Annotated in this window: 55 protein-coding genes and 1 pseudogene; 27 read left to right on the forward strand and 29 right to left on the reverse strand. The window is 71.5% G+C overall.

The annotated features are described in order from the left end of the window. Window positions 1-120 precede the first annotated feature (120 nt). Window positions 121-1,038, forward strand: a complete 918-nt coding sequence (locus ACZ4SW_RS31000) for a PfkB family carbohydrate kinase (protein WP_468252098.1) — start codon at window positions 121-123, stop codon at window positions 1,036-1,038. A 254-nt stretch (window positions 1,039-1,292) separates the two neighbouring features. Here the strand turns inward: ACZ4SW_RS31000 and ACZ4SW_RS31005 are convergent, their stop codons facing one another. Next, window positions 1,293-1,685, reverse strand: a complete 393-nt coding sequence (locus ACZ4SW_RS31005; protein ID WP_468252100.1) for an SCO5389 family protein — start codon at window positions 1,683-1,685, stop codon at window positions 1,293-1,295. Window positions 1,686-1,730: 45 nt separating this feature from the next. Then, on the reverse strand, window positions 1,731-2,690 hold the full coding sequence (locus tag ACZ4SW_RS31010) for an ATP-binding protein (protein ID WP_468252101.1): 960 nt from the start codon (window positions 2,688-2,690) through the stop codon (window positions 1,731-1,733). Window positions 2,691-3,051: 361 nt separating this feature from the next. Here ACZ4SW_RS31010 and ACZ4SW_RS31015 point away from each other — a divergent pair, with 361 nt between their 5' ends. After that, on the forward strand, window positions 3,052-3,444 hold the full coding sequence (locus tag ACZ4SW_RS31015) for a hypothetical protein (protein ID WP_468252102.1): 393 nt from the start codon (window positions 3,052-3,054) through the stop codon (window positions 3,442-3,444). Between the two features lie 118 nt (window positions 3,445-3,562). Here ACZ4SW_RS31015 and ACZ4SW_RS31020 read toward each other — a convergent pair whose 3' ends face one another. The 4 genes from ACZ4SW_RS31020 to ACZ4SW_RS31035 form a co-directional block, all read right to left on the reverse strand. Continuing rightward, a complete protein-coding gene (locus ACZ4SW_RS31020) occupies window positions 3,563-4,804 on the reverse strand; it encodes a PP2C family protein-serine/threonine phosphatase (RefSeq protein WP_468252104.1) in 1,242 nt (413 codons plus the stop codon). A gap of 363 nt (window positions 4,805-5,167) precedes the next feature. After that, entirely contained in the window at window positions 5,168-5,650 is a 483-nt protein-coding gene (locus tag ACZ4SW_RS31025; RefSeq protein WP_468252105.1) for a hypothetical protein, read from the reverse strand. Between the two features lie 69 nt (window positions 5,651-5,719). Continuing rightward, window positions 5,720-6,760: an MBL fold metallo-hydrolase gene (locus ACZ4SW_RS31030; RefSeq protein WP_468252107.1), complete on the reverse strand. Its 1,041-nt coding sequence runs from the start codon at window positions 6,758-6,760 to the stop codon at window positions 5,720-5,722. 83 nt (window positions 6,761-6,843) lie between these two features. Beyond that, on the reverse strand, window positions 6,844-7,767 hold the full coding sequence (locus ACZ4SW_RS31035) for a serine hydrolase (RefSeq protein ID WP_468252110.1): 924 nt from the start codon (window positions 7,765-7,767) through the stop codon (window positions 6,844-6,846). 101 nt (window positions 7,768-7,868) lie between these two features. Between ACZ4SW_RS31035 and ACZ4SW_RS31040 the strand changes: the two genes are divergently transcribed. Then, on the forward strand, window positions 7,869-8,843 hold the full coding sequence (locus ACZ4SW_RS31040) for a LysR family transcriptional regulator (RefSeq protein ID WP_468252112.1): 975 nt from the start codon (window positions 7,869-7,871) through the stop codon (window positions 8,841-8,843). 53 nt (window positions 8,844-8,896) lie between these two features. Here the strand turns inward: ACZ4SW_RS31040 and ACZ4SW_RS31045 are convergent, their stop codons facing one another. The 3 genes from ACZ4SW_RS31045 to ACZ4SW_RS31055 all read right to left on the reverse strand — a co-directional run bounded on the left by ACZ4SW_RS31045 (window position 8,897) and on the right by ACZ4SW_RS31055 (window position 13,433). Next, the gene (locus tag ACZ4SW_RS31045; protein ID WP_468252114.1) at window positions 8,897-10,132 is read right to left on the reverse strand and encodes an epoxide hydrolase family protein; all 1,236 of its coding nucleotides are present in this window, start codon (window positions 10,130-10,132) and stop codon (window positions 8,897-8,899) included. 807 nt (window positions 10,133-10,939) lie between these two features. Further along, on the reverse strand, window positions 10,940-12,139 hold the full coding sequence (locus ACZ4SW_RS31050; RefSeq protein WP_468252179.1) for a glycosyltransferase: 1,200 nt from the start codon (window positions 12,137-12,139) through the stop codon (window positions 10,940-10,942). A gap of 121 nt (window positions 12,140-12,260) precedes the next feature. Continuing rightward, window positions 12,261-13,433: a Rieske 2Fe-2S domain-containing protein gene (locus ACZ4SW_RS31055; RefSeq protein WP_468252116.1), complete on the reverse strand. Its 1,173-nt coding sequence runs from the start codon at window positions 13,431-13,433 to the stop codon at window positions 12,261-12,263. 195 nt (window positions 13,434-13,628) lie between these two features. Here ACZ4SW_RS31055 and ACZ4SW_RS31060 point away from each other — a divergent pair, with 195 nt between their 5' ends. After that, a complete protein-coding gene (locus ACZ4SW_RS31060; protein WP_468252118.1) occupies window positions 13,629-14,819 on the forward strand; it encodes a cytochrome P450 in 1,191 nt (396 codons plus the stop codon). Between the two features lie 27 nt (window positions 14,820-14,846). Here the strand turns inward: ACZ4SW_RS31060 and ACZ4SW_RS31065 are convergent, their stop codons facing one another. Together ACZ4SW_RS31065 and ACZ4SW_RS31070 are read right to left on the reverse strand one after the other, a co-directional pair. Then, window positions 14,847-15,350: a DoxX family membrane protein gene (locus ACZ4SW_RS31065; RefSeq protein ID WP_468252180.1), complete on the reverse strand. Its 504-nt coding sequence runs from the start codon at window positions 15,348-15,350 to the stop codon at window positions 14,847-14,849. Between the two features lie 29 nt (window positions 15,351-15,379). After that, window positions 15,380-15,844, reverse strand: a complete 465-nt coding sequence (locus tag ACZ4SW_RS31070; protein WP_468252120.1) for a plastocyanin/azurin family copper-binding protein — start codon at window positions 15,842-15,844, stop codon at window positions 15,380-15,382. 350 nt (window positions 15,845-16,194) lie between these two features. On the opposite strand from ACZ4SW_RS31070, the gene ACZ4SW_RS31075 reads away from it, so the two are divergent. Next, window positions 16,195-16,722 carry a GNAT family N-acetyltransferase gene (locus ACZ4SW_RS31075; protein ID WP_468252122.1) on the forward strand — a complete coding sequence of 176 codons (528 nt, stop codon included), beginning with the start codon at window positions 16,195-16,197 and terminating at the stop codon, window positions 16,720-16,722. On the opposite strand, the gene ACZ4SW_RS31080 is transcribed toward ACZ4SW_RS31075, so the two are convergent. Beyond that, window positions 16,688-16,816: a hypothetical protein gene (locus ACZ4SW_RS31080; RefSeq protein ID WP_468252187.1), complete on the reverse strand. Its 129-nt coding sequence runs from the start codon at window positions 16,814-16,816 to the stop codon at window positions 16,688-16,690. The genes ACZ4SW_RS31075 and ACZ4SW_RS31080 overlap by 35 nt on opposite strands. A 372-nt stretch (window positions 16,817-17,188) precedes the next feature. Here ACZ4SW_RS31080 and ACZ4SW_RS31085 point away from each other — a divergent pair, with 372 nt between their 5' ends. After that, the gene (locus ACZ4SW_RS31085) at window positions 17,189-18,532 is read left to right on the forward strand and encodes an MFS transporter (protein ID WP_468252124.1); all 1,344 of its coding nucleotides are present in this window, start codon (window positions 17,189-17,191) and stop codon (window positions 18,530-18,532) included. Window positions 18,533-18,623: 91 nt separating this feature from the next. On the opposite strand, the gene ACZ4SW_RS31090 is transcribed toward ACZ4SW_RS31085, so the two are convergent. The 3 genes from ACZ4SW_RS31090 to ACZ4SW_RS31100 form a co-directional block, all read right to left on the reverse strand. Next, a complete protein-coding gene (locus ACZ4SW_RS31090; protein WP_468252182.1) occupies window positions 18,624-18,992 on the reverse strand; it encodes a MerR family transcriptional regulator in 369 nt (122 codons plus the stop codon). A gap of 26 nt (window positions 18,993-19,018) precedes the next feature. Continuing rightward, window positions 19,019-19,777, reverse strand: coding sequence for an SDR family NAD(P)-dependent oxidoreductase (locus ACZ4SW_RS31095; RefSeq protein WP_468252126.1), 759 nt, complete (start codon window positions 19,775-19,777; stop codon window positions 19,019-19,021). A 171-nt stretch (window positions 19,778-19,948) separates the two neighbouring features. Continuing rightward, a complete protein-coding gene (locus ACZ4SW_RS31100; RefSeq protein ID WP_468252128.1) occupies window positions 19,949-20,872 on the reverse strand; it encodes a LysR family transcriptional regulator in 924 nt (307 codons plus the stop codon). A 117-nt stretch (window positions 20,873-20,989) separates the two neighbouring features. Here ACZ4SW_RS31100 and ACZ4SW_RS31105 point away from each other — a divergent pair, with 117 nt between their 5' ends. The 3 genes from ACZ4SW_RS31105 (at window position 20,990) to ACZ4SW_RS31115 (ending at window position 23,729) form a co-directional block, all read left to right on the forward strand. Further along, window positions 20,990-21,430: a YybH family protein gene (locus ACZ4SW_RS31105; protein WP_468252130.1), complete on the forward strand. Its 441-nt coding sequence runs from the start codon at window positions 20,990-20,992 to the stop codon at window positions 21,428-21,430. Between the two features lie 195 nt (window positions 21,431-21,625). Next, on the forward strand, window positions 21,626-22,099 hold the full coding sequence (locus ACZ4SW_RS31110; RefSeq protein ID WP_468252131.1) for a hypothetical protein: 474 nt from the start codon (window positions 21,626-21,628) through the stop codon (window positions 22,097-22,099). Continuing rightward, entirely contained in the window at window positions 22,092-23,729 is a 1,638-nt protein-coding gene (locus ACZ4SW_RS31115; protein ID WP_468252133.1) for a multicopper oxidase family protein, read from the forward strand. Before ACZ4SW_RS31110 ends, ACZ4SW_RS31115 begins: the two co-directional genes overlap by 8 nt. 130 nt (window positions 23,730-23,859) lie before the next feature. Here ACZ4SW_RS31115 and ACZ4SW_RS31120 read toward each other — a convergent pair whose 3' ends face one another. Both ACZ4SW_RS31120 and ACZ4SW_RS31125 read right to left on the reverse strand, forming a co-directional pair. After that, window positions 23,860-24,012, reverse strand: coding sequence for a hypothetical protein (locus ACZ4SW_RS31120; RefSeq protein ID WP_468252135.1), 153 nt, complete (start codon window positions 24,010-24,012; stop codon window positions 23,860-23,862). A gap of 107 nt (window positions 24,013-24,119) precedes the next feature. Beyond that, window positions 24,120-25,460 carry an MATE family efflux transporter gene (locus ACZ4SW_RS31125; protein WP_468252137.1) on the reverse strand — a complete coding sequence of 447 codons (1,341 nt, stop codon included), beginning with the start codon at window positions 25,458-25,460 and terminating at the stop codon, window positions 24,120-24,122. A gap of 98 nt (window positions 25,461-25,558) precedes the next feature. Between ACZ4SW_RS31125 and ACZ4SW_RS31130 the strand changes: the two genes are divergently transcribed. Next, window positions 25,559-26,092 carry a PadR family transcriptional regulator gene (locus tag ACZ4SW_RS31130; protein ID WP_468252139.1) on the forward strand — a complete coding sequence of 178 codons (534 nt, stop codon included), beginning with the start codon at window positions 25,559-25,561 and terminating at the stop codon, window positions 26,090-26,092. A 95-nt stretch (window positions 26,093-26,187) separates the two neighbouring features. Here the strand turns inward: ACZ4SW_RS31130 and ACZ4SW_RS31135 are convergent, their stop codons facing one another. Beyond that, the gene (locus ACZ4SW_RS31135) at window positions 26,188-26,598 is read right to left on the reverse strand and encodes a hypothetical protein (protein WP_468252141.1); all 411 of its coding nucleotides are present in this window, start codon (window positions 26,596-26,598) and stop codon (window positions 26,188-26,190) included. Between the two features lie 115 nt (window positions 26,599-26,713). Between ACZ4SW_RS31135 and ACZ4SW_RS31140 the strand changes: the two genes are divergently transcribed. Then, a complete protein-coding gene (locus ACZ4SW_RS31140; protein WP_468252189.1) occupies window positions 26,714-27,052 on the forward strand; it encodes a hypothetical protein in 339 nt (112 codons plus the stop codon). A gap of 75 nt (window positions 27,053-27,127) precedes the next feature. After that, the gene (locus ACZ4SW_RS31145; RefSeq protein WP_468252143.1) at window positions 27,128-28,108 is read left to right on the forward strand and encodes an alpha/beta fold hydrolase; all 981 of its coding nucleotides are present in this window, start codon (window positions 27,128-27,130) and stop codon (window positions 28,106-28,108) included. 293 nt (window positions 28,109-28,401) lie between these two features. On the opposite strand, the gene ACZ4SW_RS31150 is transcribed toward ACZ4SW_RS31145, so the two are convergent. Next, window positions 28,402-29,310 (reverse strand): Gfo/Idh/MocA family protein, encoded by a 909-nt coding sequence (locus ACZ4SW_RS31150; RefSeq protein ID WP_468252145.1) that lies wholly within the window; start codon window positions 29,308-29,310, stop codon window positions 28,402-28,404. 312 nt (window positions 29,311-29,622) lie between these two features. Between ACZ4SW_RS31150 and ACZ4SW_RS31155 the strand changes: the two genes are divergently transcribed. The 3 genes from ACZ4SW_RS31155 (at window position 29,623) to ACZ4SW_RS31165 (ending at window position 32,752) form a co-directional block, all read left to right on the forward strand. Then, entirely contained in the window at window positions 29,623-30,534 is a 912-nt protein-coding gene (locus tag ACZ4SW_RS31155) for an NAD-dependent protein deacetylase (protein WP_468252147.1), read from the forward strand. A 310-nt stretch (window positions 30,535-30,844) separates the two neighbouring features. Continuing rightward, window positions 30,845-31,048, forward strand: coding sequence for a cold-shock protein (locus tag ACZ4SW_RS31160; RefSeq protein ID WP_023544341.1), 204 nt, complete (start codon window positions 30,845-30,847; stop codon window positions 31,046-31,048). An 87-nt stretch (window positions 31,049-31,135) separates the two neighbouring features. After that, entirely contained in the window at window positions 31,136-32,752 is a 1,617-nt protein-coding gene (locus tag ACZ4SW_RS31165; protein ID WP_468252149.1) for a DEAD/DEAH box helicase, read from the forward strand. Window positions 32,753-32,776: 24 nt separating this feature from the next. On the opposite strand, the gene ACZ4SW_RS31170 is transcribed toward ACZ4SW_RS31165, so the two are convergent. Beyond that, window positions 32,777-33,589, reverse strand: coding sequence for a helix-turn-helix transcriptional regulator (locus ACZ4SW_RS31170; protein WP_468252151.1), 813 nt, complete (start codon window positions 33,587-33,589; stop codon window positions 32,777-32,779). Window positions 33,590-33,665: 76 nt separating this feature from the next. Between ACZ4SW_RS31170 and ACZ4SW_RS31175 the strand changes: the two genes are divergently transcribed. After that, window positions 33,666-34,382: an SDR family oxidoreductase gene (locus ACZ4SW_RS31175; RefSeq protein ID WP_468252152.1), complete on the forward strand. Its 717-nt coding sequence runs from the start codon at window positions 33,666-33,668 to the stop codon at window positions 34,380-34,382. A gap of 25 nt (window positions 34,383-34,407) precedes the next feature. Here ACZ4SW_RS31175 and map read toward each other — a convergent pair whose 3' ends face one another. Beyond that, window positions 34,408-35,175 (reverse strand): type I methionyl aminopeptidase, encoded by a 768-nt coding sequence (map, locus tag ACZ4SW_RS31180; protein WP_468252183.1) that lies wholly within the window; start codon window positions 35,173-35,175, stop codon window positions 34,408-34,410. 58 nt (window positions 35,176-35,233) lie between these two features. On the opposite strand from map, the gene ACZ4SW_RS31185 reads away from it, so the two are divergent. After that, window positions 35,234-35,509 (forward strand): helix-turn-helix domain-containing protein, encoded by a 276-nt coding sequence (locus tag ACZ4SW_RS31185; RefSeq protein ID WP_468252154.1) that lies wholly within the window; start codon window positions 35,234-35,236, stop codon window positions 35,507-35,509. A gap of 38 nt (window positions 35,510-35,547) precedes the next feature. On the opposite strand, the pseudogene ACZ4SW_RS31190 reads toward ACZ4SW_RS31185, so the two are convergent. Beyond that, window positions 35,548-35,736, reverse strand: a pseudogene (locus ACZ4SW_RS31190) (hypothetical protein); the annotation flags it as partial. A gap of 263 nt (window positions 35,737-35,999) precedes the next feature. Further along, window positions 36,000-37,046, reverse strand: coding sequence for an aldo/keto reductase (locus ACZ4SW_RS31195; protein WP_468252155.1), 1,047 nt, complete (start codon window positions 37,044-37,046; stop codon window positions 36,000-36,002). 120 nt (window positions 37,047-37,166) lie between these two features. Between ACZ4SW_RS31195 and ACZ4SW_RS31200 the strand changes: the two genes are divergently transcribed. Both ACZ4SW_RS31200 and ACZ4SW_RS31205 read left to right on the forward strand, forming a co-directional pair. Next, window positions 37,167-37,793 carry a TetR/AcrR family transcriptional regulator gene (locus ACZ4SW_RS31200; RefSeq protein WP_468252157.1) on the forward strand — a complete coding sequence of 209 codons (627 nt, stop codon included), beginning with the start codon at window positions 37,167-37,169 and terminating at the stop codon, window positions 37,791-37,793. 226 nt (window positions 37,794-38,019) lie between these two features. Beyond that, window positions 38,020-38,838 carry a sigma-70 family RNA polymerase sigma factor gene (locus tag ACZ4SW_RS31205; protein ID WP_468252185.1) on the forward strand — a complete coding sequence of 273 codons (819 nt, stop codon included), beginning with the start codon at window positions 38,020-38,022 and terminating at the stop codon, window positions 38,836-38,838. Between the two features lie 40 nt (window positions 38,839-38,878). On the opposite strand, the gene ACZ4SW_RS31210 is transcribed toward ACZ4SW_RS31205, so the two are convergent. Next, on the reverse strand, window positions 38,879-39,301 hold the full coding sequence (locus ACZ4SW_RS31210) for an ATP-binding protein (protein ID WP_468252158.1): 423 nt from the start codon (window positions 39,299-39,301) through the stop codon (window positions 38,879-38,881). A gap of 227 nt (window positions 39,302-39,528) precedes the next feature. On the opposite strand from ACZ4SW_RS31210, the gene ACZ4SW_RS31215 reads away from it, so the two are divergent. Further along, complete coding sequence (locus tag ACZ4SW_RS31215) at window positions 39,529-39,894, forward strand: STAS domain-containing protein (protein ID WP_468252159.1); 366 nt, start codon at window positions 39,529-39,531, stop codon at window positions 39,892-39,894. A gap of 194 nt (window positions 39,895-40,088) precedes the next feature. Further along, window positions 40,089-40,322, forward strand: a complete 234-nt coding sequence (locus tag ACZ4SW_RS31220) for a DUF5133 domain-containing protein (protein ID WP_468252161.1) — start codon at window positions 40,089-40,091, stop codon at window positions 40,320-40,322. 85 nt (window positions 40,323-40,407) lie between these two features. Here ACZ4SW_RS31220 and ACZ4SW_RS31225 read toward each other — a convergent pair whose 3' ends face one another. Next, on the reverse strand, window positions 40,408-40,713 hold the full coding sequence (locus ACZ4SW_RS31225; RefSeq protein WP_468252162.1) for a hypothetical protein: 306 nt from the start codon (window positions 40,711-40,713) through the stop codon (window positions 40,408-40,410). 410 nt (window positions 40,714-41,123) lie between these two features. On the opposite strand from ACZ4SW_RS31225, the gene ACZ4SW_RS31230 reads away from it, so the two are divergent. The 4 genes from ACZ4SW_RS31230 (at window position 41,124) to ACZ4SW_RS31245 (ending at window position 47,329) form a co-directional block, all read left to right on the forward strand. Then, on the forward strand, window positions 41,124-42,287 hold the full coding sequence (locus tag ACZ4SW_RS31230; protein WP_468252163.1) for a carboxylate-amine ligase: 1,164 nt from the start codon (window positions 41,124-41,126) through the stop codon (window positions 42,285-42,287). Between the two features lie 344 nt (window positions 42,288-42,631). Then, on the forward strand, window positions 42,632-44,416 hold the full coding sequence (locus ACZ4SW_RS31235; RefSeq protein ID WP_468252165.1) for an N-acetylglutaminylglutamine amidotransferase: 1,785 nt from the start codon (window positions 42,632-42,634) through the stop codon (window positions 44,414-44,416). Continuing rightward, complete coding sequence (locus tag ACZ4SW_RS31240; protein ID WP_468252166.1) at window positions 44,389-46,773, forward strand: alpha/beta fold hydrolase; 2,385 nt, start codon at window positions 44,389-44,391, stop codon at window positions 46,771-46,773. The genes ACZ4SW_RS31235 and ACZ4SW_RS31240 overlap by 28 nt, the downstream gene beginning before the upstream one ends. A 127-nt stretch (window positions 46,774-46,900) precedes the next feature. After that, a complete protein-coding gene (locus tag ACZ4SW_RS31245) occupies window positions 46,901-47,329 on the forward strand; it encodes an ATP-binding protein (RefSeq protein ID WP_468252167.1) in 429 nt (142 codons plus the stop codon). 129 nt (window positions 47,330-47,458) lie between these two features. On the opposite strand, the gene ACZ4SW_RS31250 is transcribed toward ACZ4SW_RS31245, so the two are convergent. Genes ACZ4SW_RS31250 through ACZ4SW_RS31265 form a run of 4 tightly spaced genes read right to left on the reverse strand, consistent with a single transcriptional unit; the run spans window position 47,459 to window position 51,127 of the window. Beyond that, window positions 47,459-48,898 carry a glycosyltransferase 87 family protein gene (locus ACZ4SW_RS31250; RefSeq protein ID WP_468252168.1) on the reverse strand — a complete coding sequence of 480 codons (1,440 nt, stop codon included), beginning with the start codon at window positions 48,896-48,898 and terminating at the stop codon, window positions 47,459-47,461. Beyond that, complete coding sequence (locus ACZ4SW_RS31255) at window positions 48,895-49,758, reverse strand: methyltransferase domain-containing protein (protein WP_468252170.1); 864 nt, start codon at window positions 49,756-49,758, stop codon at window positions 48,895-48,897. Before ACZ4SW_RS31255 ends, ACZ4SW_RS31250 begins: the two co-directional genes overlap by 4 nt. Next, window positions 49,755-50,411, reverse strand: coding sequence for a TIGR04282 family arsenosugar biosynthesis glycosyltransferase (locus tag ACZ4SW_RS31260; RefSeq protein WP_468252171.1), 657 nt, complete (start codon window positions 50,409-50,411; stop codon window positions 49,755-49,757). The genes ACZ4SW_RS31255 and ACZ4SW_RS31260 overlap by 4 nt, the downstream gene beginning before the upstream one ends. Beyond that, entirely contained in the window at window positions 50,408-51,127 is a 720-nt protein-coding gene (locus tag ACZ4SW_RS31265) for a glycosyltransferase family 2 protein (RefSeq protein ID WP_468252172.1), read from the reverse strand. Before ACZ4SW_RS31265 ends, ACZ4SW_RS31260 begins: the two co-directional genes overlap by 4 nt. 113 nt (window positions 51,128-51,240) lie before the next feature. Between ACZ4SW_RS31265 and ACZ4SW_RS31270 the strand changes: the two genes are divergently transcribed. Together ACZ4SW_RS31270 and ACZ4SW_RS31275 are read left to right on the forward strand one after the other, a co-directional pair. Then, on the forward strand, window positions 51,241-51,966 hold the full coding sequence (locus tag ACZ4SW_RS31270) for a response regulator transcription factor (protein ID WP_468252174.1): 726 nt from the start codon (window positions 51,241-51,243) through the stop codon (window positions 51,964-51,966). Continuing rightward, window positions 51,956-53,068, forward strand: coding sequence for a sensor histidine kinase (locus ACZ4SW_RS31275; protein WP_468252175.1), 1,113 nt, complete (start codon window positions 51,956-51,958; stop codon window positions 53,066-53,068). The genes ACZ4SW_RS31270 and ACZ4SW_RS31275 overlap by 11 nt, the downstream gene beginning before the upstream one ends. Window positions 53,069-53,243: the final 175 nt, after the last annotated feature.

Genomic DNA, 53,243 nt, shown 5'->3' on the forward strand with positions numbered 1-53,243 from the left:
ACCCACCCCCCCCCCCCCCCCCCCCCCCCCACCCCCCGGCATGTACTTTCCAAGGCCCCCCCCCCCCCCCCAAACGGCCCCCCCCCCCCCCCCCCCCCCCCCGCCCTCCCTGGAGACTTGATGAACATCCTCGGTTTCGGCGACAACGTCGTGGACCGTTTCGTGGACCGCGGCATCGACTACCCGGGGGGCAACTGCGTCAACGTCGCCGTCTACGCCCGCCGCCTCGGCCTCGACGCCGCCTACCTGGGCGTGTTCGGCGACGACGACCTCGGCGCCTTCCTCCGTGCGGCGGTCGCGGCCCAGGGTGTCGCGGTGGAGCGCAGCGTGGTGCGCCACGGGGAGTCCGGCGTCTCCACCCTCCATGTCCAGGGCGGCGACCGGGTGTTCCTCAGCTACAACGGCGGCGGCGTCACCGTACGCGAACCGCTCGTCCTGGACGACGCCCTGCTGGCGTACGCGGCGTCGTTCTCGCTGGTGCACTCCAGCGTCTACTCGCACACCGAGAGCGAGCTACCCAAGCTCGCCGCAGCCGGAGCGCTGGTCAGCTTCGACCTCTCCGACGACGACGAGTTCCGCACCCCCGCCTACCTCGACCGCGTCTGCCCCCATCTCGACCTGGCCCTGCTGTCCTGTTCGGACCTGGACGAGGCCGCCGCCCAGCGGTTGGCGCAGGCCGTGCTGGCACGGGGGGCGCGCATGGTCCTGGCCACCCGCGGCCTGGCAGGGGCCACCGTGTACGACGGCCGGATGCCGGTGACAGTACCGGCGCATGCGGCGGACGCGCGGTCCATGACCGACACCATGGGCTGCGGCGACGCCTTCCTCGCCGGTTTCGCGGTGTCCCTGCTCCGGGACGGCTGGTCCCGAAGCACCCCGCCGTCCCGCCGCTCGCTGGAGCACGCCCTGCGTGAGGGCGCGCAGTCGGCTCACGACCAGTGCTTCGTCGAGGCCGCCTTCGGCCACGGACGGCACACCCCGGCGGTCCGGGCGCCGCTCGACCGGACCGGCGCGAACGCCGCGGACTCCCAGCCTTGACCTGCCGTACCGGCCGATGAGCCACTGGTCGATGCCGCGACCTCCATGACCGGCCTCCTGCCGGGCGTCACCTCGCGTGGCTCCCGCGCCCACCCGAGCCTGGCGGAGACCTCCTCCATGCCCGGAGAAGCGCCGGCGGCCGTCGCTCACGAGGACCGGGTGTCCTGGGTGGGCGACGGCCGCCAAGGGGACGAAGGGGCCGACCTGATCGCCGAACGCCGGTTTCGGCAGCCGCGGTCGCGACCGGCAGTGGTTCAGCAGTCGCGGAACTCCGGCGACTGGTTGAGGATCTGCGCGCGCAGGGAGGTGAAGCGGGTGTGGGTCTCGCCGCCGCGCGCCTCGGGGCGGAAGGCCGCGACACGGTGGCAGTTCTGGAAGGCGAGGGCGATGCCGAAGTGCCGTTCCAGGCTGCCGCGGATGGCGTCACTGGACAGGGCGCGCAGGAGCTGGCCGCGCTCCTTCTCGGACGGCGGCGGGGTCTGGTTGTCGGCGAACTCCGCAGCAGTGGAGCGCAGTTCGTCCGTCAGGCGGGCGATGAGGTCGTAGGCGTACGGCAGGGACGTACGGACCGTTTCCACGAAGTCCTGCTCCCGCACCTGGCCGTTCTCGGCTTCGGCGAGCAGCTGCGGAGAGACGTCGAGTGACATGAAGGGCTGTCCTGTTCTCTGGTTCTGTTCTTGAGGCGGTGGGGGTCAGGCAAGGGCGCTCAGGGCCGCGGGACCGTACTGGAAGTCCGGGTCGACCTGGGCGGCGAGGTCCTGGCCGGTGGCCACGTTGGCCCAGGCGGCGGCGTTGCGCAGGTGGAACTCCACCGCGTGCTTCTGGAAGGCCGCCCAGTCCTTGGGGCGGGCGTCCACGGCCGCGCGCAGCAGGTCCAGGGTGCGAGTGTTGTGCGGCTCCAACTCGCCGTGACCGCGGCCCTGTTCCTGGGCACGGACGTAGGAGGACTGCGCAAAGTGCGCGAGCAGGTCCTCGCCGACGTGCTCCTTGAGGAAGAGCAGGTCGTCCTCGCCGGTGACCTTGTTGCCGACGACGGCGACCGGGATGTCGAACTCGGCCGCATGGTCGCGGTACTGGCGGTACACGGAGACGCTCTTGCGGGTCGGTTCGACGACCAGGAAGGTCATGTCGAAGCGGGTGAACAGGCCGGAGGCGAAGGCGTCGGCGCCGGCGGTCATGTCGACGACGACGTACTCGCCGGGGCCGTCCACGAGGTGGTTGAGGTACAGCTCGACCGCACCGAGCTTGGAGTGGTAGCAGGCCACTCCGAGGTCGCTCTCGTCGAAGGCGCCGGTGACCATGAGCGGGACGCCGCCGACCTCCCGGACGTGGTGGTTGTGGATCTCGTCGTCACCCAGCAGGCGCAGCAGGCGGGACCCGCGGCCGGGCGGGGTCGTCTTCACCATGGCTTCGATGGAAGGGATCCGCGGATTCGTGCCCCGCAAGTAGTCCTTGATCTCGCCGGCCCGCGCGCTGAGCGGCGGCGCGGCGAAGGCCTCGTCCTCGTCGAGACCGAGGGCGTACGCCAGATGCTGGTTGATGTCGCCGTCGATCGCGACGACCGGCGCCCCCGAACGCGCCAGGTGACGGGAGAAGAGGGCCGACAAGGTCGTCTTGCCGCTGCCGCCCTTGCCTACGAAGGCAACGCGCATGGCCGACCACCCTTGTTGAAAATGGATATCATGAGCACATGCTGGTGCTGCGGCGGGGCGGTGTCAAATCACTCGCGTCCCAACTCGGCGGCTTCCTGGAGAGTGATCGTCATCTCACCCGGCGCCCGCCGGTCCCGGCCGACCCCGCTCTGGCGTGCGACGACCTCAGCCTTGCTCGGCCGTTGGCGCGTGCCGGTTTCCTCGGCCGGCAGGGGGTGGTCCCTTTCCGCGCGAGACGCCTGGTCATGAGGGTGTCGGCGGCTCAGGTGCTCAGCGTTTCGGAGTGCCGGGTGACCCGTTCGTGGTCCCTTGCGTGGCGGCGGGCATGCATCATCCAGGCGGGCGAGGCACGATGCTCTTCATGGAGCCGTTGCCGACGCCCTGCCCCGCCGACCTGATCCCCGAGGTCACGAGCCTGGACGTGTGCAACGCGGCGACCAGGGCAGCCAGGGAGCAGGGAGTTGTCTGGATTGCCGTCGAGCGGCAGGGCGAGCGCTGGACGGTCAAGGCCGACACGCTCACGGCCCCGCAGCACCGCATCGACACCACGGCCTATGACGCCGTGCGCACCGCGGTCATCCGGCTGATCCGTTCGCACGAGATCCGGCCCGATTCCTCCGCCGGACCGGTCTACTTCGTCCTGTACGACGTGGAAGGCGAGGACAGGGCCCGCGAACTCGCCGCCGCACTTCACGCAGCCCTCTACGGAGACCTCGGCCCACTGGCCCGAGCCGTACCCGACACCCCGGCCTGACCACCGACCACCCCCGAACCGAAGCCCACCGCGCGCCGGGCGGCCTCCTCCCGTGAGCGCCGTCGCGGCCTCGCCCGCGGCGAGGATTCAAGGGGGCGCCCCGGCCAGGTCGGTCGGGTCATTTCAGGCGGACGACGACCATGGCGATGTCGTCGCCTGCGCCGCTGGTGAGGTGAAGGCGTGCGAGGAGGGCGTCGGCAAGGTGTTCCGCGCCGAACTCGGTGCAGGTGGCGAGCGTGGAGGTCAGACGGTTGAGCCCGACGTCGATGTCCTCACCGCGGCGTTCGATCAGGCCGTCGGTGTAGAGGATGAGGGTGTCGCCGGTGGCGAAGGTCATGCTGGCCTGGGGGCGGGGGACGTGTTCGGTGCGGGCGCCCAGCGGTGGGTCGGTGGCCTGGTCGAGCAGCTCACAAGAGCCGTCCGGGTGCAGCAGGACGGGCGGGGGGTGGCCGGCGCTGCTGTAGATGAGCAGACGGCTGTGACAGTCGACCAGCACCTGGACGGCGGTGGCGGCCAGTGCTCCCTCGACCGAGCGGGCATACAGCCCGAGGACCTCCAAGGCCTGGGCAGGGCCGTGGACGGTGCGCGTCGCAGCGCTCAGCGCGCTGCGGAGCATGCCCATGACGGTGGCTGCCGCCAGCCCGTGGCCGACGACGTCGCCGACCGCGACGGTGAAGCGGTCCTGGGACAGGTCGACCGTGTCGTACCAGTCGCCGCACACGTTCAGGGCTCCGACCGCGGGCAGGTAGCGCACGGCAACGTTCGGGTGCCTGACCAGGTCCGGGACGTGGAGCATGGCCTCTTGCAGGGCGACGGCGATGCGCCGTTCACGGGCGTGGGCCTGCCGCAGTTCCTCGTTCAGCCGCTGTAGCTGCCGCGCCCGGGCGTACAGCTCGGCTTCCATGGCTGCTTCCCGGCCGGGTCTGACCGACGGCAGGTGCGTGGTGCGGCGGGCGCGGACGACGTCGGTCATGTCCTCGGACCGGTGGATGATCCAGGCGACATTTCCGTCCACCCCCAGGACGGGCACGTTGATCGCGGACCACCAGCGCTCCTTGAACACCTCCGGGCTGCCGGCGATCGGGATGTCGTATTTCTGCAGCGCCATGTGATCGGTCTGCCCGGAGGCCAGAACCCGGTGCAGTGAGGCTTTCAGCGTCGCCACTCCGTCGGCTTCCGGATCGGCGGGGTTGTCGGGGAAGGCGTCGAAGAGGTACTGCCCGAGCAGTTCGGCCGAGCTGCGTCCGGTCACCTCGCAGAAGGCCGGGTTGGCGTCGGCGATCACCAGGTCCGCGCCGAGCACCAGGCACGGGCTCGGAAGGGCGGCGAACACCGCCATGTAGTCGATCTCCGATGTCACACGCGTTCCCTGCGAGTCGCTCCTTCTCCAATGTACGAAGTGCCCAGCTCCCGCGCCCGCCGAGCTCGCTCATGGGCATCAGGTGGCGGCCGCACCACGCTCACCCCGCGCGCCCTGATCGGAGCGCGTCTCGCTGTGCGGGTGTGTCATGACGGACAGTGAACGACGGATTCACGGCCGCGACGGATTCACCGCCGCGGTGACACCTTCGCCCCGCTCCACACTGCGGGCTGGTCCTAGGTACACGGCAGGACGGCGGTGTACGGGCCGCCGTCGGCGATGGGGGCCCTTGCTCGAGCGGAGCCGAGAGCTCGGGGGAGGCTCTGGTGTACGGCCGCCGGAAGTCGATGTTGTCGAACGCCTTCACGACCCGCGCACGGGCCAGATGCCGCTGCACCAGCTCGGAGCGGTACGTGTGACTGTGCGGTTTGCGTCATCGGCTGCCCGAATCCGCAGAGCTGTGACGGACCAGTCGATCACCGGGGCGAGACGTTCCGGTGCCGGCCAGTCGTTGATCAGCGCGAGCAGTTGGAAGTACTGGTCCCTGCGCGGATCGCTCGCGGCTTCCAGACGGTGCAGCAGCCACCGGTGCGCCTCGGCATCATCGCCGCGGCCGTGGACGAGCGCGCACTGAGCGGTGAGGGCCGCGACGACAGGATCGGCCTGGGGCGAATCCGGGCTGATGCCGCACGCCACGGCTGGTGCCACGAGATCGCGGGCGACGGCGATGATGTCCGGACGCGGTGGCGTGGGGGCGCTGTCGGGCAGGCCGGCCGCATGGTCTTCGGCCAAGCGCCGCACACCGGCGCGGAAATCCGGGTCCAGGGACAGTTCGGGCAGCTCCACCCATGTTCGACTCGCAGGCCGGCTGAGGGGCGTCATGGAGACTGCTCGCGTGGACGCCCCACAACGCTCCTATTCGCCTGCGGCGCGCATGTCGCCGTCGTACACCGTGCGATAGTCCGGGACGACGACTCGTGTTGCCGGGGACGCCTTTCCGACCTGGGCGAGGAACGTGTCCAGATCCATCGACGGGTCTCGTACGGGGGAACCGCTCAGTGGCCTTTCGAAGTCGTCCCAGTGGACGGGGACCGCCACGCGAGGGTGGTCCAGCGCACGCAGCAGTCGCTGAACATAGCGGTGGGTTGCTGTGCTGGAGGGCACGGCGATCATTGCCAGGTCGGGACGCAGGCCCCTGACCGCCCGCTCGCAGAAGTCGCTGGCCCCCATGAGGAACGCCGACGGGCCGCTGTCCCCGGCCGTCAACTGGAAGGCGAGCGTGTCGCCCTCCGGCAGGTCCGAGATGGTGCTCGGGGCCGTCGAGGGTGGGGCGTTCAGCGTGCCGGGGGCGAAGTAGGCGTACTTCTTGTTGCGGCTGTGCAGGCTCGGTACGACCTCGACGGTGATCCCGTCGAAGTCCAGCACCTCGCCGCCTTTCACCACGGAGATCTGCGCCGCGTCCACCCCCAGGGCGACCAGCAGGTGGCAGGTGGTCTCGGTGCCGACCACGCGGGCGCCGGTGGTCTTGGCGATATGCGGTACGTCGGCGAGGTGGTCCCAGTGGGAGTGACTGACCAGGACGAGTTCGGGGCGGCCGATGTACGCGTCCACGACCTCCGGACGGGTCTGCAGAGGTGTCCGAGGATCGAAGGCGCCGTCGTACAGACCCGTGGTGAAGCGGGTGAGGTACGGATCGAAAAGAACGGTCCGGTCGCCGACGTCGATGCGCCAGCCGGCGGTGCCGAGCCACCGGAAGGATGCCGAACCCGCGGCTTGGCCGCGGTTCCCGGCCGACGCGGTGGCGGCCGAGGCGGTGGCCGCCGTGGCGGTGGCGGCCGTGGCCGGGATCAGCGGGGAGGCGGCGCCGAGCGCGGCACCGCGCAGGAGCGTGCGTCGGTCGAGTCCGCGGTCCGAGGGCTCGACGGCGCTGCGCGTGTCATGTGTCTCCTGGGGCATGGCGTCAGGAGATCAGGGCGTGAACTCCCGTGTCCAAGACCGGAAACCGACGCTGGTGATACGCGAACGCATATGTGCCCTGGTCACCGGCCGCCCCCGCGGAGGAAGCCGACCGCGATTCCGGCGGCCTTGCCTATCGCGGCGTCCACGGTGGCGCGGGAGGCGGTCAGGTCGCGGGTATGGGCGAAGACGGCGATCGCGTAGCACTCGCCGTCGGGGTAGCGTGCGACGCCCGCCTCCATGTGAAGCCCCGGCAGTGTTCCGGTCTTGGCCGCGACCTCGACGTCGTCCGGGAGGCCCGTCACCAGCCGGTGGCGGAAGACCTGACGGCCCATCCAGTCACGTACGAGCGCGCAGGCTTCCGGCGGACCGGCGGCATCGCTCCAGATGAGCTCGAGCAGTCGTGTGACCTCGCGGGGTGTGCTCGCCGTCGTGCGCCGGGGGTCCAGTACGGCCAGCCGCCTCTTCCGCTCGTCCGGCAGGGCCGGGTAGCGGACGGCGAATTCCCGCTCGTCGCGCGCCCCGACCTCCGCGAACATCGATTCCAGCAGCTCTCGCGGTCCGCCCAGGATCCGGGTCCGGGTGAGGCCGAGTTCCTTGGCGAGCAGTCGTACGGTGTCCAGGCCGACGTGGGCAAGCAACAGGTCGGCCGCCGAGTTGTCGCTGACGGACATCGTGAAGTGGGCCAGGTCGCGCAGCGACAGCTCCACGTCGTCCAGGCAGCCGGCGGTTCCCCAGCCGCCGAGCCGGTCGGCCGCGGTCACCCGCACCCGCATGCGCGGGTCGAGCTGGCCGGCGACGACCTGCCGGGCGAACTCCAGCACCAGCAGCACCTTGAAGATCGAGGCGATCACGACGGGGGTATCGGCGCCCACGGCGACTTCGCGGGCGCCCGGCTCCGCACCGGCCTCCCCGGCAACCTCCGTGCTCATGTGAACGGGGACCGCATGCAGTTGCCCTTCGGCGCCCGCACCGGCGAAGACCCGTCGGATCCGTTCCTCGATCACCGCTGTTCCCCTTGCCACCGACGCGCCCCGACCACCGGATCGGTCCGGTCCCGGCCCACTGATCCATCCCCCTCACGGCGGCGTCACGTACGATCCTTGACGTGGATCTCTTGCGCCACCTACGTCTTTTCGTCACCGTAGCCGAGGAGCTGCACTTCAGCCGGGCAGCCGAACGGCTGGGCATGGCGCAACCGCCGCTGAGCCAGGCGATTCGCAGGCTGGAAACGGACCTTGGTACGGAGCTGTTCAACCGCTCGCAGCGCGGGGTCAGGTTGAGCACCGCCGGAGCGGCGCTGCTGGAGGAGGCCCACGAACTCCTCGCCCGGGAAGAGAGGCTGCGCATCCTCGCCCGCCGCGCCGCCGACGGTGACCTGGGCAGGCTGCGCGCGGGCGTACCGCCCGACACGACGGCCGCCGTGCTGTCCGCGTTGCTCTGCGCCTGCGCGGAGCAAGCTCCGGGGTTGTCCGTCGATCTTCAGGAGGTCCCGACCGAGGAGCAAGTACGGCTGCTCTCCTCCGGTGGGCTGGATGTGGGACTCGTGCACCATCCGGTCGACGCCACCGAATTGGAGCTCGGCCCCGACGTCTCACTGGATCTGGGTGTCGTCCTGCCGCGTACCTCGCCGCTGGCCCGGCTGCCGGAAGTGGCGCTGGGCGAGCTGTCCGGCCACGACCTGGTGCTCTTCCCGCGGTCACACGCGCCCGGCTGGTACGACCGGATCCTCGACGTCTGCCGCGCGGAAGGCTTCGTTCCCGGCCGCCTACGCCACGCGTCCAACCCCGAGTTCCTGCTTGCCCTCGTGACGGCCGGTCACGGCATCGCCTTCGACCAGGGATCGATGGCCCGCAAGGAACCACGTGTGGCCTGGCGGCCACTGGCCGACCGCCCCCTCACCCTGCGCATCAGCGGCGCCTGGCCCGCCGGCCGTGCAGCCCACCCGGCCGCCCGCCGCTTCGCGGAACTTGCGCGCGGCGTCCTGGCCCGCGACCGCATTGCGACCTCGCGGCGGCGTGAGGGCCCCCCTCGTTCACCGAACGATTCCGCTCCTCCCTGGTCGGTGGTCTACGGCGCCTGATAGATCGTCTTTCCTGTTCGCCGGCCCGTCGCCGAACGAGCCGACTGGGTCGTTCAGGGCCTGCGGCCGTGGAAGGTGCGGCGCAGGTCGCTCACCCAGGCGTCGGGGTTCTCCCAGGGGATGAAGTGGCCGCCGTGGTCGTGGGCGTTGACGTTGACGTGGTTGAACCAGTCGGCCTGCGGGCCGGTCTTGAACGCCCGGACGCGCTCGTCGGCGGTGTGGATGCCGGGCGGGTTCTCGTACGTGACGAAGGTGACGCCGACCGGGGCCTGGACTACGGGGGTGCGGTCGTGGGCGGGGGTCCAGGGGTGGCGGTTGGCGTTGGCGTAGTAACGCATCGACGTGGCGATGGAGTTGTTCACCCAGTAGATCGTGGCGTGGGTGAGCAGGTCGTCCTTGGTGAAGACGGACTCGACGTCGCCGCCGTTGTCGCTCCAGGCGTTCCAGCGTTCCAGCAGCCAGGCGAGCAGTCCGGCGGGTGAGTCGCTCAGCCCGTGGGCCAGGGTGGCTCCGTCGAGCATGTGCACGGCGAGGTGGGACGCCCAGCGGTGGTCCAGCTCGATGATGCGGGCGCGGACGTCGGCGGGCTGGTCGTCGGTGAGGGGCCGGTTCCGGGCGAAGTCCCAGGCGCGGGGGCCGGTGAAGAAGTCGAGCGGCAGCGCGGAGCCGATGTGGATGCCGTACAGCTCGTCGGCGTACTTGTGGCCGAGCTGGCTGGAGACGATCCCGCCGATGTCGCAGCCCCCGGCGGCGTACTTCTCGTATCCCAGGGTCTCGGTCATCAGGGTGTGCCAAAGGTCGGAGACCTTCCAGAAGTTGACGTCCGGAAAACCGGTGAGCGGGCCGGGGAACCCGAAGCCGGGGAGGGACGGCACGATGACGTCGAACGCGTCGGCGGGGTCACCGCCGAACGCGGCCGGGTCGGCGAGCGGATCGATCACCTTCGACCAGTGCCAGAACGTCCACGGCCAGCCGTGGGTGAGGATCAACGGGATCGGGCTGGGGCCGCGGCCGGGCTTGCGCATGAAGTGCACCGGGACACCGGCGACGCTCACCTGGTAGTGCTCGTGGACGTTGATGGCGGCCTCGGCCTTGCGCCAGTCGTAGCCGTCCCGCCAGTAGGCGACCAGCTCACGGAGATAGCTGTCCGGGACGCCGTAGGACCAGTCCCCGTTCCCCTCGTCCAGCGGCGGACGGGTCAGTGCGAGACGGGCGCGCAGGTCGTCGAGGACCTCGTCGGACGCATGGATCGGGGTGGGCTCCAGGGGGAAGGCGTGCGGGGTGGTCATGGCGTGATTCCTTACTGGACAGGGGAAGCGGTGACCTTGGCAACGGCGCGGAGATTCATCGGATCTGACGATAGAACGTTTCCGGGTCCGCGCCGGGCGGCGTCGCACAGGTGGTCGCCTGTGCAGCACGCGGCCGTCCGACGGTCCACCTGCGGCGATCACCTCTCATGGGTGGTCCGGGGTCGGTGTGGACCGTGCTGGCCTGGCCTGCGAGCGTCGGCACCGGCTGGTGGGTCTCTCTCCCCCGCGTGCTGTGTCCCTCCCGGACGCTGTCGATTCGGATGCAGAACAAGTGGGCGCCGTCGGTCATACGCCTGCTCAGCGAGGGAGCTCAGCCGTTCAGGGCGCTGGTCGTGCTCGTGTGCACGGCGGTCACAGGTACCGGGCCAGGAACTGGACGGCCGAGCTGGTGGCGGACACCACCGGCCACAGGAAGCCTCCCAGCAGCAGGGGTGCCGGGCCGGTCCGGCGCAGCCTGGAGGGTTTTCGTCACGCTGGCCCGCCGGGCAGTCACCGGTGAGCGGCCCGCCCGCGCGTAGGGCCCGACGGGAGGGCGGAACGCCGCGGGTTTGACGCGGGCCTCAGGCCGAGTACCGGTGCAGAACCCGGCCAGGAGCCCCGCATGCGACGCCACGCCGCCCCGACAGCCCCCACGTCCTCACCCGAAAGTGGGCAACACCTGCCGGCGGCCTGCCCGGGCATGACTTCCGCCTCCGGGTACCGTGCCGGTGCCCGGCACCAGGGTTCGGGAAGGCTGTGTCGGCTCGCTGACGGCGGTACGGCAGCGATGACGGGCCTGCTCCTGGCTCACCCGGCCGCATCGAGCAGCAGCTTCGCCGCCACCGTCGCCCCGTCGGTGCGGATCGTGCCGGCCACGGCGGCCGCTCGTGTGCGCGTCTCGGGGGTCAGGGCCCGCTTGAGTGCGGCCGAAAGGGACTCGAAGGTCGGAGTCCGACCGTCGTGTGCCGCGCCGATGCCCAGCTCGGCCACCCGGCCGGCCCAGTACGGCTGGTCCCCGATCTGCGGCACCACCACCTGAGGCACGCCCGCCACGGCGGCCGTCGTGGTCGTGCCCCCGCCGCCGTGATGGACCACGGCGGCCACCCGCCGGAACAGCGCCTGGTGGTTGACCTCGCCGACGACGAAGCAGTCGTCCCAGTCGTCGATCGGGGGCAGGTCGGCCCAGCCGCGCCCGACGAGCACCCGGCGGCCCTGCGCACGCACCGCGTCGATGGCGACCCGGGCGACGTCCGGCAAGCCGGGTAGGGCCATGCTGCCGAAGCCCACGTACACCGGCGGTTCGCCGGCTCCGAGGAACGCCACCAACTCGTCCGGCAGCGGGCGTTCGTCTGCCAGAATCCACGCGCCGGTCTGCACCACGTCGAGGCCCCTCAGCTCCTGACACGGTCCCAGCACCGGGTCGCACGCCAACCAGGGCCGGTCGGTGAAGACATGGTCTCGGACGTCGTCGACCGGCGGCAGGCCGATAGACGCCCGGTGCCTGTTGAGCACCTCGCCATACAGCGCGTTGGCTTTCTGGGCGTCCCGATCCCACAGCACCCGGTTGTCGGTCGCGTCCGGTGGAAGCGGCGGGCCGGGCCGCGGCGGCGGGTAATGCGGCGACGGCAGTACGATCGGCTGGAAACACGCGAAGACGTAGCGGATGCCCAGTTTCTCGGTCACCGACCGCACGCCGACCGGCATCAAGCCGGTCGCCACCAGCGCGTCACATCCCTCGGCCACCGCGGCGATCGTGTCGAAGTGCGCGGCGACCAACTCGCCCGCGACCCGGAACGGATCCGCTGCCTTCGCCCCGCTCGCCAGCGAGCGCACCGACGGCCCGAAGGGCACCAGCGGCACACCGGCGCCGTTCAGCAGCTCCGCGAACTCCTCGTCCGGCGGCGCGCAAACCCGTGCCTCTGCGCCCAGCGCCCGTAGCGCCACTGCGAGTCCCGCCACCGGTGCGACGTCTCCACGCGACCCATAGGTCATCAAAAGCGCACGCATGTTGTGAGTCCCTGATTTCAGTGGGTTCCGGCCCTGGTCGGCCCTCGTGAAGCGGTGGCGCGCCGCGTACGGCGGCATCCGTCGGCCGCCCTGCTCGCGGGCGCCCGTCTTGTTCACAGCCCTAAGACGTGGGATAGAACTGTCGGGCCCAGTGCCGGAACTGCCCGATCGCCTGCTCGTCGGAGGCGAGGCTCGGGTGGGGCCGGTACCGCTTGTGAGCCCAGATCCTGATGTCTTCGCATGCGTACTTGACGGCGGAGCCCAGCAGGATCCATGCCGCGGCCCGGGACGCAGCAGTCCGCAGCAGGGGACTTGTCCCACCGGGCAGCCTGGAGGTATCGGTGACGGCGGCCGTGGTCGCGAAACGCAGGACGGTCCGGGTGGGGCCGATGGGGGTGGGCAGCGTCCACAGGTATGTGGTCAGACCCAGGCGGTCCACGACGACCTCGGTGGTATGCAGGCCCAGTCCGGCCAGGGTGATCGTCTGGTGGGCCAGGATGCCGTCCAGCCTGGGCAGAAGACGTCCCTTTGCGGGATGGATGCGCACGCGGAGACGCATCAGCGGGCCATCCGCCTCGGGGGGTGCCACCGGCCGCATGCTCAACCCGTGCAGTTCGGAGGCATGACGGCAATCGAAGGAATTTTCGAAAATGTCCTGGACGTGCGCGACCACCTCACGCTTCCACAGCGCCGTCGGTCTCGCCCAGTCCGGCAAGACAGGCGGCTCCCACGAGGGCTCCACGCCGGCGGGCCCGTGCCAGACCAGCAGGAGCCCGTTGACCTCCCGTAGCGGCAGGTGACCGAGCCGGGCACGCGGCGGCGAGCCGCTGGGGGACGAGACACATTCCCCATCAGGGGCGAAGCCGAGCCGATGGAAGGGGCACACGAGCAGTCGGCCGACGACCTTGCCGCCGTGACCGAGGTGGGCGCCCAGATGCGGACAGTGGGCTTCCACTGCTCGCGCGACCCCGTCAGGGGTCCGGTAGAGGACACGGTCCTGGTCCATGAGGCGGCGTGTCACCACGCCACCCCGAGGCAGTTCATGAGAGAGAGCCAGACAGAACCAACCGATCGGGAAGGGCGGAGCAGCCCCGCGATCTCCCTGATCGTGGGCCGTGGCCCTCGATGAGCGTCCGGCACCAACAGGTGCAAAAGGTCCGATAGCGGTCACAAAGTGTACGTAATCAGACATGAAGGGTTGCTGCAAGGCGCCCCGTCTTCGCGCTGGGTAATCCGACAACCCCTCTGGGGCGTCGGCCCGTTGAACGGGTGGGCCGAATGTCCGATATTGCATTCAATGCCTATAATGGGATGGTGCGATGGCCGCAACGCCGACGTTCGGGCGCCGGGCTGCAGGGTCGCCGTTCGTGTGCCGCCCATACGCGCGACGCCGCTCCGAACCTCGAAACCCTGGAGTTGCACCGTGGCCTCTTCTGCGAATCACCGAACGACTCCCGGCTCAGCACCGCCGGCCGCCGCCTGCCCTTCCGTGGCACGGGCCTACCCCTTCAGCGAGCCGCATCGGCTCGACCTGGATCGGCAGTACACAAAGCTCCAGGAAACCGAGCCCGTGTGCAGGGTCCAAATGCCCTACGGGGAGCAGTCCTGGCTCGCGGTCGGTTACCAGGACGTACGGACAGTCCTGGCCGATCCGCGGTTCAGCCTGGCCGCCGGCCGAGGTCGCGACGAGCCGCGCATCCGGCCACGGCAGTTGAGCGACGAGCGCAGTCTCATGGGAATGGACCCGCCCGAACTGACCCGGTTGCGAAGGCTGGTCGCTCGCGCCTTCACTCCTCGCCGGGTGCAGCAGCTCCGACCGGGCATCCAGAAGATCGCCGATGACATCGTCGGTCACATGACCGAGTGCGGCCCGCCCGCTGATCTCGTCGAGGACTTCTCACTGCCCTTCTCCATCGCCGTCATCTGTGAACTCCTCGGCGTGCCCTACGAGGACCGCCACAACTTCAGGACCTGGGCCGAGGCTTTCGTTACCGCCTCATGCCTGTCCGAGAAGGAGACCTGGGAGCGCATCGCACGCCTCGTCGACTACATGGCCGCACTGATCGCCGAGCGGCGCGAAAGACCCGCCGACGATCTCCTGAGCGCCATGATTCAGGCTCGTGATCACCACGATCGCCTCACGGAGGGCGAACTCCTCCACCTTGCCGTGGTCCTGCTGGTCGCCGGCTACGAGACGCTTGCCAACCAGATCCCCGACTCGTTCTACGTTCTGCTCACCCATCCCGACCAACTCACGCTTCTGAGGGAACGTCCTGAGCGCGTGCCGTGCGCTGTCGACGAACTCCTCAGGTACATCCCCAGCGGAAACGCGGGCGCGCTCTTCCCCCGCTACGCGACCGAGGACGTCGTCCTGGGCGACTGCACCGTGAAGGCCGGTGACCCGGTCCTGTTCTCCCTGCACGCCGCCAACCGCGACCCCAGAGTCTTCCCCGATCCGCACACGCTGGACCTCACCCGCACACCCAACCCCCACCTCGGCTTCGGCCACGGCCCGCACACGTGTCTCGGCGCCCACTTGGCAAGGGCGGAGATGGAGATCGCGCTGGACACCCTGCTGAGCCGATTCCTCACGCTGAGGATGGAGCCGGACGCTGACGCTGTGGAATGGAAGAAAGGCATGGTGCTGCGGGGCCCTTCCCGCATGCCTGTCGCCTGGTGAACCGCCCGGCCACCGAGCCCGGCTCGTCTACTGGTCGTCGGCGGCGGTGCGTTGGCGGTGTCGGGCGCGCACGGCGTCCAGGGACAGCACCGGGGCCCCGGCGAGGACCAGGGGGATCCAGGCCATCAAGTAGGCGAGGTCGTTGCCGTAGTAATAGGGGCTGACGGCCCAGCTCACGGTCAGCCACAGGCTCAGCGAGATCAGCACGCCGCCGAGTGCGGCGAGGCGGGCCAGCAGACCGAGGAGGGTGCCGATGCCGACGGCGAGTTCGCCGAAGGCGATGGCGTAGCCGAAGCCGACGGGCATCTTCAGCGCCAGGTCGACCAGGGCCGGGATCGCTGACGTGTTGCGCACGCTGTGCATCAGGTCACCGACGGAGCCGGGGCCCGATGCACGCATGAAGCGGCTGTCAGTGAGCTTGTTCAGACCCGCGTAGATCAAAGTGACGCCCAGGAAGACGCGCAGGGGAAGCAGCGCGTAGCGGGTGACGGTGTCCGTCCACGCGCCGCCCTCGCCGGCCTCGGAACCCATCGTGCCGGCCAGGGATCGCAGTCGTTGCCTCACGTCACTATGACCTCGGCGACCATGAAGGGATGGAAGCAGCAGTGGTAACTGTACGTTCCCGGCGCATCGAACCGGACGCTGTAGGAGTCTCCCTGGTTCAACCTGCCCGAGTGCAGTGGACCGCGACCGTTGCTCTTCACCGAGTGCGGAGCCGAGTCGTAGTTGGTCCATGTGACCGTGGTGCCCCGGCTGACGGTGAGCGTCGACGGCGAGAAGGCCAGGTTGGCTATGCTCACCTTCTGCGCAGCGGACGGGGCCTTCAGGGTGCTGGCGGAGAAGGCGGACGCCGCCGCGGCCACTGTCGAGTGCGTCTGCCGACCGCCGGTCTGCCCGGCGGTGTCACTCCCGTATCCGGCTCCGAGCGTGGAAACGACCCCCACCGCTGCAGCGGCCACCAGCAATCCGGTGATGGGGCGTCTGCGTGACTTGCCTGGTGCGTTCTCGTGCGAACGATAAGCCATGATATCGACCCAATTTCTCAAGTGCGCGGATCCTCATGCGACCCGCCAGATGCGGGTCGCGCATCCAGACATTTCCCATCGTACTGGGTCAACCGCTCCGCCCGCACCCGCTGACCGGGACCGGCCCGAAAGCCCGTCGCACAGGGTGAGACCGAGTTGGTCTCCGCTCCCGGGCCCGTCGCCGCCCTGATGTGGACGTGCATCCACTCCCGCCAGCACCTGTTCTACGCCGGCGGCAAAGGCTGCCGACGACTTCTTTCCCCGGCCGCCGGTCAGGCCAGCCGATGACCCCGGGCAGCCTCCAGGTCCGCCGGCGCGGGATCTGCACGTCGAGTGGGCACGATCACCTCATGAATCAGTGTTCGGTGACCCTAGACAAGATCACTTCGGAGGATTGGCCGGCCGTTCACTCGTGGGCGTGTCTGGCGGAGGCTTGTCGCTATCAGACGTGGGGGCCGAACACGGAGGCCGAGACGCGGGACTTCGTGGAAGGCGCGGTCAAGGCCTGGTCGGACAACCCTCAGCGCCGGTTTTCCTATGTGGCCCGCCTGGGCCGGGATGTGGTGGGCATGGGGGAACTGCGTGTTCGCAGTGGCAGCCAGCGCCAGGCCGAGATCTCCTACATCGTGCATCCGCGCTTCTGGGGTCGGGGCATCGGGACGGAGATCGGGCGGCAGCTTCTCGCCTGTGGGTTCGGCCGGTTGGGGCTGCATCGGATCTATGGAACGTGTGACCCGCGGAATCTCGGTTCCGCCCGGGTGCTGGCCAAGCTCGGCATGACGTATGAGGGACACCTGCGTCACACGCAGCTGATCCGCGACGGCTGGCGAGACTCCTTGATCTTCAGCCTCCTCGAAGAGGAATGGCCGCGCACTTGAGCACGTCCAGGTCGTGTTCGATCACCACCACGGTGTTGCCGGCGTCGACGAGGCGGTCGAACAGGGCCGGCAGCTTGCCCAGATCACCTGGCACTCCGGGCAGACACCCGCCGAGTTGCAGCTGAACAGGCCGGGGTGGGTGCTGCCGCCGCCCGGGCCAGGCAGGCCGACCTCGCCTGGCCCGACGGACCCGCAGGGACCAGAGCCGTTTGCGAAAGAGACGAGCGAGGCTTCCTTTCGCGTCGGGCCGACGGCGGCTAGGGTTCAGGCGCAGCGAGTCGTCCCCCGAGGAGCTGAGACATGGTCGGTTTTCCGAGCGCGCGTTGACGTTGTGGGCCGTGAGCGGCCTGTCATCGCGTGCTGCCCTTGATGTCGCGGCACGGCGAGCCTTTCCCCGCCTGAACCGCCGGTGCATCTTTCAGGTGCCCGGTGGCGGGCCTCGTTGTCGGCGACACAAGGGATTCCCATGCCGCCCGCTTCCTCCGCCGCATCCGATTCCGGTCGGCCTGTTCCGTCAAACCTGTGGCGGGACGTCGACTTCCGCAGACTCTGGACGGGTCAGACAGCGTCCCAACTCGGTGAACACGCGAGTCTGGTGGTTCTGCCGCTCTTCGCCGTCCTGACACTCCACGCCGACGCCGGCCGGCTGGGCGTCCTGCGTGCGGTGGGGCAGGCGCCGATCCTGTTGCTCTCGCTCTTCGTCGGCGCGTGGGTGGACAGGTTGCGAACCCGCACCACGATGGTGCTCACGGACGCCGGTCGGGCCTTGGCGCTGGGCGCTGTCGCCCTGGCCGGCCTCTTCGGCCGACTCGGCCTGCCCGGCCTGCTCGCGCTCGCCTTCGCCGTCGGGGCCCTGTCCGTGTTCTTCGACGTGGCATACCAGGTGTCCCTCGTACGGCTGGTGGATCGAGACCAACTGGTGCGAGGCAACAGCGCGCTGGAGAGCAGCCGGTCCGCGGCCCAGATCGGCGGTCCCGCTCTCGGCGGTGCGTTGGTGTCCCTGCTGTCGGCGCCGATTGCCGCCGCCTCCAGCGCGCTGTTGTTCGCGCTGTCGTTCCTGTCGATCCGGCGGATCCGCCGTGCCGAATCGATCCCGGAGCGCCCGGAACACCCCCCTCGGGTCTGGCAGCGGATTCATGAGGGCCTGCGTTTCGTCGCCGGCGATACCACGCTTCGGACCGTGTGCCTGGCCTCGGCCGCCTTCCAGTTCTCCTTCGCGGGCATGATGACCGTCTATCTGTCCTTCCTGCCACGGGAACTGCACCTGTCGGGCACCGTCGTGGGGCTGGCGCTCGCGGCACCGGGGCCGGGTGCGTTTCTGGGCTCCCTGCTGGCCGCCCGCCTGCCAAGCCGGTTCGGTTACGGCGCGGTGCTCGTGTGTGCGGCGGCGCTCGGCGACGGCGTGTTCCTGTGTGTGCCCGCGCTGCACGGCTCCTCCGCGGTGACGGTTCCCGTGCTCCTTGCGGTCGGCTTGGTGTTCGGGTTCGGTGGCCAGTTGGTGAATGTCACGGTCATGGCCGTCCGCCAGGCCGTCACCCCGGACGCGATGCAGGGCCGCGCCGCCGCGACGATCACGTTCGTCGGCATGGGGCTGACCCCGCTCGGTTCTCTGGCCGGCGGATTTTTCGCGGAGGAGTGGGGACTGCGCACCGGACTGCTGGTGACGGCCGCAGGCATGATGCTGTCCCCGGTGGTGATGGCTCTCTCACCGCTCGCACGCCTGGGACGGGAGCTCCCCGCCCCGCATGACGCGCCGCCGACGGCCGCCCGTGCTGAGGCCCACGGGGACGGCCGTCCGCGACAGCGGTGAGGCCTTTGACGCAGCCGAGAGCGCGGCGGCGTGAGCTCGGCGAGCAGGACCTCGTGCAGCCGCTCCCCCACGCGGCCTTGTTCCGGTCCCGCTACACCGGGCGGACCTGATCGCCGGTCTTCTGCCGGAGTGCGGCTTCCAGCCGGTCCCGGGCTTCGGTCTGGGCGGCGATCCGTTCGTTGAGGATCGCCAGCCGTTCGCGCGCGACCCGCAGGCCCATGTTCGAGGGAGGTGCGGCGGCGACATCGCCGTCCAGGCACGGCAGGAACACGCGCACGTCGTCCAGGGTGAGCCCGGCGGCCAGCAGATAGCGGATGTTACGGACCCGTACCACCGCCCGCTCGTCGTAGACGCGGTAGCCGTTGGAGGCCCGTTCGGAGGAGATCAGCCCGGCCTGCTCGTAGTGCCGCAGCGCACGAGCGGTCGTACCGGTTGCCTCGGCCAGCTCACCGATCCGCACCCGTTCCACCTCCCGGCCCACTCCTATCACGCCACGACCGCTCCGCCGTCGACCGGGAGTATCACTCCGGTGACGAACGATGCGGCCGGTGCGGCAAGTTGGGTGATCGCCCAGGCCACTTCCTCGGGGCGGCCGATCCGGCCCAGCGGGGTGTGCGCCAACTGCCATTCCCGCACCGCGGCCATCCGCTCCGGCGTCAGGCCCTGGTGCTCACCGATGGGGGTGTCGATCGCGCCGGGGGCGACCGCCACCACCCGGATCCCGCGGGGCGCCAGCTCGACCGCCCAACTGCGGGTCAGCAGTTCGAGGGCCGTCTTGGTCGCCGCGTAGACCGAACTGCCGGGCCAGGCCCGCTGCCCCACCGACGTACTGACGTTGACGATCACTCCGCCCGACGACTCCAGCAGCGGTAGCGCCGCCTGCGCCAGCAGGACCGGAGCGACGAGGTTGGTGGCGAGCTGAGCCGTGATCATCTGCGGCGTCAGCGTGCCGAGGGCGCCGCTGCGCACGATGCCGGCGTTGTTGACCAGCACGTCCAGTCGGCCATGTGTCTCCAGTACGGCCTGGACGATCCGCTCGGGCTCGCCCTCGTCGGTGATGTCGGCGGCCAGCGCTGTGATCCGGTCGTGCCCGGCTGCGGTCTCCAGGAGCGGTTCGGTGCGCCGTCCGATCGCGATCACATGGGCACCCTGGTCGGCGAAGGCACGGGCGGTTGCCCGGCCGATGCCGGTGCCCGCTCCGGTGACGACGACGATCCTGCTGCTCTGCGGTGGGGTGGCGTTCATGCCGTGATCGTCCAACCTTGCCGCCGGTGGCAAGGTCAATGTCTCGTCGAAGAACAGCCGGCTCGTGCGCGTCGCTCTCCGCACACCGACAGCTCGGTCCAGGTGTGCGGCCTGCGTTTTGGGTGAGTGCGGGGCGTAACCGGTCGGGGTGCCGCGGAGGCTTGGAGCGTGTCACGTCCACCGGGCCGGCTGATCGTCGGCATTCGGCACGGGTTCCCCTCTGATCCAGTCCCAGTTGGTGATCGTGGTGCACATCAGCCGGGCCGCGATGGACAGGTGGTTGTCGGCGCCCCGGTAGAGGGTGACCGTCCGACGGCAGTCGGGGCTGTCGACGGGGATCCAGGCGACGGGGGCACGTGTGAAGCTGCGGCGGGCCAGGTCGGGAGCGAGGCCGATGCCCAGTCCCGCGCTGATCAGGTCGGCGATGGCGCTGGGTTCGTCGCTCTGGCAGACGATCTTCGGGGTGAGGCCTCGTGCGGCGAAGAGCCGGTCGAGCAGCCGGCGTAGCCAGTGTCCCTCGCGGGCGGTGACGAAGGGCTGGTCGGCGAGTTCGTCGATGGTCACGGACGTGCGGCCCGCCAGCGGATGGTCGAGTGGCGTGCCCACCCCCACCGGCTCGTCGAACAGGTGCACCGACTCCAGTCCCTCGGCCTGGAGCGGCTGCGAGGCGACGCACAGATCGACCTCTTGGGCGCGCAGGCGGCGGGCCATGTCTTCGGGCGGCGACCAGTGGAGCTCGATCTCGACGGCGGGATGCGCACGCTTGTAGGCCGCCAGCGGCCCGGTGAGGGTGAGGAAGGTTTCCGACGCCAGTCTCACGGTGCCCAGACCCTCGCTGGTGGCTTCGGCGACGGCGCGCCGTCCCGCGTCCAGCTCGCCCAGGGCACGTTCGACGTGATCGCGGAAGAGCTTGCCGCTGTCGTTCAGCCGGAGGCGGCCGCCCCGATCGAACAGCGGTACGCCCAGCTCGCCCTCCAATCGGGCGATGGTCCGGCTCAGTGACGGCTGGGCGACGTGCAACTCCTCGGCGGCCCGGCTGAGGTGCTCCAGCCGTGCCACCACCAGGAACTGCCTGAGCGAGTTCAGCTCCATCATGTCTCCGGCTACATAACGCCATAGCAATATTCGTCTTAGACAAGATAACTCCCCAGTCATAGCGTCGAGTTCATGAGAGGCCGGGATTTCCACCGCGAAGGGGCGGTCGACGCAGCGATGACTACACAACGCGAGGCGGACGAAGCCAGGATCCGCCGGCACATCCACAAGCTCGTCGAAGGAATCCAGGGCAAGGACCTCGACGGCCTGCGGCGGCTCTACGCAACGGACATCGTGTCCTTCGACGTCCAGCCGCCCCTCCAGCACGTGGGGGTCGAGGCCAAACTCGGGAACTGGGCGCCGGTGTTCACGTCCTTCGAGACCGTCACCTACGAGGTTCGCGACCTGACGCTCACCGTGGGCGACGACGTGGCGTTCGGGCACGCCTTCGCTCGTCTCGGGGGCACGCTCAAGGACGGGCCTGCCGTCAGCGGTATGTGGGTCAGGGTCACGTACTGCCTCCGGAAGATCGACTGCGCTTGGTTGATCGTGCACGACCAGGTCTCGGTGCCGCTCGACGTCTCGAGCGGCACCGGAGTGGTCGACCTCGAGCCCTGAAGGTGTCCATCAGCCTCGAGATCCAGGCCGTCCTCCAGAAGTGACCCGGACGGACAGCCCGCGGGGCCACGGGCCTCGTCCGGCACGGCCCGAGAGGTCCCCCGAGACGGCGGTTTCCGAGTTCTCCCCGACAGGCACAGGTTCGTCGAGGTTGACGGCGTACAGGTCTCAAACGGCGAGTGAGGAGGGTGACGCATGGTCACCGTCGACAGATTCCGTCGGGCCGTGTCGGCCCGATCCGATGCCGCGCATCGAAAGCGGGCCTCTGGATGGTTGTTACGGGCGGTCGTCAGCGCGCACACGGTCGCGATCTTCGGTCAACCGGTGTTCGCCGGCGTCTATCTGAGCGGTGACTACGACGCCCTGCGCTGGCACGCGGCCGGCGCCAACGTCGTCACCTCCATCGGCTACGTTCAGTTGATCGCGGCGATCGCGGTCTGGGTCCGGTTGCGCCAGGTCTGGCCGTTCGCCGCCACGCTCGCGTTGGTGGCGGCCGAGACGGTGCAGTACTTCGCCGGAATGGACGGAGCGCTGTGGCTGCACCTCCCCCTGGGCGTGCTGACCATCGTCGCGCTCGGCGTGCTGTTCATCGCCGTGTGGCGGCAGTCCGCCCTGCGACCGGCCCCGGGCACGGCGTCGGTCCCGCGCAAGGAGAACGTCAATGTCTGAGACCCGTGGACTCGGCAGGCGCCAGGTCCTCGGCATCGGCGGAGCGCTCGGGCTGACGGCGGTCACCGGGCTGACGACCGCGGCGCGCCAGGCGCGCCGCCCGGCGTCCACCGGCGGCGAGTTGCGCAGCGGTGTACCGCTGCCGCCCGCGTTCCGGGTGCCGTTGCCGCTGCCCTCCGTCCTGAAGCCCGTCAGAACCTCGGGCGGCGTCGACCGCTACGAGATCACCCAGCGCGAGGTGCCCGTGGAGATCCTGCCCGGCGTCAAGACGCCGATGTGGACCTACGGTGGAACGTTCCCGGGCCCGACGATCGAGGCGCGCCGCGGCCGCCCGGTCACCGTGACGCATCGCAACGAACTGCCCGTGCCGACTGTCGTGCATCTGCACGGCGGACGGACCCCGGCCGCCTCCGACGGCTACCCGACCGACCTCGTCCTGCCGAAGAACTGGGAAGACCCCTCCACCCCCATGGTGCACGGCGCCCATGACATGAGCGGCATGGACGGCACGCAGGGGATGCAGGGCATGAACGGGATGCGTGATCCGAAGGCCGTGGTGACCAGGCTGACGCGGGACTACACGTTCCCGATGGACCAGCGGCCGACGCTGCTCTGGTACCACGACCACCGGATGGACTTCACCGCCCCCGCGATCTGGCGCGGCCTCGCCGGGCTGCACATCGTCCGCGACGACGCCGAGGACTCTCTCGGCCTGCCGTCCGGGCCGCGCGAACTGCCGCTCATGATCGCCGACCGCGCGTTCGACGACCACGGCAACCTGCACTACCCCTCCCTCGACCCGAACCTGCGCACACGGCCGGGTGTCGAGCAGGCCTACCTCGCCGGAGTCCTCGGCGACGTGATCCTGGTCAACGGCGCCCCGTGGCCCGTGCACGAGGTCGACGCCGCCCGCTACCGACTGCGCATCCTGAACGCCTCCAACGCCCGCCACTACGACCTCGAAGCGGTCACCGACGACGGACGCCGCCTCGACCTCGTCCAGGTCGGCGCCGACCAGGGCCTGCTCGCCGCGCCGGTCACCCATCGCTCCCTGCCGATCGCCCCGGCCGAACGCCACGACGTGATCGTCGACTTCGCGGGCGTCCCGGTCGGCGGCCGCGTCAGGATCGTCAACCGGCTGGGCTCCGGCCGCGCCCGCGACGTCATGGCCTTCCAGGTGGCGCGCAGGACCACCGACCACAGCCGCATCCCCGGCACCCTCTCCCGCGACCTGCCGACCTGGCGCCGGTCGGACGCCGCGCGCATACGCGACTTCTCCTTCCGCGCCGGACGCATGCACGGCGGCCACGGGTGGCTGATCGGCGGGCTCCCGTTCGACCCCGCCCGTTCCGACGTCACCACCCGGCTCGGCGACGTCGAGGTGTGGCGGCTGATCGCGGACGTCCACCACCCGGTCCACCTTCACCTGGTCGGGTTCCGGGTGCTGTCGCGCAGCGGAAGGAAGCCGCTCCCCCACGACGCGGGCCTCAAGGACACCGTCTCGCTCCGCCCGGGCGAGTCGGTGGAGATCATCACCCGCTTCGACGGCTACCGCGGCCGCTACCTCTTCCACTGCCACAACGCCGAGCACGAGGACATGGGCATGATGGCCAACCTCGAGATCGTCTGACCCCTCGCCGACGCGAATCCGGCCGACCGCAGCAGTCCCCGCCTGTCCTGGCGCAGCGGCGACCTGGTGTGCTCCAGGTGGACGCGGATCGGCTCACCCGGCCGCGCCCGGTCAGGCCGGCCCGGACCACTCAGGACGGGCTCGGGTGCTCCGGCTCCCCGCCGTCGGGGTCGAACACCTTGGTGAACGTGGCTCCGCACCGGCAGCGCGAGTGCTCGACCAGTTCGCCTTCTTCCGACACGCTCAGCCCCTGACTGAGTCGCACATGCACATGATCACCCATGAGGGAGCTGCTTTCCTTGACGCCCGTCGCTCGCCTCATGGTGGGGGCCCGCCGCTCCCGTCGGCAATGCCGCAGCTCACACAGTTCACGAGTGAGACCACTCCGCTTCATCGCGTGGGCTGGCCTGACCACCGCGCCGTGGAGACCCCGGTCTCCTGCTGACGCCGGGCCCGCCGTCGCAGCGGCACCGCGACGGCCGCGCACTGCACGGCCATGGCGAGCGCCAGCGCCAGGCAGACGCCGGGCAGGCCGAGGCCGGACAGGGCGTAGGCCAGGGGCAGTTGGACGGCGGCGCCGAGCAGGGTGACCCGCAGCAGCGCGGGCGCTCCCCCGCTGCCCTCGAAGACCCCGCCGAGTGCGATGAAGCAGGCCATCAACAGCAGGTAGGGGCCGGCGCAGCGCAGGAACAGCACGCCCTGGTGGGCGACGTCGGGTCCGGCACCGAACGCGGCCATGATCCAGGGTGCGGCGGCGGCGAACAGGGCGGTGGCCGCGAGCCCCAGCGTCCCGGAGACCCGTACCGCCTGCCGGCCGATGTCCCGCTGTGCGTCCTCGCCCGCGCCCCGGGTGTGCGCGGTGTGGATCGCCGCGGCCTGCCGTACCGCGTAGAAGGCCATGGTGGCCACGTACATCACCTTGTAGGCGATGGCGTAGGCGGCCACCGCGGTCACGCCGAGCCGGGCGACGATCGCCACCAGCACGAGCGCCCCGCCCTGCCGCACGGTGAAGTCGGCGGACATGGGCAGCCCGGTGGTGAGGGTGCTGTGCAGGGCGGTGCGCAGCGGGTGGGCGGCGTCCGCCCGGGCGGCCGTGCGCAGCAGCGCGTTGCGGCGCAGCGCGCGCAGGCCCACCGCGAGGGCCGCACAACGGCACAGGACGGTGGACGCGGCGGCGCCCCGCACGCCGTAGAGGTGGATGAGGAAGGGGTCGCACAGCAGGATCAGCCCGTTGCCCAGGAGCGCGAGCCGTAAGGGTGTGCGCGTGTCGCCGGTGCCCTTGAGGATGCCGTCGAGGAGCTGCTGGGCGAAGAAGACGGCCGTGCCGGGCAGGGAGATCGCGAAGTAGGCGGTGGCCAGCCGCAGGGGCGCCGGGTCGGCGCTGCCGAGGACCAGCCGGGCCAGGGGGCCGCGCACCAGGAATCCGCCCACCGCGACGACCGGTGTGACCAGCCCGTACAGGGCCCAACCGCCCCGTACGGCGGCCCGTACCGCACCGGGGTCGCGCGCGCCCCGGGCGTGCGCGACCAGCACGGTCGTGCCGGAGGCGAAGATCAGCGCGACACCGAGCAGAACGTTCTCGGTGTTGGTGGCGACAGCCACGGCTGCGACGGCGGGGCCTCCGAGCCGGGAGACCCAGACGGTGTTGACGATGCCGGACACGACCGAGGCGAGGAGCGAGAAGTAGACGGGGTGGGCGAGCGATATGAGCTGCCTGCGGTGGGGGTTCACATCCGGCCTCCTTGACGTCCTCGTTCGCAATACCTCGAAACGAGATAACTCGGTTAGAGGTAGCATGGCGTTCGGGACGCCCGCAAGGAGGAGAGCGCGTGCTGGAGTTGTCGATCCTCGGCTTCCTCGCCGAGGCACCGCTGCACGGTTACGAGCTGAAGGAGCGCATCAAGGCGCTGAGCGGGCACGTCCGCCCGGTCAGCGACGGCGCGCTGTACCCGGCCATCAACCGGCTGATCGCCGCCGGGCTGCTCGACCAGCGCAGGGAAGAGGGTGGGAGCGCCGCCCCTCGCCGCGTGCTGTCCCTGACCGACAAGGGACGGGAACAACTACTGGCGCGGCTGCGCACGCCCAAGCAGGCCGAGATCACCGACCACGTCCGGTTCAACACGGTCCTGGCCTTCCTGCGGCACCTGGACGACCCCGCCGAGCAGGCCGCGGTGCTGCGCCGCCGCCTGGACTTCCTGCAGACCCCGTCGAGCTTCTTCTACCGGGAAGGTGAGCCGGTGCGCGCCGAGGAGGCCGGGGACCTCTTCCGGGAAGGCATGCTGCGCATCGCCCGGGCCACCGGGACGGCGGAGCGGGAATGGCTGCGCGAGGCCATCGACGTGCTCAGCCGAACTGCGCCCTGACGCACCGTGTCGGCACACTGCTACGGCCTCCTGCCGTGCACGAGGGCGGACCGTACGGCCTGCCGAGACGGAGCCCGCCGGTCGCCGGCGCCGGGTCAGCGGAAGTCGCTGGGGACGTAGGCGTTGGTCCAGTGTGAGTAGGCAGCGCGGTCGGCGGCGGTGAGGGCCGGGCCGGTGATGCGGTACTGCCGGTAGAAGCGGCGCCCGGCGTCGATCCGGACGCCGCTCACCTCCAATCGGGTGTTGCCCAGCACGCGGTGGCGGCCGGATGCGCAGGTCGGCTGGCAGGTGTTGATGTCCAAGGTGCCCGTTGCGGTCGCGGCCGGCCCACCCCAGTTGCTCCAGCGCAGACCACCGAGCGCGGTGTGCGAGGTCACCAGGAAGACACTCGGCCGGGCGGAAGGGTGCTGGGACAGGTCATCCAGCAGGATCGTCGTCGGCGTCGACTGCGAAGGCGCGGCCGACACGAGCACGACGGTGGCGGCGACAGCGACGGCAGAGCGCATGAGCCTCGTGTGACCTCGCATGCCTCGCCTCCCTTGAGGAACGGACAGCGGCCCTGCCGCTGCCTGGGCGCTCTTCCGGATCAGCTCAACCGCGGTGATTCCCAGGCTAAGCCGCGTGCCCGGCCGCCGCCTGTCGAACACGGAGGGCCGGCGCGTCGGTCTCACCGCGGACGAACGCGTTCCCTGTCCGCAGCCGCAGGTCGAATACCTCTTCCACGGCGCCGCCACGGCGGCCCGGGCGGTACTGCCCGCGATGCGTCAGGCCGGTGCCGGGATCCTGCTGTTCACCGCCGGCGGCGGCTCCGTGGACCCGGTGCCGATGCTCGGCAATGTCAAAGCAGAGCCGGCTCTGGTCCTGACGGTCCGGGCAGGCCCCTCTCGGCCACCTCCGGCGAGGGCCGGTTTTGCCGAATCAGCAAACGAACTCGCCCTCCGGGCCGTGCCTTCCGCATGATCGGCGTTGAGCCGACGGAACGGCGCAAGACGGCCGTCCTGACGCACGGCAGACCACCGGCTTCGGAGGAGACGCATGTCGCAGCACGTCGCGGAGATCAGCCACCGGCTGGTCTCCTCACCGGGAGGGCGGATTCACCTCGTGGAGCAGGGAACCGGGCCACTGGTGCTGCTCGTGCACGGCTTCCCGGAATCCTGGTACTCCTGGCGCCACCAACTGCCGGTTCTGGCGGCGGCGGGATACCGCGCGGTCGCCATCGACGTCCGCGGCTACGGCCGCTCCTCCAAGCCGCCCGCGCCCGATGCGTACCGGATGCTCGACCTGGTGGAGGACAACGTCGCGGTGGTGCACGCCCTGGACGAGGAGTCGGCCGTGGTCGTCGGCCACGACTGGGGCGCGACGATCGCCGCGAACTCCGCCCTGCTCAGGCCCGAGGTGTTCCGGGCGGTGGGGCTGCTGAGCGTTCCCTACACCCCGCGCGGCGGGCCCCGGCCCAGCGATGTCTTCGCCCGGATGGGCGGGGACGAGGAGTTCTACGTCTCGTACTTCCAGGAGCCGGGCCGCGCCGAGGCCGAGATCGAACCAGATGTACGCGGCTGGCTCGCGGGCTTCTACGCGGCCTTTTCCGCCGACACCATGCCCCGACCCGGCGCTCCCGACCCGCACTTCGTCAGCAGGACCGGCAAGCTGCGGGACCGGTTCCCCACCGGCCGGCTGCCTGCCTGGCTCAGCGAGGAGGACCTCGACTTCTACGCCGGGGAGTTCGAACGGACCGGCCTCACCGGAGCGCTCAACCGCTATCGGAACATGGACCGCGACTGGGAGGACCTCGCCGCCTTCGACGGCGCCCCCATCACCCAGCCATCGGTGTTCATCGGCGGCGACCTGGACGCCTCCACGACATGGCTGGCCGACGCGATCAAGGCCTACCCGGTCACGCTGCCGGGCCTGGTCTCCTCCCACCTCCTCGACGGCTGCGGCCACTGGATCCAGCAGGAACGCGCCGCCGAGGTGAACCGGCTCCTGACCGGCTGGCTCGCCACCCTGCCGGGCTGACGTCCGCACACCCCCCAGTGCCGACCGAAGACGTCAACTGCGGCGCCACCTGAAAAAGGCGCTGCCACCGCTCGAAGCGCCGGCGAGGCGCTGCTCGTTCTCATGCGGAGCGCCGCTGCGAGGGCTCGAATCCTGTGCGGGGAAACGGGGGCTCAGGAGGGTGGCGAGGGTGGCGACGCGCACCACCGTCGCCGGCGCGGCAGGCAGCGCCCGCACCGGGCGGGGCCATGGGGCGCCCCTCAGCCGGCTCCGCCGGCCCAGGGCACCGGCGTGGCACCAGGGCCGGCGCCTTTTCAGGCGCCGCTCAAGCGGCCTGCCGAGCCGTGTTGTTGCAGAAGGTGCTCGGCTTCAGCAAGTATCTCGGTCACCCGCAGGCCGAACGCGGCGTCGCAGGGGTGCGGCCGACCGGAGCGGGCGGCGGTGCACAGGGCGTCCACCGCCCGGCCGAGGGCCGGGACCACGCCGCCCGAACCGTTCGGGAGCAACGCCACCCCCGACTCTCCACGCAGTTCGACGGCCGCTCCCGCCGCCGCGGGCGGCGCGGTCAGACTCAGCGTCATCGTGCTGGACGCGCCGCCCAGGTGGTCGAGGACGACATGGACGGTGTCCGCGGGACCGGGCGCGGCGACGGCCACCCGCCGCACGTCGCCCAGCACCGGCAGCAGCACGGACAGCGCGTGCGGGCCGACGTCCCACAGGGCGCCCTTCTCCCGTCGCCACGGCGATGCCGCGAAGGGGCTGTCACCGGTGAACACCGCGCCCAGCCACTGGGCGTGCGCGGTGAACCAGCCGCCCAGTGCCGCCTGTTGTGCGATCCAGGCCTCCGGCTCGGTGTGGAAGCGGGTCGTGAAGAAGACCACCGAGGCCACGCCCGCCTCCCGCACGGCGTCGACCACGGCCCGTGCCTGCGTCACCGTCGCGGCCAGGGGCTTGTCGAGCAGCAGGTGGCGCCCCGCCCGCGCGGCTCGCAGTGCGAGTTCGGCCTGAACGTGGGGAGGCAGTGCCACGGCGACGGCGTCCACGTCGGCGAGCAGCGCGTCCACGTCGTCGTAGGCCCGTGTGCCGTGGCGGTCGGCCAGTTCCCCGGCGGCGCTCGCCCGGCGTCCCCACACGCCCACGAAGTCCAGTCGGTCGTGCCCGCTCAGGGCGGGCGCGTGGGCCGCCTGAGCCCAGGGGCCGGTACCGAGCAGCCCGATGCGCATGTCGTTGCCTCTCCACGCCGACGATCACGGTGCAACCGGCCCCAGGATCCGTCCGGTCGTGGCCGAGCCTGTCACACGTGCCGAGGACACGGCAGTTCACCCCCTGACAGGGGGTCGGTGCGGCCGGCTCGGCCTCTCCCCCGCCGGTTGGCGCCTTCCGCCAGGGGTGCCGCGCGCCGGTGCGGGTGCACCTGCGTCGTTCGAGGCACGCTGGATCGGCAGGCGTGGCGGGCCTTCCGCGCAGCGGCGCGGTGCGCCGTCTCGCTGATCGGTGGGAACGACCGACTGCGGCCTGTTCCGTACCCTGGCGGCATGCGTATGCGCCCCACTCTGAGCTGGACCCCCACCGGGGATGTGCCGCCGGGCACCACGGATCTCGAGCCGGTCGCCGAGGCACTGAGGGCCGGCGGTGTGCTGGTGCTCAGCGGGGCGGGCATCTCCACCGAGTCGGGCATCCCCGACTACCGGGGCGAGGGCGGGAGCCTGAACCGGCACACCCCGATGACCTACCAGGACTTCACCGCCGGCCCCGAGGCCCGGCGCAGGTACTGGGCACGCAGTCACCTCGGCTGGCGCACCTTCGGCCGCGCCCGCCCCAACGCCGGGCACCGGGCCGTGGCCGCGTTCGAGCGGCACGGCCTGCTCTCGGGTGTGATCACCCAGAACGTCGACGGCCTGCACCAGGCCGCCGGCAGTGGGGACGTCGTGGAACTCCACGGAAGCCTGGACCGGGTCGTCTGCCTCTCCTGCGGCGCCTACAGCCCGCGCCGTGAACTCGCCCGGCGGCTGGAGGAGGCCAATCCGGGCTTCGACCCGGTGGCCGCGGGAATCAACCCGGACGGTGACGCCGACCTCACCGACGAACAGGCCGCGGACTTCCGCGTGCTGCCCTGCACGATCTGCGGCGGCATCCTCAAGCCGGACGTGGTGTTCTTCGGTGAAGCCGTTCCGCCGCAGCGGGTCGAGCACTGCCGCAGGCTGGTCCGTGAAGCGGCCTCACTGCTGGTCCTGGGCTCCTCACTGACGGTGATGTCCGGGCTCCGGTTCGTCCGCCAGGCGGCCCAGGCCGAGAAGCCGGTGCTGATCGTCAACCGGGATCCGACGCGGGGCGACCGGCACGCCCTCACCCGGGTCGCACTCCCGCTGGGAGCGGCCCTCACCGCCGTGGCCGGCCAACTGCGCATCCCCGTCGACGACGAGGCGGTGGCCCCGGTGACGTCGTGACGGTGGTGGGGCGTCACCGCAGTCCATCCCGGCCGGGCGAACGTCACGATCACCGAGGGGCCCGGCACGCATCTCATTGATCCACGCGCCTCGTTGATCCACGCGCCGTCTCACTGATCCATCCCCCGCCTCATTCATCCACGCGGCTCGTTGATCCACCGCTGGCCGCCGAGCCGTGCTAGGGTCGTGGTGTTGCAGTTGTGGTACCCATGAACCCATGTGCGCCTGACGGGAATGTTTCTCCTTCAGGCGCATTATTTGTTTTCCGGCATCTCCGGATGGGGCCTCTGCCTAGAAGAAGGAAAAAGTCATGGCACAGGGAACCGTGAAGTGGTTCAACGCCGAAAAGGGTTTCGGCTTCATCCAGCAGGACGGCGGCGGCCCGGACGTCTTCGCGCACTACTCGAACATCGCGACCCAGGGCTTCCGTGAGCTCCAGGAGGGCCAGCGGGTCTCCTTCGACGTCACGCAGGGCCAGAAGGGCCCGCAGGCGGAGAACATCGTCCCCGCCTGATCGCCGGACGCGTATCCACTCACCGGGGTCCGCACCGTCGTGGTGCGGACCCCGGTTTGTGCTGTTTCCAGGAAGGCAGACAACCCCATGCCCCGCAGGCCCCAGAAGCCGAACCGGCGTATCTCGTCACCCCCGCCGTCCGCGTCGTCGCCGAAGGAATTCCGGCTGCCGGAAAGCACGACACCCGCACTTCCCGCCGTCGAGGACTTCGCCGGTCTGGACATGCCCGCGGGGCTGCTGAAGGCCCTCACCGCACAAGGCGTGACCACGCCCTTCCCCATTCAGGCCGCCACGCTGCCCAACTCCCTGACCGGCCGTGACGTGCTGGGACGGGGACGCACCGGCTCCGGCAAGACCCTCGCGTTCGGGCTGGCGCTCCTGGCCCGCACGGCCGGACTGCGCGCGCAGCCCAAGGCACCCCTTGCCCTCGTGCTGGTGCCCACCCGCGAACTCGCCCAGCAGGTGACGGACGCGCTGACCCCCTACGCGACGGCGGTGAACCTCCGGCTGGCCACCGTGGTCGGCGGGCTGTCCATCACCAAGCAGGCCGGTGAGCTCCGGCGCGGCACCGAGGTCCTCGTGGCGACTCCCGGCCGGCTCGGCGACCTCGTGGAACGCGGGGACTGCGTGCTCGACGAGGTACGCATCACAGTGCTCGACGAAGCCGACCAGATGACCGACATGGGCTTCCTGCCGCAGATCACCAAGCTGATCCAGCAGGTACGGCCGGACGGACAGCGCATGCTGTTCTCGGCCACCCTGGACCGCAATATCGACCGCCTGGTGCAACGGTTCCTGACCGACCCCGTGGTGCACTGCGTGGACCCGTCCGCGGGAGCGGTGACCACCATGGAGCACCACGTCCTCCACGTCCAGGACGAGACCGACAAGAAGGCCGTCACCACGCGCATCGCAGCCCGTGACGGCCGGGTCATCCTCTTCCTGGACACCAAGAGGTCCGCCGACCGGCTCGCCAAGCGGCTGCTGGCCGTCGGTGTCCGCGCGGCGGCACTGCACGGGGGCCGCTCCCAGCCGCAGCGCAACCGCACCCTGGAACAGTTCAGGAGCGGCCAGGTCACCGCGCTCGTGGCGACGAACGTCGCGGCCCGGGGCATACACATCGACGACCTCGACCTCGTCGTGAACGTCGATCCCCCCGCCGACCACAAGGACTACCTCCACCGGGGCGGCCGCACGGCCCGCGCCGGCGGCTCCGGCAGCGTGGTCACCCTGGTTCTGCCCGCCCAGAAACGGGACGTCACCCGGCTGATGTCGGAGGCGGGCATCCGCCCGCGGACGGCCCGCATCACATCGAGCGACGCGGAACTGGCCACCCTCACCGGCGCGCGGGAGCCTTCCGGCGTGCCCGTCGTCATCGAGGTCCCCCAGCCCACGGCGCCGACGGCGTCCCGTCCGGACCGGCAGAACGGCACCAGGCCCGGCCGGCCGTCCGGCCGCCGCCGGCGCAGAAACGGCGACGGGACTCAAGCGGCGACAGGTGCTGCCACCAGGTCGGGGAGCCGCGGCTCCGACCGCCGGGCCGCGGCCGACCCGAGGGCGTCCGGTGGCACTCCGGCAACCGGCGGACGCGGTTCCGGCCGCCGGGCGGAACCGGGCGCGGCCACGGGCGGCACCGCCGGAACGGGCGGCCGCAACGGGGGCCGCCAGTCCGCTTCGCGCAAGGACCGGCCGCATCCCCGGTGAGAAAAGCGGCAGCCCGGAGCACACCTAGCCCGTCGCGGCCAGCCTGCGCAGGGTTCGGGCCGAGGGGGATCCGGGATCGGCCGTGATCAGGACGACCTCCTGGTCGTCCTCGGGGACGAGGAGAACGTCGCAGTTCAGCCGAAGGCTGCCTGCCGTCGGGTGGTCGAGGACCTTGATGCGGTGGCCGGGTGCGTGGACCGGGTGCATCTCCCAGAGCCGGCGGAACTCCTCGCTGCCGGTGCGCAGTTCGGTCAGCAGGGCGGCGAGCCGCGCATCGTGCGGGTAACGGTCGGCGGCCCGGCGCAGCCGTGCCACCACGATGTGCCCGAACTCCTCGGAGCTGGAACTCTCGTACATCCGCCCTTCGCCGAGGAACCGGCGCCGGGCCAGGTTGGTCGTCCCCTGCCCGAGGTCGCCGCCCAGCAGGGCCTGGGCCAGCGGGTTCCAGGCGACGACGCCGTAGGCCGCGTCGGTGACGATCGCACCGGTTTCCGGCAGGCGCCGCAACATCCGGGCCACGTGCGGGCGTACGCGCCGTACGGCGCCGGTGGCGGGCGGCGGCGCACTCGTTCCGGCCAGACGGAACAGATGGCTGCGCTCGGCCGGCGTCAGGCGGAGGGCCTGGGCCAGCGAGTCCAGGATGCGGGGCGACGGACGGGGGCCGCGGGCCTGCTCGAGACGCACGTAGTAGTCGACGGACATGTGGGCCAGTTCGGCCACCTCTTCGCGGCGCAGGCCCGGGGTGCGGCGCGGGGCGCCCGCGGGCATGCCGAGGTCGTGCGGACGCAGGGCCGTGCGGCGGTCCCGCAGGAATCGGGCCAGTTCCAGGCGCGCCATGCCGCCTCACCTCTTCTCGCTGCCTGGTACAGGTTGTCCCTGGCAGGGTGGTCGCCGCCGGGGGACCGTTGCTGTCATGAACGATCGCACAGCACTGGTCACGGGTGCCAACAAGGGCATCGGCAAGCACATCGCCCGCCTGCTCGCCGCGGAGGGCTTCGGTGTGTACGTGGGATCCCGCGACGCCGGGCGCGGGCGGCGGGCCGCCGAGGAGATCGGCGGCGCAGCCCGTCCGTTGGTCCTGGATGTGACGGACCCGGACGGCATCGCCGCAGCCGCGCAGCAGGTGGACCGGCTCGACGTGCTCGTCAACAACGCGGGCATCTCGCTCTCGCTCGCCCCGCCGACCGAAACCGGCGCGGACGACTTCCGGCGCACGTACGAGACGAACGTGTTCGGGGTCGCCGCTGTCACCAACGCTTTCCTGCCCGCCCTGCGCCGCTCTCCGCACCCCCGGATCGTCAACGTCTCCAGCGGGACCGGATCACTGACCTGGAGCACGAACCCGAACCCGCAGTTCGCGCCCGGCAGCGGCGGTGCGGCCGCGTACCGGTCGTCGAAGGCCGCCCTCAACGCCCTCACCGTCCTGTACGCCCAGACGCTGGCCCAGGAGGGCTTCAAGGTCAACGCGCTCGCCCCGGGCCTGCGGGCCACCGACCTCAACGCCCGGGCGGCAGCGGAGGGCGGGGACCCGGCGGAGGCCGCCCAGGGGGCCGTATGGCTGGCGCTTCTGCCGGACGACGGGCCGACCGGCGCGTTCTTCTCCTGGGACGGGACACCTGTGCCGTGGTGAACGCCGGCCGGCCGGTGGGCGCGGGTCAGGGAAGGGTGAGGATGCGGGGGCCCTGGTCGGTGATGGCGACCGTGTGCTCGATGTGGGCGGCCCGGCTGCCGTCGGTGGTGCGCAGGGTCCAGCCGTCGATGTCGGTGCGGTAGGTGTCCCGGCCGCCGGCCATGAACATGGGTTCGATGGCGAGGACCAGGCCGTGGCGGAGGGGGAAACCGCGGCCGGGACGGCCCCGGTTCGGGAGGTGGGGGTCCTCGTGCATGCGGCGGCCGATGCCGTGGCCGCCGAAGTCGGCGGGCATCCCGCAGCGGGCCTTGCGGGCGGCGGTGTCGATGGCGTGCGAGATGTCGCCGATACGGCCGCCCACTTGGGCGGCGGCGATGCCGGCATCGAGGGCGTTCCGGGTGGCGTCGATCAGATCGAGATCGGCGGGGCGCGGTGTTCCGACGGTGAAGGTGATGGCGGCGTCGCCGGTCCAGCCGTCGAGTTGGGCGCCGCAGTCGACGCTGACCAGGTCTCCGTCGCGAAGGCGGTAGTCGGTGGGGATGCCGTGCACCACGGCGTCGTTGACCGAGGTGCAGATCACCGACGGGAAGGGGGTGGGCGCGAAGGACGGCCGGTATCCGAGGAAGGGCGAGCGGGCCCCGGCCTTGTCCAGGACGGCGCGGGCCGCCTCGTCGAGCGCCCGCAGGGAAACCCCTACGCCGGCCGCTTCCCGGGTTGCGGCCAGCGCCTGGGCCACCACCCGTCCGGCTTCCCTCATCGCGTCCAGCGCGGCATCCGTCTTGATCTCGACCATGTGCTGTGACTCCACCCCGAGAGGATCCAATTCTTATACCGGTATTAGTATCACGGACATGGTGAGGACTCCTCTGACTTCGTGGGAACGGGAACGCGGCGAGCGCTTCGGCGCGCTGCTGCGTCGGGCACGCGGCGACCGGAGCATGGTGGAGGTGGCCGCTGCGGCAGGAGTCTCGGCAGAGACGCTGCGCAAGATCGAGACGGGCAGGGCTCCCACTCCGGCCTTCTTCACCGTCGCGGCGCTGGCCGCCGCCCTGCACCTGTCCTTGGACGAACTGGCCGCCGCGTGCGCACACGATACGGACTGGCAGGAGTCGGCACTCTCGGCCTGACGGCGACCGTCGGCGCCGGGCGACGCGCACCGGTGACACCGGCCCGCAGCGGCCCCCTCGGCCGTAGCCGCCGGCAGACGCTGTTGGGGGGCAGCTCGGTGAAGGGCCGTCAGGAAGGCGGCCAGTACGTCGGCCGCCTTCGCAGCGCTCGTTGCGGGGGCGCGGTCGGCAGGCGCGCCCGGCACCCGGATGGTGACGGTCCAGGGACGCGGGAACCGCTCGGAGGGAGCGGGGCTCGACCGCCGGAAGCGCGACGACGGTGACCGGCTGCCGACAATGCGGACCATGCCGACTCGCACTCGCCGTCGACTCCAACGGGGCGCGCTCCGGGGGTCCTTGGCGTGATGATGCGGGGCGGCCGACGAGCTTGGGCCGCGGCCGGCGACCAGTGCCCCGCGGAGGTGATGCGCGGGCGCGGGCTGGGCTCGTCCGGGAAGAGGAGGTGCAGGGCGACGACTGCCGGCCGGCGGACACCGTCCAGGAGCCTTTCTCAGCGTGGCGCGGCGAACACCGGCGGGTTCAGGCGGGCGAACCCTTCCTGCCGCTCGTAGGGGAAGTACGGGTAGGGCGCCGCCCGATGACTCGCCGCATCGAGTTTCGCCATCTGCTCGGGAGTGAGGCTCCAGCCGACGGCGCCGAGGTTCTGGCGCAACTGCTGCTCATTTCGGGCGCCGATGATGACCGAGGACACGGTCGGCCGCTGGAGCAGCCAGTTGATGGCGATCTGCGGCACAGCCTTGCCCGTCTCCTCTGCGATCTCCTCCAGCGCGTCCACCACGCCGTAAAGGTGTTCGTCGGCGACGGGCGGGCCGTAGTCGGCGGTGCGGTGCAGTCGGCTGTCGGGCGGCAGCGGTACGCCGCGCCGGATCTTGCCGGTGAGGCGGCCCCAGCCGAGCGGGCTCCAGACGATCGCGCCGAGCCCCTGGTCGAGGGCGAGCGGCATGAGCTCCCACTCGTAGTCGCGGCCGATGAGGGAGTAGTACACCTGGTGGGCCGCATAGCGCGGGCGGCCGTACTTCTCCGCGGTCGCGAGGGACTTCATCACCTGCCAGCCGGAGAAGTTGGAGACACCGACGTAGCGCACCTTTCCCGCCTGCACGAGGGTGTCGAGTGCGGCCAGCACCTCTTCGACCGGTGTCCCGGCGTCGAAGGCGTGGAGTTGGAACAGGTCGAGATGGTCGGTGCCCAGCCTGCGCAGGGCGTCTTCGCAGGCGGTGATCAGGCGGGACCGGGAGGAGCCCGCGTCGCCCGGTCGGTCTCCCATCGGCAGGCCGGTCTTGGTGGAGACGATCACCTGGTCCCGGCGGCCCTTGATCGCCTCCCCCAGCACCTCCTCGGAAGCGCCCGCGGAGTAGACGTCAGCGGTGTCGAACATCGTGATGCCGGCGTCCAGGCAGATGTCCACCAGGCGACGCGCCTCCTGCGCGTCGGTCGTGCCCCACGCGCCGAACAGCGGGCCCCGTCCGCCGAAGGTACCGGCGCCGAAGCTCAGCGCCGGAACCATGAGCCCGGACGCACCCAATCGCCTGTACTCCATACCAGTCCCCTTCCATGGAGGCATGAGCCGAGAGCCGTTGCGTACTAACGGGTCTATAGTTTCGTTAGCCGCCCGCCAAAAGTAGCAGGGTCCCGTAGTTAATGGAACTGGAGTGCCGTTATGCCTGGTGACGCCGAGCCGGGGACCGTACGACCCGGAGGGCGGACAGCCCGCGTGCGGGAGGCCGTGCTGCGGGCGGCCGAAGACGCCCTGACCGAACAGGGCTTCACTCGCCTGGACCTGGCCGACATCGCACGCCGCGCCGGTGTGGGCAAGACGACCGTCTACCGCCGCTGGGCGACCGTGACGGGGCTGGTGGCCGACCTCCTCCTGGACATGGCGGAGCAGTCCGCGCCGCGCACCGAGACCGGCTCGCTGCTCGGCGACCTGAAGGCCAACGCCCGTCTGGTGCAGCGGACCTTGACGGACCCGCGGCAGGGGGCGCTGTTCAAGGCGCTGATCGCTGCCGCCACCTGCGACGCGAAGACCGCCGCGGCCCTGCACCGCTTCTACGACATCCGCGTCCGGGAGTGGGCCCCCTGCGTCCAGCAGGCCGTCGAGCGGGGCGAGGTGCCCGAGGGCACCGATGCGCACGAGGTGATCCGCGCCGTGTCCGCCCCCCTCTACTACCGGCTGCTGATCAGCGGCGGCCTGCTCGACGAAGTCGCCGCCGACCGGGCCGCCGAGGCCGCCGCGACCGCGGCACGCGCGGGCGCGTACGTACGGGACGGGCAAGAGCCCGCGTGACCGACGGGCCCCACCTCCCGGAGGGCTCAACGCCGACCTCGCCCTCGACCGGTCGGGTCGGCAGGGGTTGCCGCGTTCGCCTGATGCAACTCTGATGACCCGTTAGCGTCTGTCAGGGACCGACCGATCCAGGCGCACGGGGGTACGACAGGTGAGCGAGAACTCTTCTTTTTTGACCGACCGATTCGAGGCGGAGCGGCCCGGGCTGCGGGCTGTGGCCTACCGGATGCTGGGCTCGCTCACCGAGGCGGAGGACGCCGTGCAGGAAGCATGGTTGAGACTCAGCCGCACCGATGTGAGCGAGGTGAAGAACCTGGGTGCCTGGCTCACCACGGTCGTGGGCCGGATATGCCTGGACATGCTGCGCTCCCGTACTTCCAGACGCGAGGATCCGCTGCCCGAGCAGGACGGATCGGTGCGGCTGCCGGACCCGGTGGTCACCGTGCCGGCCCGCGTCGACCCCGAGCAGGAGATCCTGATCGCGGATTCGATGGGCATCGCACTCATGATCGTGCTGGAGACCCTGGCCCCGGCCGAGCGACTCGCCTTCGTCCTGCACGACATGTTCGACGTGCCCTTCGACGACATCGCCCCCGTCCTCGGCCGCACCACGGTCTCCACCCGCCAACTGGCCAGCCGCGCCCGCCGCCGGGTCCAGGGCGCCGCCCCGGTGGCCGACACGGATCTCGCCCGCAAACGCGACGTCGTCAACGCCTTCCTCGCCGCCTCCCGCAGCGGCGACTTCGAAGCGCTCCTGGCCGTGCTCGACCCCGCCGTGGTCGCGCGCTCCGACGGCGGCACGCTCGCCCCCAGTCTCCTGCGGCGCGGCGCGGCCGACGTGGCGTCCCAGGCGATCACCTTCGCCCGCTTCGCTGCGGACCCGCATCTGGTGCTGGTCAACGGCACGCCCGGCGTCGTCTCGTTCACCCAGGGCCGAGCGCTGTCCGTCATGTCGTTCACCATTCGGGAGGGCCGCATCACCCGACTCGACATCCTCACCGATCCCGACCGCCTGGCCACGCTCGGCCTGACCGCCACCGCCTGACCGGTATCGGCCGCCCCCCGCAAGCGGGAATTCGCGACGCCTACAGGGCGCGGTGTCCGGCGATGCCGCCGCCGGGATCGTCCAGCAGGGCGATACGGGCGGTGATGCGCTTGCCCCCCGGCTCGCGCTCCGCCTCGAAGGCCTGGGCGACGGCCATCACGATCTCCAGACCGTGCTGGCCCACCCGGCCGGGATCCGCCGCCCGGGCCACCGGAAGCACCGGATCCGAGTCCCACACGGCCACCTCGACCAGGTCGCCGACGATCCGCAGATCCATCAGCGCGGGGCCGGGCGCGTACTTGCGGGCATTGGTGACCAGCTCGCTCACCACCAACTGCGTCACCTCGATCGCACGGACCGACACCGGCAGCCCGTGCTCCGCCTGCACGTCGGCCAGGAACCGGACAGCCAGGTGGCGGGCCTCGGCCACAGAGGTGCCGTCCCCGTGCAAGGCCACCGTCATCCCAACCGGCTCAGCCTCCGGCGTGGTGCCGCCCTCCCCCACAGGCACTTACTCCATCCAGCTCGTACTCGTCCATCACGCCCCGGCGCCTACCCACCGCCCACATCCCCACGCCCCCGCCGTCCCGCCAGATTCGGCGTCCCCGGGCGCCCGGCCCTTACCATGCAGGTCGGCCTGCCAAAAGCACCGGCCGGTACGTATCTCCGACGACCTGGGGGAAGCGAAGCGTGGCGGACACCGGCAAGACCCACCAGCCCGACCGTCTGTCGGTCGCGTCCGCCTCCTCCGACGGGATCCACGTCCTCACCGTGGCCGGCGAAATCGACTACGACACCGCCCCGCCCCTCCAGCACGCCCTGCGGATGTCCCGCCTGGGCACTCCCCCGTGCGTGGTGCTCGACATGCGGCAGGTCACCTTCATGGACTCGGCGGGCATCAACCTGCTCATCGCCGCCCACCGGGCCACCGCACAGGCCGGCGGCTGGCTGCGCCTGGCCGGGGTCCAGGACTCCGTCATGCGCACCCTGCGGATCGTGGAAATCGACACGATCATCGACTGCCACCCCACGCTTCGCGACGCCCTCCGTCCCTGACGGGATCCGCGACGGCGGAGTCCCTGAGCCGTCATGGCTTGCGACGCGGGGAGCTGGAGCGGTGGACGGCCTGGTGGGCCGGCGAGGCCGCGTCCCGGGCGCCCCGTGTGGCGGAGCGGCATGCCGGACGGGAAACTGGGTACCGAAGGCCACGGTCCGTACCGGGTCTACGGAAGCGCGGAAGGAGAGCTCCCATGTTGATGGCGCACCCGACTGTGCTCCGGGACCTCGTCGAGGAGTACGAAGCCCTCGCGACCGTGCACGCCGACCAGGCGGACAGCGCGCAGGCACGCCAGCGGATGGAGGACGTCGCTTACACCCTGTGCGTGTCCACCGGCACCCGGGATGTGGAAGCGGCTCTGGCCGTCGCCCACCGACAGCTCCGTCACGCCCGTATCCGCGGTGCGTCTGCTGCGACCAGCCGCTGACACCCGGCGCCGCGTCAGCGCCGGAAAACGGCGCCGCGTTGCGGCGGCCCGGCTGCCATCGCCGCCCTGAGCGGGACCGCCGGCCTCACGGCCGGGGATTCGTGCGCCGCCAGCCCCGGTGGGCGCCCGTGTCGCGCCGTCCCGCCACCGAGGCGCAGCGGGGACAGACCCGGGGGACGGCGTCCGCGGCGCCGCCCGTTTCCGGAAGGATGTCTTGCCAGTCGACGCCGTGGAAGGCGGCCAGGCGCGACCGGTGGAGGGAGCGGCCGCACATCGTCTGGTTGGCTCCGGGTTCCCAGGCATGCACCTCGCCTCCGGGCAGCCGGCGCCCGTCCTCCTCGTCCCACCAGCGGTCGGAGGCCGCCACCCGGTAACGCCGCGCCCTTGCCACCTGGGACGAGTGCCCCTCCTCGCGCCGGACGCCATGCCCTCGCACCAGCGGAAACGGTCACGGTCCGGTCGGTCCGGCCGGGACCTCGGGGCACCGGCCGTGCCGCCACCTCCCCGCCCGCGAGCGTCCGTTCGCTTCACCGACGAATATCCGAAAAGACATAAAATGCTCCTGAAAACTCCTTCGGCGACATCTTCGGAGCCGCCTCGACAGAAGCGCGGCACCCCGGCGGAACCCGCACCGGTTCGCCGGAGCCGTGGCAGAGCGCTCATATGAGCCCTTCAGGGCACGAGAGTGCAGTAAGCAGGCTTGCCGCAGTGACTATGGGGCACTCGGAGTGCCGAGAGCCACAGGGCGCACAGCAGTGGCGACAGCGGCGATCGCACAGGCCTCAGGGCAAGGGGAGAGTCGTGGCATTGCGCATCGGGGCAGAGGAAGAGTTCCACGTGGTCAACGTGGAGAGCGGCCGGCTGGTGCCACGCGCCCGGGACATACTCGAGCGGCTCGGCACACGCGGGTTCACCACCGAGCTGCAGCGATCGGTCGTGGAGAGCAACAGCCAGGTGCACCACACGCTCGACGGCCTGTACAAGGACCTGGCCGCAGCCCGGCGCCGTCTGGACGCGGCGGCCTCCTCACTGGGCCTCGCGGTGGTGGCGGCGGGTACGGTCCCCCTGGCCCGGATCACTTCGCGGGACGTCACCGCCGACCCGCGTTACCGGCACATGGTGGACGAATACCGCAGAGTCGCCGACGAGCAGCTCATCTGCAGCGCGCAGGTGCACGTCGACGTACCGGACCGGGACACCGCCGTGCGCGCCATGTGTCTGGTCTCGCCATGGCTGCCGCCGCTGCTGGCGCTGTCGGCCAGTTCGCCGTTCTGGCTCGGCGCGGACACCGGATACGCGAGCTGGCGGACCATGCTGTGGCAGCGCTGGCCCACCGCCGGCCCGGTCGGCTGCTACCCGGACGCCGCGGCATACGACGCCATGGTCGAGGACCTGATCCGCTCGGGCGTCATCAGTGACGCGGGGATGATCTACCACGACGTCCGCCCCTCCGCGCACCAGCAGACGCTGGAGCTGCGCATCTGCGACGCCTGCCCCCGGGCGGAGACGGTCGTGCTGATCAGCGGGCTCTTCCGCGCGCTGGTCCAGGACGCCTGCGACCGGCTGGCCCGCGAGGACGGTCCGGCCTGCGACGGGCACCACGAGTGGCTGCGTGCCGCGGCCTGGCGAGCCGCCCGCTCCGGACTCGAGGGAACCCTGGTCGACCCGGTCACCCGCCGCGCGGTTCCGGCCCGTACCGTCCTGCAGCGCATGCTGGTCCGGCTGCACCCGGCGCTGGAAGCGTCCGGTGACCGGGCCGTCGTGCAGGAGCTCATGGCGGAGGCCCTGGCCACCGGCAGCGCCGCGCACCGGCTGCGGCGGGCGGCCGCGGCCGAGGACCTGCTCGCCAGCATCGACCTGATGGTCGCGGAGACCCGCGGCGGGGCCGCCCCGCGGGCTTCCGCACCGGCCACGGCTCACGGCGCCGGCCGTCCCAGCCCCGTCTCCGGAGGCATGGGCGGCTGACCGATGACCACCGAGAGCAGCGGCTCCGACCCGGCGTACATCCGGCAGTTCCCACCAGCGCGGCGGCGTGCCGGCCCCGTCACCACGGCGGCCCGGTCAGCCCCCCGTCGCACGGTGCACGGGACACCCTTCCCGTGCCCCGTCCCGGGACGCGCACCCGGGTTCGTACCCCAGGAGAGTCGGTACCCCGTGTCCCGTATCCCTCCTGCCCTGTCCTCATCCGCCGCCGAACCGGGCACGGTGGCCGACGGACGGACGCACATCCCTGGGCCGGGTCCCCGGGCCGCCCGGTGTGCGGTGCCGTCCGCGGCATGTGGCGGCCCTACGAAAAGGAGGTTCCCCTGATGTGCGGGCTCAGCGGCGAGATCCGCTTCGACGGCGAAGAACCGGATCTGGCGGCGGTCGAGCGCATGACCGACCGGCTTGCGCCCCGCGGACCGGACGGCCGGGGACTGTGGTCCCAGGGTCCTGTCGCGCTCGGCCACCGCCGCCTGAAGATCATCGACATGTCGGAGAGCGGCGCCCAGCCGATGGCAGACCCGCGGTCACGCCTCGTCGGCGTCTTCAACGGCTGCGTCTACAACTACCGCGAACTGCGCGAGGAGTTGCGGGCACTGGGCCACCGGTTCTTCTCCGACTCCGACACCGAGGTCGTGATCAAGGCGTACCAGGAGTGGGGCGAATCCTGCGTCGAGCACTTCTACGGCATGTTCGCCTTCGTGCTCGTGGAGCTGGACAGCGGGCGCGTGGTCCTGGCCCGTGACCGGCTCGGCATCAAGCCGCTGTACCTGGCCGAGACGCCCGGAAGGCTCCGGTTCTCCTCCTCGCTGCCCGCACTGCTGGCCGCCGGCGGCGTGGACACCTCCCTCGACCCGGCCGCACTCCACCAGTACCTCAGCTGGCACGCCACCGTTCCCGCGCCGCGCACCATCCTCAACGGGGTGCGCAAACTGCCGCCGGCCACGGTCCGCATCATCGAACCGGACGGCACGCACCAGGACCGCTGCTACTGGCAGCCCGTCTACACCCGTCGCCCCGAGTACGCCGATCTGACGGCCGAGGACTGGACGGACGCGGTCCTCGAGGCGCTGCGCACCGCCGTACGCCGCCGGATGGTCGCCGACGTGCCGGTGGGCGTGCTCCTGTCGGGCGGACTGGACTCCAGCCTCATCGTCGCGCTGCTGGCCGGCGAAGGGCAGACCGACCTGGCCACCTTCAGTGTCGGCTTCGAGTCCGAAGGAGGCGAGGACGGCGATGAGTTCCGCTACTCGGACATCGTGGCGCGCCACTTCGGCACCGATCACCACCAGTTGATGGTTCCCTCCGACCGGGTCTCCAAGGCCCTGGACGGAGCGGTCCAGGCCATGAGCGAACCGATGATGAGCCACGACGTGGTCGCCTTCCACCTGCTGTCCGAGCAGGTGGCGAAGGAGGTCAAGGTCGTGCAGAGCGGTCAGGGCGCCGACGAGGTCTTCGCGGGCTACCACTGGTACCCGGCCATGGCGCGGGTGCCCCGGCCGCGGGCGGCCGACGCGTACATCGAGACCTACTTCGACCGGTCGCACGCCGAACTCGCCCGCATGCTCGACCCTTCCGTGCTGCCCGACCGCGACATCTCGGGCGACTTCGTCCGTGCGCACATGGCGGCCCCGGGCGCCGAGACCGCCCTGGACGCGGATCTCCGTCTGGACACACACGTGATGATGGTCGACGACCCCGTCAAACGCGTCGACAACATGACGATGGACTGGGGTCTGGAGGCCAGGGTGCCGTTCCTGGATCACGAACTCGTCGAGCTGGCTGCCGCCTGCCCGCCCGAGCTCAAGCTCGCGGACGGCGGCAAGGGGGTGCTGAAGGCCGTCGGCCGCAAGGTCCTGCCGCGGGAGGTCGTCGACCGGCCCAAGGGCTACTTCCCCGTCCCGGCGATCAAGCACATGGCGGGACCGGTGCTGCAGCGGGTCCACGAGGCCCTGACCGCGCCCGAGGCCAGGAACCGGGGCCTGTTCCGCAGGGATTACCTCGCCGAACTGCTGGCGGCGCCCAACGAGCACCGCACCAGGCGGGGGGCGAACGCGCTCTGGCAGGTCGCTTCGCTGGAAATATGGCTGCAGACGCACGGAATCCGCTGACCGGCGGACGGCCGCGCGCGGCGGACGGGGCCGCCCGCCCGGCCCCCGAGGAGCCGCAGGCCACGCCACTCCCCCGCCCCGCGGGCGCTGCTGCGCCGCCGGGCGGGGCGGCCGAGGACGGCCGGGGCACCACGGCAACCTCGGACACGGCGCACGGCGTGTCCGCCACGGAGCTGCCCGACGGCGCCCTGTCCGCGATCACACAGACCGCGCCCGCTCCCGTGCCGCTGCCCGGCACGGCCGCCCTTGAGGTTCCCCATGTCCTCACGGCCCACGGGTGCTGGTACCCGTCGGCGGATCCACAGGGCCGGAACGTGGCGTTCATCTGTGACCGGACCGGCGTCCCCCAACTGTGGGCCGGGCCCGTCGACGGCGACGAGGTGCACCTGCTGGACGCCGATCCCGATCCGGTCACCGAGGTCTCCTGGTCGCCCGACGGCCGCTGGATCGCCTACACCACCGCGCCCGGCGGCGGCGAGCACACACGGGTGCTGTGCGTGCGTCCCGACGGCACCGGGCGGCGGCTGCTGGCGGGCGGCGAACCGGGGAGCTCGGCGCACCTGGGCTGCTGGCAGCACGACGGGACGGCCGTCGCGGTGACCGTCGCCGAAGCCGTGGCGGCCGCCTTCCCGGAGGGCCGGGCTCCCAGCCCGGCACGCGTCGGCCGAGAAGAGCAGGTGTCGTTTTCCCGGGGCGCCGGGGGCGGCGGTGCGCGGCCGGGGGACGGTCTCCCGTCCGCTCCGGCGGTGCCGTCGTACCGCCTCGACCGCCGCGCCGGCGGGGCCCTGACCGCGGCTGAGGCGCTCACGTCCGCGGGCGAGCCGTCGTCCAAGACGCTGTCGGTCTACCTCGTCGATCCGGAGGGCACGGCCGCCCCCGTGCTGGTGGCCAGTGAACGCGGCGCGGCCACCCTGCGCCTGTGCGACCTGAGCGGTGACGGGACGCTGGCCCTGCTGCGCCGCGGCCCGCGAGGCCATCGCGAGGCTCTCGTCGTGCGCACCGGGGACCTCCGGGTGACCTGCCGGGTTCCGGTCGCCGACGGCGACCCGTGGATCGGGGGTTTCGCACCGGACGGGCGGACCCTTTGGCTGCGCAGCGACCACGACCGGGAATACGCCGCCCTGTACGCCGTCCGGCTCGATGCGCACGGGCAGCGGACCGCCATGACGGTGGCGGCTCACCGCGAGGACTGCGACCTGGAGCTGCTGGCCCTGGACCGGGACGGCACGGGTGCGGTGCTGTCGTGGAACGTGCGGGGCGTCAGCGAGCTGGAGGTCGATGCGCTGCTCCAGGTCGGCCCGGCCGACCACCCCCTGCACGCAGGGCAGGGCGGTGCCCCGGGCGCCCCGTCGCCCAAGGTCACCGCCCCGTCCGGGATGGTGGTGGGCCCGGGCCGCAGGATTCCGCTACCGCACGAGGTCGTCACCCGGGTGGCCGTCACAGCCGATCCGGGGGCGCCGGTCGTGGCTCTCTCCGGGTCCCAGCGCCGGCCCGGGGTGTGGTGGTTGCACCAGGACGCCGCGCTGCGCACACCCTGGTCCTCCGGCGACCAGGACGTGGCTCCGGGAAGCCATCGGCCCGTGCGGCCGGTGCCGCTGCGTCCAGTCGCCCGTGACGGACTGGCCCTGGGCGGCTGGTACTACCGTGCGCCGGGCCGCCCGGCAGGGGACCCGGCTCCCTGTGTGGTGCACCTGCACGGCGGCCCGGAGGATCAGGAACGCCCGGTGTTCGATCCGCTCTACCACGAGTTGCTGGGCCGCGGGCTGGACGTCTTCGCTCCGGACGTACGCGGCTCCTCCGGTTACGGCCGTTCCTTCGTCGAGGCGGACCTGGGCGCGGGCCGGTTCGCCGCCATCGACGACGTCGCCGACTGCGCGGCCCACATCGTCGTGGCGGGCCTCGCCGATCCCCGCCGGCTCGCCGTGATGGGCCACTCCTACGGCGGCTACCTGGTGATGGCTTCCCTGGTGTGGCATCCGGACCTCTTCCGCACCGGCGTCCCGGTCTGCGGCATGTCCGACTTCGCCACCTTCTTCGCCGGCACCGAGCCGTGGCTCGCGCAGTCGGCAGCCCACAAATACGGACACCCCGAACGCGACCGGGATCTGCTGCGGGCACTGTCGCCGATGAGCCGGATCGACGCGCTGCGTGTGCCGGTGCTGGCCGTCCACGGCGAACACGACAGCAACGTGCCGCCGGACGAATCACGCCAGTTCGTCCGTGCCGCCAGGGAACGCGGACTCGAGGCGGAACTCCTCATCCTGCACCAGGAGGGTCACTACTTCCGGCGCGCGGACAACCGCCGCACGTTCCGCAGGGCCGCGGCCGACTGGATCCAGCGCCACCTGACGAGCTGAGCGGAACCCCGGGGCGAAGACATCGTCCGGCCGGCGGGACGAGGTGACCTCGCGGCCCGGCCTGCCCTGCGTCAAGGCGTGCCGAACGGGTACCCGGGTCGGACACCTTGACCACAGGAGGGACACCGTGAGCGGTTCGTCGGTGAAGGCGGTGGGGTGGGCGCGCTCTCTGCCGTTGAACAGCGAGGTGAAGTCGGCGCGGGACTGGGCGCGCGCACATCTGGAGTCGCTGGGCTGGACGGAGAGCGCGCCGCAGACGGTGGAGGCCGTACTCCTGACCGTCTCGGAACTGGTGACCAACGCGCACCGGCACGCGCACAGCTCCGCCCAGCTGATGCTGACCTGGGACACGCGCTGTCTCCACGTCGCCGTACACGACAACTCCACGGACCTGCCCACCCCTCTCCCGCCGAGCACCCGGCGGCTGGGCGGGCGGGGCATGCTGCTGGTGGACGCCCTCGCCGACGAATGGCAGGCACGGCCCTGCCCCGACGGCAAGATCGTCCATGCCTGCTTCCGCCCGCCCGCTTCCCCCGGGGAGTCGGACAGCTCCTGACCGGCACGGGGGTGCCGCCTACGGTCCTGCGGTCCGCCGTGGCATCGGCCGAGCGCCGCGGGGGACTCCGGGCACCGCCCTCGGTCCTCGGCTGTCGCCGCGTGCCCGCGCCTCGGCTGCCGGTGCCGCTCAGGCCGGGCGGCGTCCCTCGGTGACAGCACGGCGCAGGCACGCGCCGATCGTGATCACGATCGCTGCGGTGCCGTAGGACCATGCCTGGAGCGGGAATCCGGGCAGGAGGCGGCCGCCGAGGTAGAGAGCGGTGCCGGCGAGGGTGACGCTCAGCCATTCCCAGCGGCCGTCCATGGCCACGAGGGCCACCACGAGCAGGGAGTACCAGGGGTAGTTCGGGGAGAAGAGGAGCAGGGCCGTGCCGGTGAGCAGCAGGGCGCCGCGCCAGGGGCGGGCCGGGTCGCCGCGCCACCACGCGTACAGGCCGATCAGCACCAGCAGCGCGACCGCGGTCGCGCCGGCGGCGGCGTCCGGCAGCAGCAGCCGCAGCAGGGCGAAACGGTGTACGTCACCGGGTTCGTAGCCCTCCTCGTGGAGGTAGCCGGGCAGGTAGCCGAGGACGCCCGCGCCCGAGGCCGCGACATAGGGCAGGTAGGCGAGCGCGACGGCGGTGACGGCGCCCGCGACGACGCGCAGGACGCGAGCCGGGGTGCGTTGTCCGGACAAGGCGCCGGGCAGGGCGAGGACGGGCAGGAGTTTGACGGCGATCGCGGCGCCCAGCAGCGCGCCGCGGCGGCTTCCGGCGGTGGCGGTGCCGAGCGCGAGCACGGTGAACAGGACGCCCAGGGTGTCGATGTGGGCGTTGTCGACCGCTTCCAGGGCGACGGCCGGGCACCAGGCCCACAGGGCGGCCCGGGCCGGGGCGTGACGAGGGTCGACGCGGCGGCGCAGGACACGGAGCAGGGCGAGAGTCGTGCCGAAGGACAGGACGGCGCCGCCGACCTGGAGCGGCTTGTGGCGGCTGCCCGGCGGGGACAGCGTGTGCACGGCGAGGTACCAGCCCTCGGCGACCGGGGGGTAGATGGTGGGGACCGTGGGTCGGTTGATGCGGACGCAGAGGCCGCTGCCGGTGCGGGTGAGTCCCCACCCCTTGCAGTCCTGTGGTGTGGGGAACAGCCAGTGGTCGCGCAGGTGGGAGAGTTCGGGTGCGGCGGGCGGGTAGGCGTAGGGGGAGATCCCGGCGGCCTGGACGCGGCCGTCCCAGGCGTAGCGGTACATGTCGTCGCTGGTGCGCGGCTGTGCGGTGAGTCCGGCCAGGGCGACCGCGGCCGAACCGATGACGACGAGGACGGTCGCGGCGCGGGCCGGGACCTTGCGTACGGTCCACACGGCGGCGGCGAACAGTGCCCAGGCGACGGCGTATCCGGCCAGCAGCCGGCCGGAGGCCCTGTCGTCGTCGCCGGTCCGGAGGGTGTCGACGACGACGGCGGTCAGGGCTGCGAGAAGGACCGCGGTCACGGCGGTTCGAAGGCGAGCGCTCTGTTCGGTGGGACGCGGAGACGGGAGTGCGGCGGAGCGTCCGGGGTCCTGCCGGTGCGGGCTGGCGGTGTCGGTCATCGGCGCTCCGGCCCGTCGTGGGGCATGGGGCGCACGGCGTCGGGCCCGGTGTTCGGGCGGCGCAGTTCGAGGAAGGGGCGCTCGTCGGTCGTCCACCGGCCGGTGAGGATCCATCCGGTGGCGCCGGCCGCGTGCAGCAGGGCGGTCGTGCCGACGCGGGCCCAGGGAAAGGGACATCCGTGGCGGCCGTGGGCGTCCTCGACACGGACGGTGAGGCGTTCGTCCACGTCCTGCGGAGCCGCTTCGGCCAGCAGGAACCCGCCGGGGCGGAGCAGGTCGCGCAGGCGGGCCAGGAGCGCCACCGGGTCGCCCCCGATGCCTATGTTGCCGTCCATCAACAAGGCCGTGCCCCAGCGGCCTTCTCGAGGCAGCCGGTCGAACACGGACCGCTGGAGCGCGGTCCCGCCCCGGTGGCGGGTCCGGGCGACGGCGGCCGGGCTGACGTCCACTCCGAGCGCCGGTACGCCCCGGGCGGCGAGGGCGGCCACCAGGCGTCCGGGGCCGCAGCCGACGTCCAGGACGGGTCCGGTGCAGCGGTGCAGTACGCCTGTGTCGGCGGCGTCGGGCGGGGCGCAGAAGCGTTCCACGTCCAGCGCAAGCAGTTCGGCCGCCCCCTCGGTGTGCGGTGCCATGCGGCGCAGGTACAGCGGGCCGCGGCCGGTGCGCACGGCACGGCCGTAGGGGTCGTCCGTCCAGGGCTTCCCCGGATCGACGGGTGCGAGGCGATCGGGGCGGTGCGCGGGCGCTTCGAACTGGGAAGGCAGAGTGACGCGCAGGCGGGCCTCCTCCGGCCCGGTTCCGTCCGCCGGCTCGGCCCGGCCGGCGACGGTTGTGCGCGTCCCGTGCGCCGTGCCGCTCATCGGACGGTCTCCGCGAGCAGCGCCAGGGTGGCGGCGAAGCGGGATCCGGGCGGGCAGCAGGCGACCACGGAGGCGGCGTCGGCGGCGGTGTCCACGTCACGCAGCAGTGGCAGGTCACGGACGGTCAGCCCCGCCTCGGCGAGCCTGCGGCGCTGGACGGCTCCAGTGCGGTCGGTGGACATCGGAACACCCCGTACGAGGTTCCCCGCGCGGGTCGGGTCGGCGAAGCCCAGGGCCCAGAATCCGCCGTCGGCGGCGGGGCCGAACCAGGCGTCGTGCCCGTCCCGACCGACATCGGCCAGCAGGTGCGGGGTGAGCTGCGGTGTGTCCATGCCGACCAGCAGGGCCGGGCCGTCGTCGCAGCGGGCGAAGGCGGCGGCGATCCGCTCGTCGAGGCCGCCGGACGCTTGAGGCACGACCTCGAAGCCGGGCGGCAGCCAGGGACCCGGGGTCCCGTCGAGGAAGAGAATGCGACGCCGGGCGGGGACCCGGAGCATCGTGTGGAGCGTGTCGGTCAGCGCGGCCTCGGCCAGGGCGGCCGCCTCCTGCGGGGTGAACGGCGGGGTGAGGCGGGTCTTGACCCGCCCGGGCACCGGTTCCTTCGCGATGACGAGCAGGGTGGCCGGATACGCGGTCAGGGGGCGGGCGTTCATCGGGCGCCTCCCGCGGCGCTCGCTCCGGCGACCGCTGCGGCAGGCGGCTGCTCGGCGAGGACGGCTCGCATGTCACGCACGGCCTGCCAGGTGCCGCGCCAGGTGCCGGTGACCTTCGAGCGGCCCTTGCGCGGCCGGTAGGGCACGTCGGTCTCCGCCACCCGCCAGCCCGCGTCGGCGGCACGTATCACCATCTGCAGCGGGTAGCCGGAGCGACGGTCGGTCAGGCCCAGGGCCAGCAACGCCTCCCGGCGGGCTGCGCGCATCGGGCCCAGGTCGTGCAGGCGCACGCCGGTACGGCGGCGGATGAGACGGGCCAGCTCCAGGTTGGCCAGCCGGGCGTGTACGGGCCAGGCATTGCGGGCGGTGGGCCGACGGCGGCCCAGGACCAGATCCGCGGTTCCCTCGAGGACGGGGCCGGCGACGGCCGGCAGCAGCCCGGGGTCGAGGGAGGCGTCGCAGTCGCAGAAACAGACCACGTCGGCCGTGGCGGCGACGAGTCCCGCGTGGCACGCGGCGCCGAAGCCGCGCCGCGGCTCATGGACGACGTGCGCGCCCAGCTCGCGGGCGATGTCCGGGGAGCCGTCGGCGGAGCCGTTGTCGACGACGATCGCCCGCCAGGCGGCCGGAATTCGTTCCAGCACCCACGGCAGGGCGTCGGCTTCGTCGAGGCAGGGCAGCACGACGTCTACGGAGGAGGGGGATGTCTCGATCACCTCACTCACCCTACGGACGCAAAACGTACATATGGGACTACGTGTCCTTACGGATCGCTGACGTCGTTCCCCGCCTTCCTCTGCGACGGGATCCCGGTGTGAGACTCGGTCGTGTGAAACGCGTACTCGTGGTGGACGACGACCCCACCGTCTCGGAAGTCGTCGCCGGATATCTGGACCGGGCGGGATTCGCCGTCGACGTGGTCGCCGACGGACCCACCGCCGTCGCCCGGGCCTCCTCCCGGCCGCCCGACCTGGTGGTGCTGGACCTGATGCTGCCCGGCATGGACGGACTGGAGGTCTGCCGCCGCATCCGGACGGCCGGACCGCTCCCGGTGATCATGCTGACCGCTCGCGGTGACGAGGAGGACCGCATCCTCGGCCTGGAGGTCGGCGCGGACGACTACGTCACCAAGCCGTTCAGCCCCCGGGAACTGGTGTTGCGGGTGGAGTCCGTGCTTCGCCGGGCCGGTACGCCGACGGCCCTTCGCCCCGGGGCGGCGGAGCCGTGGCTGCGGGCGGGCCCACTCGCCCTGGACCCCACCGCCCGGCGCGCCACCCGTAACGGCGTCGAACTCGCTCTCACCATGCGGGAGTTCGACCTGCTGGAGTTCTTCCTCCGGCACCCCGGACAGGCCACGAGCCGGGAGCAGTTGATGCAGCGGGTCTGGGGCTGGGAATTCGGTGACCTGTCGACCGTCACCGTGCACGTACGGCGACTGCGCGAGAAGGTCGAGGACGACCCGGCCCGACCTCGCCTGATCAGCACGGTGTGGGGTATCGGCTACCGATTCGACCCTCCCCCGCAGCGGGAGGACGAGGTCGGCCATGGTCACTGACACCCTCCTCATCGCGCTCTACGCCGCGATCGGAGCGGCGGGCGCCGGACTGCTGGGCGCGACCGCCCTGCGGGCGCTGCGGAACCGGTCCGTCACCGTGGCCCTGGCCGTGGTCGCCGCCGTCACCGTGGCGGCGATGCTCGCCGGAACCATGCTCGTGTCCTGGGCGATGTTCCTGTCCGACCACGACCTGTGGGTGGTGACGATGGTGTGCTCCATGGCCGCGGTCGTCTCCCTCGCCGTGGCGCTCCTCCTCGGCCGCAGTGTCGTGAAGGGCAGCCGGGAGCTGGCCGAGGCCACCCGCGCCCTCGGGGACGACGGCACGTTCACCCCGCCCGCCGCCGCGCCCACCGCCGAACTCGCCCAACTGAGCCGCCAGTTGGCCGCCACCAGCGCCAAGCTCGCCGCCTCCCGGGAACGGGAGCGGACCTTGGAGGCCTCGCGGCGTGAACTGGTCGCCTGGATCTCCCACGACCTGCGCACCCCGCTGGCCGGCCTGCAGGCGATGACCGAGGCCCTCGAGGACGGCATGGTCGACGATCCCGGCGTCTACCACACCCGCATCCGCGCGGAGGTCGGCCGCATGACCGCGATGGTCAGCGACCTGTTCGAGCTCTCCCGCATCCAGGCCGGCGTGCTCGCCCTGTCCCCGGCCCGGATGTCGGTCTACGACCTCGTCGGGGACGCCATCGCCGGTGTCGACGCGCTCGCCAGGGAACACGGCGTGCGGCTGGTGGGCGACGGAGTCGAACCCGTGCCGGTGGAGGTCGACGGCCGCGAGATGTCCCGTGTGCTCGCCAACCTGCTGGTCAACGCGATCCGTCGCACACCCGCCGACGGCACGGTCGCCGTCTCGGCCCGCCGTGAGGCCGACCGGGTGGTGCTGTCGGTGACCGACGGCTGCGGTGGGATCCCCCCGGAGGACCTGCCCCGCGTCTTCGACACCGGCTGGCGCGGCACCGACGCCCGCACCCCGCCGGCCGGCGCGGGGCTCGGGCTGGCCATCGTGCGCGGCATCGTGGAGGCCCATCAGGGGCGCGCGGCGGTGTGCAACGTACCGGGCGGCTGCCGGTTCGAGGTGCACCTGCCCGCCGCCGTCTGAGGAGACTCGGGAACCAGGCCCGGGGCGGGACGGGAGAACGGGGAAGGCCTGCCGCTTTTCCCACGTGAACCGAAAAGCTTACCCCCCCCACCAGGCCACCAAAAAGAAACCCCCCCCCCCCCCCCCTCCCCAACCCAGGCTCCGTGAAGAACACCACCAACAAAACATAAAAAAA

It is taken from the genome of Streptomyces sp. NPDC028331 (genome assembly GCF_055565775.1).

Bases quoted from the DNA above. Each gene is read 5' to 3' on its own strand.
- ACZ4SW_RS31135 (WP_468252141.1), bottom strand. From the start codon at position 26,598: ATGCGCTCTGCCGTCGCTGTCGCCGCCACCGTCGTGCTCGTGTCGGCC.
- ACZ4SW_RS31095 (WP_468252126.1), bottom strand. From the start codon at position 19,777: ATGAACGCCACCCCACCGCAGAGCAGCAGGATCGTCGTCGTCACCGGA.
- ACZ4SW_RS31110 (WP_468252131.1), top strand. From the start codon at position 21,626: ATGGTCACCGTCGACAGATTCCGTCGGGCCGTGTCGGCCCGATCCGAT.
- ACZ4SW_RS31145 (WP_468252143.1), top strand. From the start codon at position 27,128: ATGTCGCAGCACGTCGCGGAGATCAGCCACCGGCTGGTCTCCTCACCG.
- ACZ4SW_RS31000 (WP_468252098.1), top strand. From the start codon at position 121: ATGAACATCCTCGGTTTCGGCGACAACGTCGTGGACCGTTTCGTGGAC.
- ACZ4SW_RS31150 (WP_468252145.1), bottom strand. From the start codon at position 29,310: ATGCGCATCGGGCTGCTCGGTACCGGCCCCTGGGCTCAGGCGGCCCAC.
- ACZ4SW_RS31070 (WP_468252120.1), bottom strand. From the start codon at position 15,844: ATGGCTTATCGTTCGCACGAGAACGCACCAGGCAAGTCACGCAGACGC.
- ACZ4SW_RS31045 (WP_468252114.1), bottom strand. From the start codon at position 10,132: ATGACCACCCCGCACGCCTTCCCCCTGGAGCCCACCCCGATCCATGCG.
- ACZ4SW_RS31055 (WP_468252116.1), bottom strand. From the start codon at position 13,433: ATGCAATATCGGACATTCGGCCCACCCGTTCAACGGGCCGACGCCCCA.
- ACZ4SW_RS31200 (WP_468252157.1), top strand. From the start codon at position 37,167: ATGCCTGGTGACGCCGAGCCGGGGACCGTACGACCCGGAGGGCGGACA.
- ACZ4SW_RS31255 (WP_468252170.1), bottom strand. From the start codon at position 49,758: ATGAGCGGCACGGCGCACGGGACGCGCACAACCGTCGCCGGCCGGGCC.
- ACZ4SW_RS31005 (WP_468252100.1), bottom strand. From the start codon at position 1,685: ATGTCACTCGACGTCTCTCCGCAGCTGCTCGCCGAAGCCGAGAACGGC.
- ACZ4SW_RS31105 (WP_468252130.1), top strand. From the start codon at position 20,990: ATGACTACACAACGCGAGGCGGACGAAGCCAGGATCCGCCGGCACATC.
- ACZ4SW_RS31240 (WP_468252166.1), top strand. From the start codon at position 44,389: ATGGCTGCAGACGCACGGAATCCGCTGACCGGCGGACGGCCGCGCGCG.
- ACZ4SW_RS31275 (WP_468252175.1), top strand. From the start codon at position 51,956: ATGGTCACTGACACCCTCCTCATCGCGCTCTACGCCGCGATCGGAGCG.
- ACZ4SW_RS31010 (WP_468252101.1), bottom strand. From the start codon at position 2,690: ATGCGCGTTGCCTTCGTAGGCAAGGGCGGCAGCGGCAAGACGACCTTG.
- ACZ4SW_RS31100 (WP_468252128.1), bottom strand. From the start codon at position 20,872: ATGATGGAGCTGAACTCGCTCAGGCAGTTCCTGGTGGTGGCACGGCTG.
- ACZ4SW_RS31115 (WP_468252133.1), top strand. From the start codon at position 22,092: ATGTCTGAGACCCGTGGACTCGGCAGGCGCCAGGTCCTCGGCATCGGC.
- ACZ4SW_RS31160 (WP_023544341.1), top strand. From the start codon at position 30,845: ATGGCACAGGGAACCGTGAAGTGGTTCAACGCCGAAAAGGGTTTCGGC.
- ACZ4SW_RS31120 (WP_468252135.1), bottom strand. From the start codon at position 24,012: ATGGGTGATCATGTGCATGTGCGACTCAGTCAGGGGCTGAGCGTGTCG.
- ACZ4SW_RS31185 (WP_468252154.1), top strand. From the start codon at position 35,234: ATGGTGAGGACTCCTCTGACTTCGTGGGAACGGGAACGCGGCGAGCGC.
- ACZ4SW_RS31050 (WP_468252179.1), bottom strand. From the start codon at position 12,139: ATGCGTGCGCTTTTGATGACCTATGGGTCGCGTGGAGACGTCGCACCG.
- ACZ4SW_RS31210 (WP_468252158.1), bottom strand. From the start codon at position 39,301: ATGACGGTGGCCTTGCACGGGGACGGCACCTCTGTGGCCGAGGCCCGC.
- ACZ4SW_RS31175 (WP_468252152.1), top strand. From the start codon at position 33,666: ATGAACGATCGCACAGCACTGGTCACGGGTGCCAACAAGGGCATCGGC.
- ACZ4SW_RS31155 (WP_468252147.1), top strand. From the start codon at position 29,623: ATGCGTATGCGCCCCACTCTGAGCTGGACCCCCACCGGGGATGTGCCG.
- ACZ4SW_RS31085 (WP_468252124.1), top strand. From the start codon at position 17,189: ATGCCGCCCGCTTCCTCCGCCGCATCCGATTCCGGTCGGCCTGTTCCG.
- ACZ4SW_RS31015 (WP_468252102.1), top strand. From the start codon at position 3,052: ATGGAGCCGTTGCCGACGCCCTGCCCCGCCGACCTGATCCCCGAGGTC.
- ACZ4SW_RS31065 (WP_468252180.1), bottom strand. From the start codon at position 15,350: ATGGGTTCCGAGGCCGGCGAGGGCGGCGCGTGGACGGACACCGTCACC.
- ACZ4SW_RS31195 (WP_468252155.1), bottom strand. From the start codon at position 37,046: ATGGAGTACAGGCGATTGGGTGCGTCCGGGCTCATGGTTCCGGCGCTG.
- ACZ4SW_RS31250 (WP_468252168.1), bottom strand. From the start codon at position 48,898: ATGACCGACACCGCCAGCCCGCACCGGCAGGACCCCGGACGCTCCGCC.
- ACZ4SW_RS31205 (WP_468252185.1), top strand. From the start codon at position 38,020: ATGCTGGGCTCGCTCACCGAGGCGGAGGACGCCGTGCAGGAAGCATGG.
- ACZ4SW_RS31075 (WP_468252122.1), top strand. From the start codon at position 16,195: ATGAATCAGTGTTCGGTGACCCTAGACAAGATCACTTCGGAGGATTGG.
- ACZ4SW_RS31235 (WP_468252165.1), top strand. From the start codon at position 42,632: ATGTGCGGGCTCAGCGGCGAGATCCGCTTCGACGGCGAAGAACCGGAT.
- ACZ4SW_RS31260 (WP_468252171.1), bottom strand. From the start codon at position 50,411: ATGAACGCCCGCCCCCTGACCGCGTATCCGGCCACCCTGCTCGTCATC.
- map (WP_468252183.1), bottom strand. From the start codon at position 35,175: ATGGTCGAGATCAAGACGGATGCCGCGCTGGACGCGATGAGGGAAGCC.
- ACZ4SW_RS31165 (WP_468252149.1), top strand. From the start codon at position 31,136: ATGCCCCGCAGGCCCCAGAAGCCGAACCGGCGTATCTCGTCACCCCCG.
- ACZ4SW_RS31220 (WP_468252161.1), top strand. From the start codon at position 40,089: ATGTTGATGGCGCACCCGACTGTGCTCCGGGACCTCGTCGAGGAGTAC.
- ACZ4SW_RS31170 (WP_468252151.1), bottom strand. From the start codon at position 33,589: ATGGCGCGCCTGGAACTGGCCCGATTCCTGCGGGACCGCCGCACGGCC.
- ACZ4SW_RS31030 (WP_468252107.1), bottom strand. From the start codon at position 6,760: ATGCCCCAGGAGACACATGACACGCGCAGCGCCGTCGAGCCCTCGGAC.